General features: G+C 70.9%; 50 protein-coding genes and 5 pseudogenes (2 of these 55 cut by a window edge). 35 read left to right on the top strand and 20 right to left on the bottom strand.

Annotation, left to right across the window (positions count from 1 at the left end; genetic code table 11):
* From StrepF001_RS09195 to hemC, 3 genes and pseudogenes are all read left to right on the top strand, one after another.
* On the top strand, positions 1-493 hold the 3' portion of the coding sequence (locus StrepF001_RS09195) for an ATP-dependent DNA ligase (RefSeq protein WP_129797811.1). It extends 491 nt beyond the left edge of the window; the window shows 493 of its 984 coding nt (coding positions 492-984); its start codon lies off the left edge, out of view; it ends in the stop codon at positions 491-493.
* A gap of 143 nt (positions 494-636) precedes the next feature.
* A pseudogene (locus StrepF001_RS09190) lies at positions 637-1,412 on the top strand (NPP1 family protein).
* A 49-nt stretch (positions 1,413-1,461) separates the two neighbouring features.
* Complete coding sequence (gene hemC / locus StrepF001_RS09185) at positions 1,462-2,397, top strand: hydroxymethylbilane synthase (RefSeq protein ID WP_129797810.1); 936 nt, start codon at positions 1,462-1,464, stop codon at positions 2,395-2,397.
* Positions 2,398-2,406: 9 nt separating this feature from the next.
* Here hemC and StrepF001_RS09180 read toward each other — a convergent pair whose 3' ends face one another.
* The gene (locus StrepF001_RS09180) at positions 2,407-2,928 is read right to left on the bottom strand and encodes a hypothetical protein (RefSeq protein ID WP_129797809.1); all 522 of its coding nucleotides are present in this window, start codon (positions 2,926-2,928) and stop codon (positions 2,407-2,409) included.
* A 413-nt stretch (positions 2,929-3,341) separates the two neighbouring features.
* Here StrepF001_RS09180 and StrepF001_RS09175 point away from each other — a divergent pair, with 413 nt between their 5' ends.
* Positions 3,342-4,136, top strand: coding sequence for a SigB/SigF/SigG family RNA polymerase sigma factor (locus tag StrepF001_RS09175; RefSeq protein WP_129797808.1), 795 nt, complete (start codon positions 3,342-3,344; stop codon positions 4,134-4,136).
* Positions 4,137-4,142: 6 nt separating this feature from the next.
* On the opposite strand, the gene StrepF001_RS09170 is transcribed toward StrepF001_RS09175, so the two are convergent.
* The gene (locus StrepF001_RS09170; protein WP_240797341.1) at positions 4,143-4,466 is read right to left on the bottom strand and encodes an ANTAR domain-containing protein; all 324 of its coding nucleotides are present in this window, start codon (positions 4,464-4,466) and stop codon (positions 4,143-4,145) included.
* 123 nt (positions 4,467-4,589) lie between these two features.
* Here StrepF001_RS09170 and StrepF001_RS09165 point away from each other — a divergent pair.
* Positions 4,590-5,383: pseudogene (locus StrepF001_RS09165) on the top strand (VOC family protein).
* A gap of 44 nt (positions 5,384-5,427) precedes the next feature.
* On the opposite strand, the gene glgX reads toward StrepF001_RS09165, so the two are convergent.
* Together glgX and StrepF001_RS09155 are read right to left on the bottom strand one after the other, a co-directional pair.
* The gene (gene glgX, locus StrepF001_RS09160; protein WP_240797340.1) at positions 5,428-7,575 is read right to left on the bottom strand and encodes a glycogen debranching protein GlgX; all 2,148 of its coding nucleotides are present in this window, start codon (positions 7,573-7,575) and stop codon (positions 5,428-5,430) included.
* On the bottom strand, positions 7,572-8,087 hold the full coding sequence (locus tag StrepF001_RS09155; RefSeq protein WP_129797806.1) for a pep a2: 516 nt from the start codon (positions 8,085-8,087) through the stop codon (positions 7,572-7,574). Before StrepF001_RS09155 ends, glgX begins: the two co-directional genes overlap by 4 nt.
* Before the next feature lie 306 nt (positions 8,088-8,393).
* Here StrepF001_RS09155 and StrepF001_RS09150 point away from each other — a divergent pair, with 306 nt between their 5' ends.
* The 6 genes from StrepF001_RS09150 (at position 8,394) to StrepF001_RS09125 (ending at position 17,327) form a co-directional block, all read left to right on the top strand.
* Positions 8,394-8,690, top strand: coding sequence for a DUF5133 domain-containing protein (locus StrepF001_RS09150; RefSeq protein WP_129798392.1), 297 nt, complete (start codon positions 8,394-8,396; stop codon positions 8,688-8,690).
* Between the two features lie 72 nt (positions 8,691-8,762).
* Complete coding sequence (locus StrepF001_RS09145) at positions 8,763-10,760, top strand: alpha-1,4-glucan--maltose-1-phosphate maltosyltransferase (RefSeq protein ID WP_129797805.1); 1,998 nt, start codon at positions 8,763-8,765, stop codon at positions 10,758-10,760.
* A complete protein-coding gene (treS, locus tag StrepF001_RS09140; protein ID WP_129797804.1) occupies positions 10,757-12,475 on the top strand; it encodes a maltose alpha-D-glucosyltransferase in 1,719 nt (572 codons plus the stop codon). Before StrepF001_RS09145 ends, treS begins: the two co-directional genes overlap by 4 nt.
* A 28-nt stretch (positions 12,476-12,503) precedes the next feature.
* Positions 12,504-13,886 carry a maltokinase gene (locus StrepF001_RS09135; protein ID WP_129797803.1) on the top strand — a complete coding sequence of 461 codons (1,383 nt, stop codon included), beginning with the start codon at positions 12,504-12,506 and terminating at the stop codon, positions 13,884-13,886.
* Positions 13,887-13,890: 4 nt separating this feature from the next.
* Positions 13,891-16,128 (top strand): 1,4-alpha-glucan branching enzyme, encoded by a 2,238-nt coding sequence (gene glgB, locus StrepF001_RS09130; protein WP_129797802.1) that lies wholly within the window; start codon positions 13,891-13,893, stop codon positions 16,126-16,128.
* 110 nt (positions 16,129-16,238) lie between these two features.
* Positions 16,239-17,327, top strand: coding sequence for a glutamate--cysteine ligase (locus StrepF001_RS09125; protein ID WP_129797801.1), 1,089 nt, complete (start codon positions 16,239-16,241; stop codon positions 17,325-17,327).
* 123 nt (positions 17,328-17,450) lie between these two features.
* Here the strand turns inward: StrepF001_RS09125 and StrepF001_RS09120 are convergent, their stop codons facing one another.
* On the bottom strand, positions 17,451-17,684 hold the full coding sequence (locus tag StrepF001_RS09120; protein ID WP_129797800.1) for a DUF6480 family protein: 234 nt from the start codon (positions 17,682-17,684) through the stop codon (positions 17,451-17,453).
* Between the two features lie 152 nt (positions 17,685-17,836).
* Here StrepF001_RS09120 and StrepF001_RS09115 point away from each other — a divergent pair, with 152 nt between their 5' ends.
* From StrepF001_RS09115 to StrepF001_RS09105, 3 genes are all read left to right on the top strand, one after another.
* Complete coding sequence (locus StrepF001_RS09115) at positions 17,837-19,759, top strand: AMP-dependent synthetase/ligase (protein WP_129797799.1); 1,923 nt, start codon at positions 17,837-17,839, stop codon at positions 19,757-19,759.
* Positions 19,760-19,875: 116 nt separating this feature from the next.
* Positions 19,876-20,310, top strand: coding sequence for an ATP-binding protein (locus StrepF001_RS09110; RefSeq protein ID WP_129797798.1), 435 nt, complete (start codon positions 19,876-19,878; stop codon positions 20,308-20,310).
* A gap of 178 nt (positions 20,311-20,488) precedes the next feature.
* Complete coding sequence (locus StrepF001_RS09105; protein ID WP_129797797.1) at positions 20,489-21,865, top strand: NAD(P)/FAD-dependent oxidoreductase; 1,377 nt, start codon at positions 20,489-20,491, stop codon at positions 21,863-21,865.
* Positions 21,866-21,913: 48 nt separating this feature from the next.
* On the opposite strand, the gene StrepF001_RS09100 is transcribed toward StrepF001_RS09105, so the two are convergent.
* Both StrepF001_RS09100 and StrepF001_RS47365 read right to left on the bottom strand, forming a co-directional pair.
* Positions 21,914-22,777, bottom strand: coding sequence for a SigB/SigF/SigG family RNA polymerase sigma factor (locus tag StrepF001_RS09100; RefSeq protein WP_129797796.1), 864 nt, complete (start codon positions 22,775-22,777; stop codon positions 21,914-21,916).
* A 180-nt stretch (positions 22,778-22,957) separates the two neighbouring features.
* On the bottom strand, positions 22,958-23,371 hold the full coding sequence (locus tag StrepF001_RS47365) for an ATP-binding protein (protein WP_240797339.1): 414 nt from the start codon (positions 23,369-23,371) through the stop codon (positions 22,958-22,960).
* 185 nt (positions 23,372-23,556) lie between these two features.
* On the opposite strand from StrepF001_RS47365, the gene StrepF001_RS09090 reads away from it, so the two are divergent.
* From StrepF001_RS09090 to StrepF001_RS09080, 3 genes are all read left to right on the top strand, one after another.
* Entirely contained in the window at positions 23,557-23,778 is a 222-nt protein-coding gene (locus StrepF001_RS09090) for a hypothetical protein (protein WP_129797794.1), read from the top strand.
* Between the two features lie 55 nt (positions 23,779-23,833).
* Positions 23,834-25,312 (top strand): aminotransferase class I/II-fold pyridoxal phosphate-dependent enzyme, encoded by a 1,479-nt coding sequence (locus StrepF001_RS09085; protein WP_129797793.1) that lies wholly within the window; start codon positions 23,834-23,836, stop codon positions 25,310-25,312.
* A gap of 294 nt (positions 25,313-25,606) precedes the next feature.
* The gene (locus tag StrepF001_RS09080) at positions 25,607-26,065 is read left to right on the top strand and encodes a cyclic nucleotide-binding domain-containing protein (protein WP_129797792.1); all 459 of its coding nucleotides are present in this window, start codon (positions 25,607-25,609) and stop codon (positions 26,063-26,065) included.
* Between the two features lie 112 nt (positions 26,066-26,177).
* On the opposite strand, the gene StrepF001_RS09075 is transcribed toward StrepF001_RS09080, so the two are convergent.
* Positions 26,178-26,795, bottom strand: coding sequence for a LysE/ArgO family amino acid transporter (locus StrepF001_RS09075; protein ID WP_129797791.1), 618 nt, complete (start codon positions 26,793-26,795; stop codon positions 26,178-26,180).
* 94 nt (positions 26,796-26,889) lie between these two features.
* Between StrepF001_RS09075 and StrepF001_RS09070 the strand changes: the two genes are divergently transcribed.
* On the top strand, positions 26,890-27,789 hold the full coding sequence (locus StrepF001_RS09070) for a LysR family transcriptional regulator ArgP (RefSeq protein WP_129797790.1): 900 nt from the start codon (positions 26,890-26,892) through the stop codon (positions 27,787-27,789).
* Positions 27,790-27,809: 20 nt separating this feature from the next.
* Here the strand turns inward: StrepF001_RS09070 and StrepF001_RS09065 are convergent, their stop codons facing one another.
* On the bottom strand, positions 27,810-28,001 hold the full coding sequence (locus StrepF001_RS09065; RefSeq protein WP_129797789.1) for a hypothetical protein: 192 nt from the start codon (positions 27,999-28,001) through the stop codon (positions 27,810-27,812).
* Positions 28,002-28,092: 91 nt separating this feature from the next.
* Here StrepF001_RS09065 and StrepF001_RS09060 point away from each other — a divergent pair, with 91 nt between their 5' ends.
* Entirely contained in the window at positions 28,093-28,443 is a 351-nt protein-coding gene (locus StrepF001_RS09060; protein ID WP_129797788.1) for a DUF488 family protein, read from the top strand.
* A 22-nt stretch (positions 28,444-28,465) separates the two neighbouring features.
* On the opposite strand, the gene StrepF001_RS09055 is transcribed toward StrepF001_RS09060, so the two are convergent.
* Positions 28,466-30,148 (bottom strand): FAD-binding dehydrogenase, encoded by a 1,683-nt coding sequence (locus StrepF001_RS09055; protein WP_129797787.1) that lies wholly within the window; start codon positions 30,146-30,148, stop codon positions 28,466-28,468.
* 17 nt (positions 30,149-30,165) lie between these two features.
* Entirely contained in the window at positions 30,166-30,807 is a 642-nt protein-coding gene (locus StrepF001_RS09050) for a TetR/AcrR family transcriptional regulator (protein ID WP_129797786.1), read from the bottom strand.
* 125 nt (positions 30,808-30,932) lie between these two features.
* Between StrepF001_RS09050 and StrepF001_RS09045 the strand changes: the two genes are divergently transcribed.
* From StrepF001_RS09045 to StrepF001_RS09035, 3 genes are all read left to right on the top strand, one after another.
* On the top strand, positions 30,933-31,559 hold the full coding sequence (locus tag StrepF001_RS09045; protein WP_129797785.1) for an alpha-ketoglutarate-dependent dioxygenase AlkB: 627 nt from the start codon (positions 30,933-30,935) through the stop codon (positions 31,557-31,559).
* Positions 31,560-31,671: 112 nt separating this feature from the next.
* Positions 31,672-32,418 (top strand): MBL fold metallo-hydrolase, encoded by a 747-nt coding sequence (locus tag StrepF001_RS09040; protein ID WP_129797784.1) that lies wholly within the window; start codon positions 31,672-31,674, stop codon positions 32,416-32,418.
* Between the two features lie 9 nt (positions 32,419-32,427).
* The gene (locus tag StrepF001_RS09035; RefSeq protein WP_129797783.1) at positions 32,428-33,663 is read left to right on the top strand and encodes a DUF4032 domain-containing protein; all 1,236 of its coding nucleotides are present in this window, start codon (positions 32,428-32,430) and stop codon (positions 33,661-33,663) included.
* Between the two features lies 1 nt (position 33,664).
* On the opposite strand, the gene StrepF001_RS09030 is transcribed toward StrepF001_RS09035, so the two are convergent.
* Entirely contained in the window at positions 33,665-34,534 is an 870-nt protein-coding gene (locus StrepF001_RS09030; protein ID WP_129797782.1) for a universal stress protein, read from the bottom strand.
* 223 nt (positions 34,535-34,757) lie between these two features.
* Between StrepF001_RS09030 and StrepF001_RS09025 the strand changes: the two genes are divergently transcribed.
* Genes StrepF001_RS09025 through StrepF001_RS09015 form a run of 3 tightly spaced genes read left to right on the top strand, consistent with a single transcriptional unit; the run spans position 34,758 to position 38,238 of the window.
* Positions 34,758-36,434 (top strand): FAD-dependent oxidoreductase, encoded by a 1,677-nt coding sequence (locus StrepF001_RS09025; RefSeq protein ID WP_129797781.1) that lies wholly within the window; start codon positions 34,758-34,760, stop codon positions 36,432-36,434.
* The gene (locus tag StrepF001_RS09020; protein WP_129797780.1) at positions 36,431-37,891 is read left to right on the top strand and encodes an ATP-binding protein; all 1,461 of its coding nucleotides are present in this window, start codon (positions 36,431-36,433) and stop codon (positions 37,889-37,891) included. Before StrepF001_RS09025 ends, StrepF001_RS09020 begins: the two co-directional genes overlap by 4 nt.
* Positions 37,888-38,238, top strand: a complete 351-nt coding sequence (locus tag StrepF001_RS09015; RefSeq protein WP_129797779.1) for a UBP-type zinc finger domain-containing protein — start codon at positions 37,888-37,890, stop codon at positions 38,236-38,238. Before StrepF001_RS09020 ends, StrepF001_RS09015 begins: the two co-directional genes overlap by 4 nt.
* Positions 38,239-38,265: 27 nt before the next feature.
* On the opposite strand, the gene StrepF001_RS09010 is transcribed toward StrepF001_RS09015, so the two are convergent.
* From StrepF001_RS09010 to StrepF001_RS08995, 4 genes are read right to left on the bottom strand one after another with little or no spacing between them, the layout of a single operon-like run.
* Positions 38,266-39,474 carry an SGNH/GDSL hydrolase family protein gene (locus StrepF001_RS09010; protein WP_129797778.1) on the bottom strand — a complete coding sequence of 403 codons (1,209 nt, stop codon included), beginning with the start codon at positions 39,472-39,474 and terminating at the stop codon, positions 38,266-38,268.
* Positions 39,471-41,846, bottom strand: coding sequence for a glycoside hydrolase N-terminal domain-containing protein (locus tag StrepF001_RS09005; RefSeq protein ID WP_129797777.1), 2,376 nt, complete (start codon positions 41,844-41,846; stop codon positions 39,471-39,473). The genes StrepF001_RS09010 and StrepF001_RS09005 overlap by 4 nt, the downstream gene beginning before the upstream one ends.
* Positions 41,847-41,905: 59 nt before the next feature.
* Entirely contained in the window at positions 41,906-43,717 is a 1,812-nt protein-coding gene (locus StrepF001_RS09000; protein ID WP_129797776.1) for a CBM35 domain-containing protein, read from the bottom strand.
* A 24-nt stretch (positions 43,718-43,741) separates the two neighbouring features.
* The gene (locus StrepF001_RS08995) at positions 43,742-44,938 is read right to left on the bottom strand and encodes an ROK family transcriptional regulator (protein ID WP_129797775.1); all 1,197 of its coding nucleotides are present in this window, start codon (positions 44,936-44,938) and stop codon (positions 43,742-43,744) included.
* Between the two features lie 213 nt (positions 44,939-45,151).
* On the opposite strand from StrepF001_RS08995, the pseudogene StrepF001_RS08990 reads away from it, so the two are divergent.
* From StrepF001_RS08990 to StrepF001_RS08960, 7 genes and pseudogenes are all read left to right on the top strand, one after another.
* Positions 45,152-46,455 (top strand): annotated as a pseudogene (locus tag StrepF001_RS08990) (CAP domain-containing protein).
* A 64-nt stretch (positions 46,456-46,519) separates the two neighbouring features.
* Entirely contained in the window at positions 46,520-47,197 is a 678-nt protein-coding gene (locus StrepF001_RS08985; RefSeq protein WP_129797774.1) for an AIM24 family protein, read from the top strand.
* Positions 47,198-47,378: 181 nt separating this feature from the next.
* Positions 47,379-47,573: pseudogene (locus StrepF001_RS08980) on the top strand (hypothetical protein); the annotation flags it as partial.
* A gap of 215 nt (positions 47,574-47,788) precedes the next feature.
* A complete protein-coding gene (locus tag StrepF001_RS08975) occupies positions 47,789-48,748 on the top strand; it encodes a threonine/serine dehydratase (RefSeq protein ID WP_129797772.1) in 960 nt (319 codons plus the stop codon).
* A gap of 110 nt (positions 48,749-48,858) precedes the next feature.
* The gene (locus StrepF001_RS08970; RefSeq protein ID WP_129797771.1) at positions 48,859-50,472 is read left to right on the top strand and encodes a serine/threonine-protein kinase; all 1,614 of its coding nucleotides are present in this window, start codon (positions 48,859-48,861) and stop codon (positions 50,470-50,472) included.
* A gap of 41 nt (positions 50,473-50,513) precedes the next feature.
* On the top strand, positions 50,514-51,485 hold the full coding sequence (locus tag StrepF001_RS08965) for an LLM class F420-dependent oxidoreductase (protein WP_129797770.1): 972 nt from the start codon (positions 50,514-50,516) through the stop codon (positions 51,483-51,485).
* A gap of 60 nt (positions 51,486-51,545) precedes the next feature.
* Positions 51,546-51,986, top strand: a complete 441-nt coding sequence (locus tag StrepF001_RS08960) for an SsgA family sporulation/cell division regulator (protein WP_165396203.1) — start codon at positions 51,546-51,548, stop codon at positions 51,984-51,986.
* Positions 51,987-52,024: 38 nt separating this feature from the next.
* On the opposite strand, the gene StrepF001_RS08955 is transcribed toward StrepF001_RS08960, so the two are convergent.
* Positions 52,025-52,522, bottom strand: coding sequence for a DUF6328 family protein (locus StrepF001_RS08955; RefSeq protein WP_129797768.1), 498 nt, complete (start codon positions 52,520-52,522; stop codon positions 52,025-52,027).
* Positions 52,523-52,635: 113 nt separating this feature from the next.
* Positions 52,636-53,619, bottom strand: a complete 984-nt coding sequence (locus StrepF001_RS08950; protein ID WP_129797767.1) for an aldo/keto reductase — start codon at positions 53,617-53,619, stop codon at positions 52,636-52,638.
* A 100-nt stretch (positions 53,620-53,719) separates the two neighbouring features.
* Between StrepF001_RS08950 and StrepF001_RS08945 the strand changes: the two genes are divergently transcribed.
* Positions 53,720-54,205 (top strand): MarR family transcriptional regulator, encoded by a 486-nt coding sequence (locus StrepF001_RS08945; protein ID WP_129797766.1) that lies wholly within the window; start codon positions 53,720-53,722, stop codon positions 54,203-54,205.
* 54 nt (positions 54,206-54,259) lie between these two features.
* Here the strand turns inward: StrepF001_RS08945 and StrepF001_RS08940 are convergent, their stop codons facing one another.
* Positions 54,260-54,910 (bottom strand): NAD(P)H-dependent oxidoreductase, encoded by a 651-nt coding sequence (locus StrepF001_RS08940; RefSeq protein ID WP_129797765.1) that lies wholly within the window; start codon positions 54,908-54,910, stop codon positions 54,260-54,262.
* 158 nt (positions 54,911-55,068) lie between these two features.
* Between StrepF001_RS08940 and StrepF001_RS08935 the strand changes: the two genes are divergently transcribed.
* Both StrepF001_RS08935 and StrepF001_RS08930 read left to right on the top strand, forming a co-directional pair.
* Complete coding sequence (locus tag StrepF001_RS08935; protein ID WP_129797764.1) at positions 55,069-55,737, top strand: nitroreductase; 669 nt, start codon at positions 55,069-55,071, stop codon at positions 55,735-55,737.
* 64 nt (positions 55,738-55,801) lie between these two features.
* Positions 55,802-56,104: pseudogene (locus tag StrepF001_RS08930) on the top strand (LysR family transcriptional regulator); the annotation flags it as partial.
* A gap of 33 nt (positions 56,105-56,137) precedes the next feature.
* On the opposite strand, the gene StrepF001_RS08925 reads toward StrepF001_RS08930, so the two are convergent.
* On the bottom strand, positions 56,138-56,409 hold the 3' end of the coding sequence (locus StrepF001_RS08925; RefSeq protein ID WP_129797763.1) for a hypothetical protein. Its footprint extends 667 nt past the window's final position; only the last 272 of its 939 coding nucleotides appear in the window; the start codon falls outside the window, past its right edge; it ends in the stop codon at positions 56,138-56,140.

Below are 56,409 nucleotides of genomic sequence, written 5' to 3'. Positions count from 1 at the left end.
CGAGCAGGCGCTGCAAGCCACTCTCGAGCACGGCCTGGAGGGCCTGGTCTGCAAACGGCTGGACTCGGTGTACGAGCCGGGGGTGCGCTCCCGGGCCTGGATCAAGATCCGCAACATGCGCGGCGAGGACGTCGTCGTGGGCGGCTGGCTGACCGGCAAGGGGCGGCTGACCGGCCTGCCCGGCTCGGTACTGCTCGGTCAGCGCGACTCTGCCGGACGGCTGCGCTACGTGGGCAACGTGGGCACCGGCTGGAACGAGGCCGAGCGGACGGAACTGGCGGCGCTGCTGCGGACGCTCACGACCGACGTGTGCCCCTTCCACCCCGTGCCCCCCGTGGCGGGCGCCCGTTGGGTGCTGCCGCGACTGGTCGGCGAGGTCCGCTTCACCACCCGCACCAGGGCCGGGCTGCTGCGCCAGCCGTCGTGGCTGCGGCTGCGGCAGGACCTCACGCCCGAGGAGTCCACCGCCGACCTGCCCGAACACCTCGCCTGACACTGCGTCAGCAGGAAGTTGTCGGCTGTCCTTCACCAGGGGGACGCCTGTGACCTCTTGGCCTGGAAGGGAATCCCGGGGAAGCTGAACTGCCCTTTCCCCCCACAGCCGTTGGGCTGCGCCCGAATCAGGAGGAGGACGCAGTGTCGTCACCGAAGTCCACGCTGCACCGCAGGAGATGGCTCACCGGCCTGGCCGGCGCCGTCGCGCTCGTCGTCGCCTTCCCCGCCACCGCCTTTGCCGCCCGCCCCCCGCCCTGCCCGCGAACGCCGACAGCCAGGAGCGGACGTACCAGCCGGCCTTCGACTACGACACGGACGGCTGCTACTCCACGCCCGCCGTCGGACCCGACGGCACCGTCAACGGCGGCCTCAACCCGACCGGCGCACTCAACGGCAGCTGCCGGGACGCCTTCGACCTCGACAACACCAACAGTTACTCGCGCTACAAGTGCAACAACGGCTGGTGCGCCTACATGTACGGCCTGTACTTCGAGAAGGACCAGGCCGTGGCGGGCAGCAGCATCGGCGGGCACCGCCATGACTGGGAGCACGTCGTGGTGTGGGTGCAGAACAACCAGGTGCAGTACGTCTCGACGTCCAACCACGGTTCGTTCACCGTGCACACCGCATCGCAGATCCGTTTCGACGGCACCCACGCGAAGATCGTCTACCACAAGGACGGCATCAGCACGCACTGCTTCCGTGCCGCCAACTCCAATGACGAGCCGCCGGAGAACCACAAGGGCACCTGGCAGTACCCACCGCTGGTCGGCTGGAACGGCTACCCGGCCGGCGTGCGCGACAAGCTGACCTCGTACAACTTCGGCAGCGCCAGCTTCGGTCTGAAGGACGGCAGCTTCAACTCCCACCTCGCCTCGGCGAAGCCGTCGGGCATCGCGTTCGACCCGAACGCCTGATCCGCGGTCTCGGGAGCGACGGGGACCGGCAACGGTCTATCGTGTCCGCATGCCGGTCCCCGATCTGATCCGCATCGTCTCCCGCGACTCCCCCATGGCGCTCGCCCAAGTGGAGCGCGTACGCGCCGAGTTGGCGGCCCTGCACCCGGACGTGCGCACCGAGGTCGTGCCGGTGAAGACCACCGGTGACAAGTGGATGGGCGATCTCGCCAAGGTCGAGGGCAAGGGCGCGTTCACCAAGGAGGTCGACGCGGCACTGCTGGCCGGTGCGGCCGATCTCGCGGTGCACTGCGTCAAAGACATCCCCGCCGACCGGCCGCTCCCGGCGGGCACGGTGTTCGCCGCGTTCCTCAAGCGCGACGACATCCGCGACGCCCTCGTACACCCGGGTGGCCACACCCTCGACGAACTCCCGCCCGGCACCCGGATCGGCACCTCCTCCGTCCGCCGCGTCGCCCAACTGGCCGCCACCCACCCGCACCTGGAGTGCGTCCCGTTCCGCGGCAACGCCAACCGGCGGCTGGCGAAGCTGGCCGCCGGCGAGGTGGATGCGCTGCTGCTCGCCGTCTCCGGCCTGGAACGCATCGGGCGCCGCGATGTGATCAGCGAGATCCTCTCCCCCGAGACGATGATGCCGCCGATCGGCGCGGGCATCCTCGCCCTGCAGTGCCGCGAGGGCGACGACGACCTCATCGACGCCGTCAGTGCGCTCGGTGACCCGGACACGCACCGGGAGGCGACGGCGGAGCGCATGTTCCTGCACGTCCTGCAGGGCCACTGCAACAGCCCGATCGCCGGGTTCGCCCGGGTGGACCGCGGCGGCGAGCTGTCCCTGCGGGCCTGTGTGTTCACCCCCGACGGCAAGACGCGGCTCAACGCCCACGAGTGGGCCGGCCGCCTCGACCCGGCCACGCTCGGCACCTCGGTCGCCGTGGCCCTGCTGCGTCAGGGCGCCCGCGAGATCATCGACGGCATCCCGCACTGACCCGTCCGGTCAGGCGGTGCCCTCCTCCGCCTGACCGCGCAGGAAGTTGCTCACCTGGTGGGCGAGGCTCTCCCGGCCCGCCGCGGAGGGGGCGCAGGAGGAACCCTCGGACAGGCCGGTGCCGCCCGCCCACAGCCGGCGGTCGGTCCAGTCGTCGTCCACCCGCAGCTGCACCTGGACGTCGACCCGGTCCAGGGCGGCCTCGGGTCCGGCCGCGTACAGCACGGCGGTGGCGCGGCGCAGCGGGTAGACGTCGTAGCCCTCGATGAACTGTGAGTTGCGCCAGTCCAGGAACGCGCTCTCCCCGTCGGGGCCGATCCGTACGTCGATCTGGCCGTCCTCGAGGTGGATGCCGAACTTTCGCTCGCCGCGGTTCTCGACGGTCACGCGGACCCGGAAGTACGTCAGTCCCTCGGCGGCGTCGTCGCGTCCCCGCGGCGGCTCGGCCCGCTCCAGTCGGTGGACGCGGACGCGCAGGCCGGCATGCTCGTCGTACTCCTGCCAGTCCCCGACCACGTTCGGCTCGTACACGGTCCACCTCTCGAACTCTCGAAGCTGCTTCCTATCCGTGGGCTCGGCGCACTGTCAAATGAGCAGAATGCGCCGTGGCCAGGGAATTCACCCGTTTGATCGCTGATCAAGCCGTGCGCAGGGAGAATCGGCACGGGCGGGTTCACCGGCGTGCCGCACATCACGTCCGGACACGAGATCAGCGGACCAGCCGCCGACCGGATGTCGACGGTGGAGTACCGCCTGGTCGCAAGGTGTCACGCTATTCACGAAAGGTGTTTCATCCCGGTTTGTCCAGGGAATCTGCAGGGCAGTGCTTCGGACAGGAGGCACGTCCGTGGGAACCGGCTCGCCGGCCCCGGTGTTTTCGTGCGGTCCGAGCGCGCTTCCCACGGTGTCTGTCCACCCGGCACCTGCTGAGGGAGGCGCGCGGTATGCGTACCGCCGGCAGAACGAAGCAACACCCTCACGACGACGCCCCCGACACCGCCGCCGACTTCGAACGGCTCCAGCAGCTCCCCGAGGGCCCGGAACGCAAGGCCCTCCGCGACGAGCTGGTGCGGCTCTGGCTGCCCATGGCGGAGCGCATCGCCGTCCGGTTCCGGGGCCGCGGCGAGGCTCTCGAGGACCTGTACCAGGTAGCGGCACTCGGCCTCGTCAAGGCCGTCGATCACTACGATCCCTCCCGCGGCCGCGCCTTCGAGGCGTACGCCGTGCCGACCGTCACCGGCGAGATCAAACGCCACTTCCGTGACCACATGTGGACGCTGCACGTACCCCGGCGCGTCCAGGACCTGCGCAACCGGGTGCGCCGCTCCGCGAAGGAACTGGCGCACACGACCCCGGGGCGGGCCCCGACCATCGCCGAGATCGCCGCACACGCGCAGCTGAGCGAGAGCGAGGTACGCATCGGGATGGAGGCCCTGGAGTGCTTCACCGCGCTGTCTCTGGAGGCGGAGATGCCGGGCACCGACGGGTACGCCCTCGCGGACGCGATCGGCGGTCCCGACCCGCGCTACGACGTCGTCGTCGACCGGGTGGCGGTGGCACCCTGTCTGCAGGCACTGCCGGAGCGTGAGCGCACCATCCTGTACCTGCGCTTCTTCCGGGGCATGACCCAGAGCTGCATCGCGGAGCAGCTGGGCATCTCCCAGATGCACGTCTCCCGGCTGCTCAGCGCCTGCTTCGCCCGGCTCCGCGAGGAGCTGCTGGCCGGGACGGTCCGCTGAGGAGGCTCACTGAGGGGGCGCGCCGGGAATCTGCGTCGGACCGTGACGGTCGAGGGCGTCCTCCAGTTCGACGCGGATCTCCGGGGGCAGCTCCCCCCTGCGGCCCCAGATCAGAATCAGTTCCGCGACATTGCGGAGCTTGATGTTCGTGTGCTGGGAGACCTGTTTCAGCACCGCCCACCCCTGGTCCGGCGTCACCCGCCCCAGCGCGACCATCATGCCGATGGCCTGGTCCACCACGGCATGGGAGGCGAGGGCTTCCTTGAGCTGGGCCACTTCGTCCTGCAGTGCCTGGACCTGGTCCGTGGCGTCCGGCGGTACGCGTGTCACCCCTCCATCCTCCCACCGGTACTGCCACCTGCCACCGGGGTACTCGGCAGGCGCCAGGACCGGTTCCGGTTGGACACTGGTGCCAGACCGGTAGCTGCCGGTCGACGAGACCAGGACGACGCCATGACACATGACTCGACACCCGCCTTCCCTTCGACGGACGTCATGTCCACGCACACCACCGTGGGTGCGCCCTGCTGGGTGAGTCTGACCAGCCACGATGTACGGGCCACCGAGGAGTTCTACACCGCTGTGCTGGGCTGGGAGTGGCGGAAGGTCAAACTCGGCGAACACTTCCGGATCGCCCTGGCGGACGGGGTACCGGTGGCGGGGATCGCCGCGGTGGCCTCCATGTGGCAGATGGCGGTCGCCTGGACGCCGTACTTCGCGGTCCGCAGCGCCGACGAGGCCGTCGGCCGGGTCCAGGAGCGCGGCGGCACGACGGCGGTCGGACCGATCTCCCTGCCGCCCGGACGGGCGGCGCTGCTGGCCGACCGGGACGGCGCGACCTTCGGCATCTGGGAGGGCGAGCTGCCCTCCGACTGGGACACCTGGCGCCGCGCGGCATCGGCCTTCATCCGGCTGCACACCCGCGATGCCTTCGACGCCGCGATCTTCTACGGCGAGGTCCTCGACTGGGCGTCCGCGCCCTCCGGGGGCTGCGAGGTCACCTACGAGGGGGAGGAGGTCGTCATGCGCATGCGCGGGGAAGTCGTGGCGCGGATCGAGTCCGGCGCGCTGGAGACCGCCCCCGACCCCAGTATCCGGCCGCACTGGCAGGTCCACTTCACGGTCGGCGACGTGGCCGCCTGTGCCCGGGCCGCGGTGGCGCACGGCGGGAGCGTGCTGAGCGAGGGCGCCGAGGAGGCGGTCCTGCCGGCGCCCAGTTCACGGTGACGTCACGTCGCGCACGGTAACGCCGGGCCGGAGCCGCGCGCGGCGGACGCCCGGCCCGGCCCGCTCACTGCGCGTTGCGCGACGGCCGCGAGAGCAGCACGAGACTGCGGGCCTCGACGGTCACACCGGTGCCGGCCTTGTGCTCCCGCTCGTCCGGGATGCCCTGGGGGTCGGCGGTGTCGATCAGGGCCGTCCAGCGTTCGCCGTAGGTGATGTCCGGCAGCCGGAAGTCCACCGGCTCCCAGTAGCTGTTGAGGAGCAGCAGGAAGGAGTCGTCGATCACGGGGCGGCCGTAGGCGTCGGGTTCGGCGATGGCGTCGCCGTTGAGGAAGACACCGACGGAGTGCGCGTCGGAGCGCTGCCAGTCCTGGTCGGTCATCTCGCGGGCGTCCGGCAGCAGCCAGACCAGGTCGGGCAGCGGCTGCCCGGCGTGCGTCACCGTCTCGCCGCGGAAGAAGCGGCGCCGGCGCAGCACCGGGTGCGCGGCGCGCAGTGCGATGACGTACCGCGTGAAGTCCCGCAGCTCGCGCTGCTCCTCGGTCAGCCGCCAGTCGATCCAGGAGACGTCGTTGTCCTGGCAGTAGGCGTTGTTGTTGCCGCCCTGGGTACGGCCGAGTTCGTCTCCGTGGCAGAGCATGGGGATGCCCTGCGACAGCAGCAGCGTGGCGAGGAAGTTGCGCTGCTGGCGGGCCCGCAGCTGAAGGACACCGGGGTCGCGGGTCGGACCCTCGGCGCCGCAGTTCCAGGACCGGTTGACGCTCTCGCCGTCCCGGTTGCCCTCGCCGTTGGCCTCGTTGTGCTTGTCGTTGTACGACACGAGGTCGCGCAGGGTGAACCCGTCGTGCGCGGTGACGAAGTTGACGCTGGCCCGCGGTCTGCGTCTGCTGTGCTGGTACAGGTCGGAGGAGCCGGTCAGCCGGGACGCGAACTCGCCCAGCGTGTGTTCGCCGCCCCGCCAGAAGTCCCGGACCGCGTCCCGGTACTTGCCGTTCCACTCCGACCACAGCGGCGGAAAGTTGCCCACCTGGTAGCCGCCCTCTCCCACGTCCCACGGCTCGGCGATCAGCTTGACCCTGCTGATCACGGGGTCCTGCTGGATCAGGTCGAAGAACGCCGACAGCCGGTCCACCTCGTGGAACTGCCGGGCCAGGGTGGCCGCGAGGTCGAAACGGAAGCCGTCGACGTGCATCTCGGTGACCCAGTACCGCAGCGAGTCCATGATCAGCTGCAGGACGTAGGGGTGGCGCATCAGCAGGCTGTTCCCGGTGCCGGTGGTGTCGTAGTAGTGCCCCCAGTCGCCGTCCACCAGGCGGTAGTACGAGGCGTTGTCGATGCCGCGGAAGGACAACGTGGGGCCCTTCTCGTTGCCCTCGGCGGTGTGGTTGTAGACCACGTCGAGGATCACCTCGAGCCCGGCCGCGTGCAGCGCCCTGACCATCGACTTGAACTCGGCGACCTGCGAGCCGCGGCTGCCGTGCGCGGCGTAGGCGTTGTGGGGCGCGAAGAAGCCGATCGTGTTGTAGCCCCAGTAGTTGGACAGGCCGCGGTCCTGCAGATGACCGTCCTGCACGAACTGGTGCACCGGCATCAGTTCGACGGCGGTCACGCCCAGCGAGATCAGGTGGTCGACGATCGCGGGGTGGGCGAGTCCGGCGTAGGTGCCGCGCAGTTCGGGCGGCACCTCCGGATGGGTGCGGCTGAGCCCTCGTACATGTGCCTCGTAGATCACGGTGTCGGCGTACGGCCGCCGGGGCGGGCGGTCGTCGCCCCACTCGAAGGCCGGGTCGGTGACCACGCCGAGCATGGTGTGCCCGGCACTGTCGGCCGGGTCGGGGCCGGCCGTGGAACGCTCGTACAGCGAGGGGTGGTTGTCGATCTGGCCGTCCACTGCGGTGGCGTACGGGTCGAGCAGCAGCTTGGCCGGGTTGCAGCGCTGTCCGAGGGCCGGCTGCCACGGGCCGTGCACCCGGTAGCCGTAGCGCTGCCCGGGGCCGATCTCGGGCAGATAGCAGTGCCAGACGAAGCCGTCGACCTCGGTCAGCGGGACGCTGCGGTGCCGCCCGCGGTCGTCGACCAGGACGAGTTCGACCCGTTCGGCGACCTCGCTGAACAGGGCGAAGTTGGTGCCCTTGCCGTCGTGGGCGGCACCCAAGGGATAGGGGTGCCCGCTCCATGCGGGCACCCCGGTCTTCCGGTTCGGCGCTTGCGTCACCGCGCGTCCTCCAGAACGCCGTCGTCCGCCGGGTTCGGCGGGGCGGCCAGTGCGGTGACCGGGAGCTCGCGGGGCACCTGAAGGCCCTCCCGCAGGTTCGGGGCGGGCGCCTTCGGCACCAGGGGAACGCGCTGGCCGGCGCGGGCCCGCTGCGAGAACCAGATGACCTTGCTGCCGGTGTCCGTGGCGCAGCAGCCCCAGCCGTCGCTCATCGCGGCGATATGCTCCAGGCAGGCACGGAGATCCAGGTCCGGGCGGAGCCCGTGGTCGTCACCGCCGACGGCGGTGATCAGGTGCTGGCGGTTCCACCACATCTCGATCGAGGTGCGCTTGTCCGAGGCGTGTTCGTCGATGGCCTTCAGCAGCAGCTCGGCGCTGTGGCAGACGGGCTTGACGAGCAGTTCGAGGTCCCAGTACCTGAGGTGGGCCGCCAGGATGCGGCTGACCTGTCCGACGCGTTCCGGGCTGACCTCCACGTCGAGGTGGTAGTAGCAGGGCACTGCGGTCTTCATCGTCGTGGCTCCTCACCGGCGAGGCTCTCGCTCCTCCTCGCCCTAGCGGGCCGACCCCCGAACACGAAGCGTGAGTGCTGATCGCTTCTGAGTCACCCTCAACAGTGCGGCCGCTAGTCCATTCGTGCAACACGAGCACAACACACCAAGGTCGTTGAAGCTCTAACAAGACGCTGGGTCGCCGTGCGTGCACCATGAGTGAAGGCCTCGATCGCCGTAACGGATCCGTGTCGCCGTGCGCACGGCCGCCGGCCCGACCGTCGGGAACGTGCCCATCGAGCGCCCGGAAGGTGACACGGCGCCATGATGCTGCTACCCGCCAGAGCCGAAGTCGCCCGGCAGCTGCGGCGGTACCGGACCTGGGAGCGCGTGATGCTCGCGGCCCCCGCCGACCGCACGGTGCGGGCCACCTTCGAGGACTCGGGTTACACCCTCTGCGTGCTGATGGGGAAGCGCTGCGCGCGCGAGGCGGCCGAGGCGGCCGAGCGCTATCTGCGCACCAGCCAGGCCACCTACCTGCTGGAGCAGCACGGCCGTCCACGCCCGGCCCGCGTCCACCGGCGGGGACCCCCGTCGGGCCGGCGTTCCCGGGCAAGGCGGTAGTCCCCCTTTCCGGTGCAGGATCCCGAGCCGGGCCCCAGGGGCCCGGCTATGAGTACGACGGAGGTGAGACCCATGAGTACGAGCGAGGCCATCGGCCGCATCCCGGTACGGGACGTCCACCCGGCGGTGGACGGCGGCAGGCGCCCGGCGAAGGCAGTACCTGGAGAGACGTTCCAGGTCACCGCCACCGTGTTCCGCGAGGGGCACGACGCGGTCGCCGCCAACGTCGTCCTGCGGGATCCGCAGGGCCGCCCCGGCCCGTGGACGCCGATGCGCGAACTCGCCCCCGGCACCGACCGCTGGGGGGCCGAGGTCACCCCGGACACCGAGGGCCGCTGGACGTACACCGTGGAGGCCTGGGGCGATCCGCTCACCAGCTGGCGTCGGACCGCCCGGATCAAGGTCCCGGCCGGCATCGACACCGGCCTGGTCCTCGAGGAGGGCGCGAACCTGTACGAGCGGGCCGCCGCCGACGTGCCCGAGCGGACGGCACGCACGGTGATGCTGGACGCGGCAAGGGCCCTGGGGGACGATTCGCTTCCGGTCGCGACGCGCCTTGCGGCGGCGTTGACGCCGGAGGTGGACGGTGTGCTGGGGCGGTATCCGCTGCGGGAGTTGGTGACGGCGTCCGAGCCGTTGCCGCTGCTGGTGGAGCGGGAGCGGGCGCTGTTCGGGTCGTGGTACGAGTTCTTCCCGCGCTCGGAGGGCACGCCGGAGTGTGCGCACGGCACGTTCCGCACCGCCGCGCGCCGGCTGCCGGTGATCGCCCGGATGGGGTTCGACGTGGTGTACCTGCCGCCGGTCCACCCCATCGGGACCACCTTCCGCAAGGGCCGCAACAACACCCTGTCCCCCGCGCCGGAGGATGTGGGGGTGCCGTGGGCGATCGGCTCGCCGGAGGGCGGACACGACGCGGTGCACCCGCAGCTGGGCACGATGGAGGACTTCGACTGGTTCGTCGACCGGGCGCGGGCGCTGGGTCTGGAGGTGGCGCTGGACTTCGCGTTGCAGTGTTCGCCGGATCATCCGTGGGTGGACAAGCATCCGGAGTGGTTCCGGCACCGCCCGGACGGGTCGATCGCGTATGCGGAGAACCCGCCGAAGAAGTACCAGGACATCTATCCGATCGCGTTCGACCGGGACATGGACGGTCTGGTCGCGGAGACGGTGCGGGTGCTGCGGCACTGGATGGCGCACGGGGTGCGGATCTTCCGGGTGGACAATCCGCACACCAAGCCGGTGGTGTTCTGGGAGCGGGTGATCGCGGACATCAACCGCACGGATCCGGATGTGGTCTTCCTGGCGGAGGCGTTCACCCGGCCGGCGATGATGCACACCCTGGCGCAGATCGGGTTCCAGCAGTCGTACACGTACTTCACCTGGCGCACCGGCAAGCAGGAGCTGACGGAGTATCTGACGGAGCTGTCGGGTGCGGCGGCGGCCTACATGCGGCCGAACTTCTTCGTCAACACGCCGGACATCCTGCACGCCTACCTGCAGCACGGCGGCCGGCCGGCGTTCGAGGTCCGCGCGGTCCTCGCCGCGACCCTGTCGCCCACCTGGGGGGTGTACTCGGGCTACGAGCTGTGCGAGAACACGCCGCTGCGCGAGGGCAGCGAGGAGTACCTGGACTCGGAGAAGTACCAGCTCAAGCCCCGCGACTGGGAGACCGCCGAACGCGAGGGACGCACCATCACCCCCCTCATCACCAAGCTCAACACCATCCGCAGGGAGCACCCAGCGCTCCGCCGGCTCAGGAACCTCCGCTTCCACCGGACCGACAACGACGCACTCATCGCGTACAGCAAACGCACGGGCACCGACATCGTTCTGGTGGTCGCGAACCTCGACCCCCACCACCCCCAGGAGGCCACGGTCTCGTTGGACATGCCGCAACTCGGCCTGGACTGGCACGAGTCGGTGCCGGTGCGCGACGAGCTCACCGGCGAGACCTATCACTGGGGCAGGGCCAACTATGTGCGCCTGGAACCCGGCAGGGCCCCGGCCCACGTGTTCCACGTCCAGCGGTCGCCCGCCGCGCCGCAGAACGGAGGGCCAGCAGCGTCATGACTGTCAACGAGCCCGTCCCGGACACCTTCGAGGACACGCCCGCCAAGGACCGTGACCCGGAGTGGTTCAAGCGCGCCGTCTTCTACGAGGTCCTGGTCCGCTCCTTCCAGGACAGCAACGGCGACGGCATCGGCGACCTCAAGGGCCTGACCGCCAAGCTCGACTATCTGCAGTGGCTCGGCGTGGACTGCCTGTGGCTCCCGCCGTTCTTCAAGTCGCCGCTGCGCGACGGCGGTTACGACGTCTCCGACTACACCGCCGTGCTGCCCGACTTCGGTGACCTGGCCGACTTCGTGGAGTTCGTCGACGCCGCCCACCAGCGCGGTATGCGCGTCATCATCGACTTCGTCATGAACCACACCAGCGACCAGCACCCGTGGTTCCAGGAGTCCCGCAAGGACCCCGACGGCCCCTACGGCGACTACTACATGTGGGCCGACGACGACAAGCAGTACCAGGACGCCCGCATCATCTTCGTCGACACGGAAGTGTCCAACTGGACCTTCGACCCGGTCCGCGGCCAGTACTTCTTCCACCGGTTCTTCTCCCACCAGCCGGACCTCAACTACGAGAACCCGGCCGTCCAGGAGGAGATCCTGGCCGCTCTCCGCTTCTGGCTGGACCTGGGCATCGACGGCTACCGGCTGGACGCCGTGCCCTACCTGTACGCCGAGGAGGGCACCAACTGCGAGAACCTTCCCGCGACCCACGAGTTCCTCAGACGGGTCCGCCGCGAGATCGACGCGCTGTACCCGGACACGGTCCTGCTGGCGGAGGCCAACCAGTGGCCCGAGGACGTGGTCGACTACTTCGGCGACTTCCGCGCCGGCGGCGACGAATGCCATATGGCCTTCCACTTCCCGGTCATGCCGCGGATCTTCATGGCCGTCCGCCGGGAGTCCCGCTACCCGGTATCGGAGATCCTGGCCAAGACCCCGGCCATCCCGTCCGGCTGCCAGTGGGGCATCTTCCTGCGCAACCACGACGAGCTCACACTGGAGATGGTCACCGACGAAGAGCGCGACTACATGTACGCGGAGTACGCCAAGGACCCGCGCATGCGCGCCAACATCGGCATCCGCCGCCGACTCGCCCCGCTGCTGGACAACGACCGCCACACGATCGAACTGTTCGCCGCCCTGCTGCTGTCCCTGCCCGGCTCGCCGATCCTGTACTACGGCGACGAGATCGGCATGGGCGACAACATCTGGCTCGGCGACCGCGACGCGGTCCGCACCCCGATGCAGTGGACCCCCGACCGCAACGCGGGCTTCTCGTCCTGCGATCCGGGCCGGCTCTACCTGCCCACGATCATGGATCCGGTCTACGGCTACCAGGTCACCAACGTCGAGGCGTCCATGGCGTCGCCGTCGTCGCTGCTGCACTGGACCCGCCGGATGATCGAGATCCGCAAACAGAACCCCGCCTTCGGCCTCGGCTCGTACACCGAACTCCAGTCCTCCAACCCCGCGGTGCTCGCCTTCCTGCGGGAGTACGAGGACGACCTGGTGCTGTGTGTGAGCAACTTCGCCCGTTTCGCCCAGCCGACCGAGCTGGACCTGCGCGAGTTCAGCGGCCGCCATCCGGTCGAGCTGTTCGGCGGGGTCCGTTTCCCCGCCATCGGCGAACTGCCGTACCTGCTGACCCTGGGGGGCCACGGCTTCTACTGGTTCCGGCTCGTCCGCGTCTCATCTCGCATCGGCAGACGGCTGTGAGAGTGCGCCGACGAAAGGAGGCGTCACCATGACGAAGACCGCAACTCTCCGCCCGAGCAGGTATGAGCTCACGCAGTCCATGGCCTCGCTGGACGGGCTGCTGCGCGAATGGCTGCCCCGGCAGCGCTGGTTCGCCGGCAAGGACCGGCCCGTCACCGACCTGCGCCTGCTGTCGCTGACGGAGCTGTTCCCGGGCTGTCTGCATCTTCTGGTGCACGCCGGTCACACGGGCGGCCAGGCCGGTCTCGCGGGGGTGCCCGCCCCCGGCGGCATTCCCCCGCCCGGCGACTGCTACCAGCTGCTCCTCGGGATCCGCGAGCACGCCTCACCACGCCTCGGCCGGGCCCTGATCGGCCGCGCCCATCAGGGCCCGCTGGCCGACATGACGGTCTACGACGCCCTGCAGGACCCGCGGACCGCGCAACTGCTCCTGGAGCGGCTGCGGCACCCCGGCACGGCGGGGCCCCTGCGCTTCGAGGCCGACCCGGCCAAGCCGGTCCCGGCCGGTCTGGTGCCCCGCGTGCTGGACGCCGAACAGTCGAACTCCTCACTGGTGTACGGCGACGAGTTCATCCTGAAGGTCTTCCGGCGTATCCAGCCCGGCGTCAACCCCGACCTGGAGGTGCCGGGCGCGCTGGCCGGGCAGGGCTGCGACCGGGTCCCGGCTCCCGTGGCCTGGTTCCGGACGACCCAGCCGCAGAAGGCGACGCTCGGTGTGCTGCAGCCCTTCCTGCCGGACGCCTCCGACGGCTGGACGCTGGCCCTGCACGCGCTCGGCACCGGCGACGACTTCACCGCCCAGGCCCGTGAGCTGGGCCGGACCACCGCCGAGGTGCACCTCGCGCTGGCCGCGGCCTTCCCGTCCGGGGGGCGCTGCGAGAACGGCCGTACGGCGGCTGCGATGACGGACCGGCTGGACGAGGCTGCGCACAGCGTCCCGGGGCTGCGGCCGTTCGTGCCCGGGCTGCGGTCGGCGTTCAGTGCGCTGCTGACCTGCGATCCGGGGCCGCCCGCCCAGCGGATCCACGGCGATCTGCATCTGGGGCAGGTGTTGCGCGCGGGCCGTGAGTGGTTCGTCATCGACTTCGAGGGCGAACCGTCCCGCCCGCTCGCCGAGCGGCGCAGCGCCCAGTCGCCCGTCCGGGACATCGCGGGGATGCTGCGTTCCTTCGACTACGCGGCCCGCCAGCGCCGCCCGTGGCGTCCGCGGTGGGCACGCCGGTGCCGGGAGGCCTACTGCGCGGGCTATGCCGCCCGGGCCGGCTGGGACCCGCGCAAGAAGCACGGCCTGCTCCGGGCCTACGAGACCGACCGGGCCGTTTACGAGGTGCTCTACGAAGCCAGGCACCGTCCGGACTGGCTCCCCGTACCGATGGCGGCGATCGAACGACTCGCCGTGAGAGGAGACTGAAGCCGTGGCGCTGCGCGACATCTCAATCCCGGAGCCCTCGGGCCCGCTCCCGCCCGCACGAAAGGCGGGCGGAAGTGCCCCGCCCCTGGACCCGGCCGACCGGGAGCGCCTGCTGGCCGGTTCCCACCACGACCCGCACGCCCTGCTCGGCGCGCACCACGTCCCCGGCGGGATCGCCGTGCGGGCGCTGCGGCCGTTCGCCCGCGCGGTGAGCGTGCTGGTCGACGGCAAGCGCATCGGCCTCGTATCGGAGGGCGACGGCTTCTTCTCCGGCGTACTGCCGACGGAGACGATCCCCGACTACACGCTTCTGGTGGCGTACGAGGACGCCGAGCACGAGGTCCATGATCCGTACCGCTTCCTGCCCGCCCTGGGCGAGCTCGATCTGCATCTGATCAGGGAGGGTCGGCACGAGCAGTTGTGGCAGGCTCTCGGCGCCGAGCCGATGATCCATCAGGGCGTCGCCGGCACCCGCTTCACCGTGTGGGCGCCCAACGCCCGCGGCGTCCGCGTCGCCGGGGACTTCTGCTGCTGGGACGGGACGGCGTACCCGATGCGGTCGATGGGCGCGTCGGGTGTGTGGGAGCTTTTCCTGCCGGGCATCGGCGAGGGCACCCGCTACAAGTTCGAGATCACGTCCCAGTACGGCGGCCGGTTCCTGAAAGCCGACCCGATGGCGCGCCGCACCGAGGTGCCGCCCGCCACGGCGTCCGTCGTGACGGCCTCGCACTACGAGTGGGGCGACCAGGAGTGGCTGGCCCACCGCGCGGACACCCCGGTCCACGAGGCGCCGTTCTCCGTCTACGAGGTCCACCTCCCGTCCTGGCGGCCGGGCCTTACGTACTGTGAACTCGCCGAGCAGCTGCCGCCGTACGTCAAGGACCTCGGCTTCACGCACGTCGAGCTGATGCCGGTCGCCGAGCACCCCTTCGGCGGCTCCTGGGGCTACCAGGTCACCGGCTTCTACGCCCCGACGGCCCGCCTCGGCTCACCGGACGACTTCAAGTACTTCGTCGACTCCCTGCACCGGGCGGGCATCGGTGTGATCATGGACTGGGTTCCGGCGCACTTCCCGAAGGACGACTGGGCGCTGGCCCGGTTCGACGGGGATCCGCTGTACGAGCCGGGGAACGCGCAGCGGGCCGAGCATCCGGACTGGGGGACGTACGAGTTCGACTTCGGGCGGACCGAGGTGCGCAACTTCCTGGTCGCCAACGCCGTGTACTGGTGCGAGGAGTTCCATATCGACGGGCTGCGGGTGGACGCCGTGGCCTCGATGCTCTACCTCGACTACTCGCGCGAGCCCGGCCAGTGGACACCGAACGAGCACGGCGGGCGGGAGGATCTGGACGCGATGGCGTTCCTCCAGGAGATGAACGCGACCGTGTACCGGCGGGCGCCGGGCGTGGTGACGATCGCCGAGGAGTCCACCGCCTGGGGCGGGGTGACCCGGCCGACCGACAGCGGCGGACTGGGCTTCGGGCTGAAGTGGAACATGGGCTGGATGCACGACTCGCTGCAGTACATGAGCAAGGAGCCGATCCACCGCAAGTACCACCACCACGAGATGACCTTCTCGATGATCTACGCCTACAGCGAGAACTACGTGCTGCCCATCTCGCACGACGAGGTCGTCCACGGCAAGCAGGCCCTGGTGTCGAAGATGCCCGGCGACTGGTGGCAGCGGCGCGCCAACCACCGCGCGTATCTCGGCTTCATGTGGGCCCATCCGGGCAAGCAACTGCTCTTCATGGGCCAGGAGTTCGCCCAGGGCGGGGAATGGTCCGAGGCGCACGGTCCGGAGTGGTGGCTCCTGGACCCGGACCACTGCGCCGCGGGTGATCACCGCGGGATCCAGGACCTGGTCCGCGACCTCAACGCGCACTACCTGCGTATCCCGGCCCTCTGGCAGCGCGACACCGACCCGGCCGGTTTCCGGTGGGTGGAGTGCGAGGCGGCCGACGACAACGTCTTCGCGTTCCTGCGGTACGACGCCGCGGGCACACCCCTGCTGGCGGTGTCGAACTTCTCCCCGGTCGTCCGCCACGACCACCGACTCGGCGTCCCCGGCGACGTCCCCGCCTGGCAGGAGATCCTCAACACCGACGCCGCCCGCTACGGCGGCAGCGACATCACCCGGCCCGACCCGGTCAAGGCGGAGGCGGAGGGCTCGCACGGCCACCCGGCGAGCGTCCGCCTGACCCTGCCGCCGCTGGCCACGGTCTGGCTGCGGCCGTCCTGACGGGGCGGTTTCCGGGCGTACAGGTGTCCGGGCGGCCTTCCGGGGGCAGTCGGGGACATACGACGGGATGTCCCCCGTGGTCGTAGAGGGTCGTCGAAGGGCCGCTTGACGTGCGCACGGTCGGAGTGGAGGAGGAGCTCCTCCTGGTGGACCCGGAGACCGGAGAGCCGCGGGCCCGGTCCGGCGCGGTGCTCGCCCGGGTCGCTCAGGACGACGTGGACCAGGACGTGTTCGAGAAGGAACTCCATGAGCAGATGCTGGAGTTCGCCACCCACCCGCAGTCGGACATGGGCGACCTGGGCGCGGAGATCGTCCGCTGCCGCGAGGAGGCAGCCCGGCACGCCGGGAAGATCGGGTGCGCGGTCGCGGCGCTCGCCACGTCGCCGCTGCCGGTCAGCCCCGCCGTCGGCACCCACCGCCGCTACCAGTGGATGGAGGAGCAGTACGGGATCGCCACCCAGGAGCAGCTTGTGCTCGGCTGCCACGTCCATGTCTGCGTCGAGTCCGACGAGGAGGGCGTCGCGGTCGTCGACCGGGTGCGGCCCTGGCTCGCGGTGCTGTCGGCGCTGAGCGCCAACTCCCCTTTCTGGCAGGGCAAGGACACCAGCTACAGCAGCTATCGCAGCCGGGTCTGGCAGCGCTGGCCGTCGGCCGGACCGACCGAGATCTTCGGCTCGGCACAGCGGTATCACCAGCGGGTCGCGGACATGCTGGCCACCGGAACCATCCTCGACGAGGCGATGGCCTACTTCGACGCCCGCCTGTCCCGGAACTACCCCACGGTCGAGATCCGGGTCGCGGACGTCTGTCTGCACGCGGAGACCGCCGTCCTCGTCGCGACCCTCGCCCGAGGGCTCGTGGAGACGGCGGCGCGCGAGTGGCGGGCCGGCCGGGAACCGGCCGATCACAGCGTGAGCCTGCTGCGGCTGGCCGCCTGGCGGGCCGCCCGCTCGGGGCTGACGGAGGTGCTGCTCCACCCGGCGGTGATGCGGCCGGCGCCCGCCGAGACGGTCGTACGGGCGCTGCTGGAACACGTCGGGGAGGCGCTCGCCGACAGCGGGGACCTCGACCGGGTGCAGAAGTCCTGCGACAGGCTGCTGCGGCGCGGCAACGGCGCCCGGGTGCAGCGCGAGTTGCTGAAGCGGACGGGCAGCCTGCGGGACGTCGTCGTCGAGTGCGTACGCCACACGCAGACGTGACAGGCGGCACTGAGCAGGCTCGGCGAAGCCCGGTGCGGTTCGGCAGCGCCCCAAAGGGGCGCGGAGAACGGCGCGACCAGCCACGACGCACCCGCAGGTGGCGTACCGAATTCCAGCGGAGCGCTACAGCATCAGTACCAGGCCGTACGCCAGGAAGAAGGCTGCGACCAGCACGACGAGAACGATGATCAGTGTGAGCGGGCCCTTGGCCCAGCCCTTGGTCGGGTTGTGCGTCTCCCGGGGTCCCGCGCCGGGCAGGCTGCTCTCCGCGGGTGGGGTTTCCCCTGGGGGTACGCCGCCGCCCGGTTCCAGGCCTGTCGTGCGCTCGGGCTCCGGATCGGGATTGGTGTGACTCATGTCCTCCGAGTCCCCCGGACACGCCGAGATCATCAGGACGGCTTCAGTTCTCCGTTCCTGGCACGAACCGGTCTCACCTGGGCTAGATTCGACCACCGTCGATAACAGTTCTCGTCGGCGGGGTCACAGCCCGTACACATCAGGAGCAGCGCATGCGCGACTTCGCCCTCGCTCCCCCGAGCGTTTCGCCACTGACCGGCGGGCTCGCCGACAGCCTCTTCGAGACGGCGGCCCGCAATCCGACCCTGCCGCTGATCGCACGCCGCCCCGACGCCGCCTCCACCGTCTGGGAGGAGGTCACCGCGATCGAACTGCGGGACGAAGTGGTCGATCTGGCCAAGGGTCTGGTCGCGTCCGGCATCTCCCCGGGCCACCGCGTGGCGATCATGGCCCGGACCCGTTACGAGTGGACGGTGCTCAGCTACGCCCTGTGGGCGGTGGGCGCGGAGGTCGTGCCGATCTATCCGACGTCGTCGCGCGATCAGGTCGAGTGGATCCTCCGGGACGCGGGCTGTGTGGCCGTGGTGGTCGAGGACGAGCAGGGCGTGATGACGGTCGGCTCCGTGTGTGCGACGCTCGGGTCCCTGCGGCAGGTGTGGCAGCTGGACGCGGGCGCTCTGGAGGAGCTTGCCGCACGCGGCCAGTTCATCCCGTCGGCGACGGTCGACTCACTGCGCCGGATCGTGCTGCCGGACTCCACCGCGGTGATCGCCTACACCTCGGGCACGTCGGGCCGTCAGCTGGGCTGTGCGCTGAGCCATCGGAACCTGGCCAGCCCCTGCGACACCCTCCTCGCGGGCTGGGGCCACACGGCGGCACCCGCCGGGGAGCAGGGGCGGGTCCTCGCCTTCCTCCCCTTCTCCCATGTGTACGGCCTGATGATCCAGGGCCTGTGCGTCCGCGGGGGCCTGCTGATGGGCCATGAACCCGATGTGAGCCCTCAGTCGCTGTCGTCGGCGCTGCGCTCGTTCCGGCCGACGTACTTCTACGCCGTACCGTCGGTCTTCGAGAAGATCTACAAGAACTTCCTTCGGACGGCCCAGCAGGGGGGCCGCGGCGCGCTGTTCGAGCGGGCCGCGGAGACCGCCCGGGACTTCGCCGCGGCCACCGAGCGGCAGCGGCTGGGCCGGGGGTCGGGACCCGGTCTGGATCTACGGCTGCAGCACGCGCTGTACGAGCGGACGGTGTACCGCAGGCTGCGGGCCGCGCTGGGCGGAAGGGTGGCCCGGGGGACGTCGGGAGGCTCGCCGCTCAGCCGTGAACTGTCCCTCTTCTACGAGGGCATCGGCATGTACGTGCACGACGGGTACGGGCTGACCGAGACCGGCGCCGCGGTCACCATGCAGCCGCTGGGCCGGGAGAAGTCGGGCACCGTCGGGCAGGCGTTGCCGGGCATGGAGATCGAGGTGGCCGCGGACGGGGAGATCCTGGTGCGCGGGCCGTCGGTGTTCCAGGGCTACGTCAACGACCCGGCCACGACGGTGGCCGCACTGGGGAACGGCTGGCTGGCCACCGGCGACCTCGGGCGGCTGGACTCCGAGGGCTATCTGACGATCACCGGCCGCAAGAAGGACGTCATCATCACCAGCAGCGGCAAGAGTGTCGCGCCGGGAGCGCTGGAGCAGCGGCTGCGGATGCATCCGCTCATCCACCAGGCGGTCGTCGTGGGCGACAACCGTCCGTGCGTGGGGGCCCTGATCACCCTGGACCCGGAGTTCCTCGTGCACTGGCGGGCGGGGCTGATCATGCAGGGCGACACGCCGTTGAGGGAGGCCCGGGAGGAGAACGCGCTGCGCGAGGAGGTCGCGCGGGCGGTCGCCGCGGCGAACAGCACGGTGTCGCGCTCGGAGTCCATCCGGGTGTTCCGCGTGCTGCCGGAGCCGTTCGACGTGGCGAACGGGCTGCTGACACCCTCGATGAAGCTGCGCAGGGACGCGATCGTGCAGCGCTACGCGGTGGAGATCGACGCGATGTACCAGGCGCGCTCGCGACCGCCCCGGCTGGGCGCGGCGGACGATCTGTCGGGCTCGGACGGCTCGGACGGCTTGGACGACTCGGACAACGTCTTCCGATGAGCCCGCCGACCGGCCCGCCGCCGGACGCGTAGGGTCGGCGCCCCCGGGAACCCGCAGAACTGGGGGCGCAGGAGACACGGGGACAGCCCTGGAACGAGAAGGGCTGGAAAGGCGACATGGCAACCGAGCCGCGTTGGGACGACACACTGGCTGCCCAGGGCATCCCGAGCCGCACGACGGGCTTCGCGGGTGGGCCGCACGACGTCACGGGTGCGCGCCTGGCCGCGGAGAGGTTCCTGAGCGACCTCGCGCGCGTCGTGCCGCCGACCTCCCGCGAGCAGTGGGACGACGTCCTGCTGGTGGTCACCGAGCTGGCCGCCAACGCGGTCCAGTACGCCCCGGGTCCGTTCCAGTTGCGGATGCGCCGCACCTACGACGGAGTGCATGTCACCCTGCACGACACCAGCACCACACGGCCCGCTCCGCGTCCGTTCCGTCCGAGCCGGGGCGGCGGAGGCATCGGCTGGCATCTGATCCATGCGCTGTGCGACCAGGTCAGTGTGGTGACCGCCGATCAGGGCAAGGACGTGCACGCGTTCCTGCCCTGGTGAGCGTCCGCCCGGCGCGATACACGGCCCGAACGGGCATCCTGGTCTCCAGCCGTTCGTCTGCCTGCCGCGCCCGACTGGCGCAGCGGCTGAGGGCACGGTGGGATCGATGAGGTGCGAAGCCACGCTCCAGGGGCACGCGCATGGCGTCGAGGCAGACCGCCCCGGAACCGCGGAAGGGATGGACATCGTGACACGACCCAGGATCCTGGTGGTGGGGGCGGGCTTCGCGGGAGTGGAGTGCGTACGGCGCCTGGAACGCCGGCTCTCCCCCGACGAGGCCGCCGTCACCCTGGTGACACCGTTCGCCTACCAGCTCTATCTGCCGTTGCTGCCCCAGGTCGCTTCCGGTGTGCTGACCCCCCAGTCCATCGCCCTGTCCCTGCGCCGCAGCCGGAAGTACCGCACGCGGATCATCCCGGGCGGAGCGATCGGCGTGGACCTGAAGGCCAAGGTCTGCGTCATCCGCACCGTCACGGACGAGCTCGTCGACGAGCCGTACGACTACATCGTGCTGGCTCCTGGGAGCGTCACCCGGACGTTCGACATCCCGGGGCTCGTCGACAACGCCTTCGGCATGAAGTCGCTCGCCGAGGCCGCCTACATCCGCGACCACGTCATCTCCCAGCTCGACCTCGCCGACGCCAGCCATGACCCCGCCGAGCGTGCCTCCCGGCTGCAGTTCGTGGTCGTCGGCGGCGGTTACGCGGGCACCGAGACGGCCGCCTGCCTGCAGCGCCTCACCCACAACGCCGTCAAGCGCTACCCCCGGCTGGATCCGCACCTGATCAAGTGGCACCTGATCGACATCGCCCCCAAGCTGATGCCCGAGCTGGGCGAGAAGCTCGGCCGCAGTGCGCAGGAAGTGCTGCGCGGGCGCGGCATCGACATATCCCTCGGCGTCTCGATCGCCAAGGCGGGCCCGGAGGAGGTGACCTTCACCAACGGGCGGGTGGTCCCCACCCACACGCTGATCTGGACGGCGGGCGTCGTCGCGAGCCCGCTGATCGCCACGCTCGGCGCACAGACGGTGCGCGGGCGGCTGGCCGTCACCGCCGAGATGAGCCTGCCGGGACACGACGGCGTGTTCGCGCTCGGCGACGCCGCCGCGGTGCCCGACAAGGCCAAGGGCGAGGAGGGCGCGATCTGTCCGCCCACGGCCCAGCACGCCATGCGCCAGGGCAGGAAGGTCGCCGACAACGTCATCGCGACGCTGCGGGGCGAACCGATGCAGCCGTACGTCCACAAGGACCTGGGCCTGGTCGTCGACCTCGGCGGCCGCGACGCGGTCTCCAAGCCGCTCGGCGTCGAACTGCGCGGCCTGCTCGCCCAGGCCGTCGCCCGCGGCTACCACTGGTCGGCACTGCGCACCAACGTCGCCAAGACCCGCGTCATGACCAACTGGCTGCTCAACGCGGTGGCAGGCGACGATTTCGTCCGCACCGGTCTCACGGCCCACCGGTCCGCCAAGCTCAAGGACTTCGTGTACAGCGACTCGTATCTGACGCCGGAGCAGGTCCGGGCGCACCTCGAGGGGAAGGACACGGCGGCGGGGTGAGAGCCCGCCGCCGTTGCCTCGCGGTCGCCCGGCCGGCGACGCGTCGGGTCAGGCCGCCGCCGAGCGGTGCCGGGTCCTGCGTCGGGCCTTCCTGTGCCCGAGGGCCTCGTTGCGCACCCGGGCGCAGCTTCGGCTGATCAGGCGTGAGACATGCATCTGGGAGATGCCCAGCTGGTCGGCGATACGGCTCTGCGTCATGTCCTCGAAGAAGCGCATGTAGAGGATGGCGCGCTCGCGTTCCGGCAGATTGCGCAGACTCTCCTTGGCCGACTCGCGGTCGACCACGACGTCGTACGAGCCGTCCGGCGCGCCGAGGGTGTCGGCGAGGCTGTAGCCCTCGTCGTCGGTGGAGAGTTCGGCGTCGAGCGAGAGGGTGCTGAAGCTCTCCAGCGCCTCCACTCCGGTGGAGACCTCGTCCTCGGTCAGCCCGCTGTGCGCCGCGATGTCGGCGACGGTGGGCTCGGGCGAACCCGGGCTCTGGGCCAGTTCCCGGCGGGCGACCCGTACCTTGTTGCGCAGCTCCTGGACCCGGCGGGGCACGCGCAGGGCCCACATCCGGTCCCGGAAGTGCCGCTTGACCTCGCCGGTGATGGTGGGCACGGCATAGCTCTCGAAGGCGCCCCGGGACGGGTCGTAGCGGTCGATGGCCTTGACCAGCCCGAGGGCGGCCACCTGACGGAGGTCCTCGAGGGATTCACCGCGGTCGCGGAACCGGCCGGCGATGCGGTGGGCCATGGGCAGCCATGCGCTGACGAGTTCATCGCGGACGGCGTCCCGCTCGGGGCCGTCCTCCAGGGTGTGCAGTTGGGTGAAGAGGTGGGTGGTGTCGGGAGCGTCGTCATGGCACCGCCGGTGGTGCGCGGCGGAGTGGTCGGACGTGCCAGAACGGCTTGTCGACATGTCGATGGGCATGCGGAATCGCTCCTGAACGGTCTTTTCAGGGACTTCAGGGACTACCGCGGGAAGGGCGCCGATCCGGATCCCGGAGACCCGGAGGGCATACCGCTCCCCGCTGGCGCGCCTCCGGTCCGAAGCACGAGAATGCGTCTGCCCTGCCGCCGCGGGAACAAACGCCACGACGGCGAAGACCGGTCACCCCAAGGGGACTACGGCGGTGATGCGTTTGCCGCCCGAGGGCAGTCCCGCCACCCGCACGTCCCGCGCCAGCCGGCACACGATCGGCCAGCCACGGCCCCCTGACCGGCGCCGCCCCTGCGCGTCGACCGGCGCCGTGACCACCGGCAGCCGGTCGCTGCGGTCACTGACGGAGACCCGCACCTCCCGCCCGTCCACATCGACGGCGACGTCGGTGACACCGCCGCCGTGCAGGATGGCGTTGGACGTCAGTTCCGACGCCACGAGCAGGGCGTCCTCGAGGGCGTCCTTGTCACACGGAATGCCGGTGGCCCGGCAGCGACTCGCCACCGCATGCCGTACCGCCCGGCGAACGTCGGCCGGACGGCACGTTGCGCTGCCTGCGGGCTCGGTCCAGTGCTGCGCGCTCACGTCTTCGCTCCCTGACTGATCGACCGGGAAGGACACCGCCGAGTCGAAGAAAACGGGCTTTCGTCCGGCCGCGCCGCCCACACTGTTCGGCTCACCCCTGCGGGGCCCGCCAAACCAGCCGGAACAAGTCGCCGAAAGCCTGCACAGTCGGCCATCGAAGCGGAACACGGGGGTACGCGGAGAGCATGACCGACGTCGTGGACTCAGACGAGCTGTTGCGGCGCATCCAGCGCGGCAGGGCCTGCGCGGAACAGGAGGAACGCGCATGGCGGGCGCGCAGCGACGCCCTGGCGGCGAACGACCCGGACGGAGCCCGGGAGGCGGCCGTACGACGGCTGGCCTACGAGGCGGTGCTCAGGGTGCTGGACGAGATCCTCACCCCCGGCAGGCACGCCGAGGTCGGCTGAGCGGGCGTCGTGCACGGGGTGATTTGCGGTCGGCGATGTCGGGAACCCGGCTGCCATGGCCGTCGATCACACCCACGCCCCCGTTCTGGAAGCCCTCGCCGAGTACCGGCGCACCGGGCGGTTGTCGTTCACGCCGCCCGGGCACAAGCAGGCTCGGGGCGCCGATCCTGCGGTGCGCCAGGTGCTGGGGGACGCGGTGTTCCTCGGTGACGTGCTGGCGTCGGGCGGTCTCGACGACCGGCTCACCCGGGGCCGGGTACTGCAGCGTGCCCAGGAGTTGATGGCGGACGCCGTCCACGCCGAGCACACGTTCTTCAGCACGTGCGGGAGTTCCCTGTCGGTGAAGGCGGCGATGCTGGCCGTCGCCGGTCCGCACGAACGGCTGCTGATCGGGCGGGACGCGCACAAGTCCGTGGTGTCGGGGCTGATCCTGTCCGGTATCGAGCCCGTGTGGGTCGAGCCCCGCTGGGACGCCGAGCGGCATCTCGCGCATCCGCCGTCCGCCGCGGCGTTCGACCGGGCGTTCGCCGAGCATCCCGACGCCAAGGGCGCGTTGGTCACCAGTCCGACGCCGTACGGCTCTTGTGCGGATCTACGGGCGGTCGCGGAGGTCTGTCACCGGCGGCCGGTTCCGCTGATCGTCGACGAGGCGTGGGGTGCGCATCTGCCGTTCCACCCGGAGCTGCCGTCCTGGGCGATGGACGCGGGCGCCGACATCTGTGTCACGAGCATCCACAAGATGGGCAGCGGTCTCGAACAGGGCTCCGTCTTCCATCTGCAGGGTGACCTGGTGCCACCCGAACTGCTCGGGATGCGGGCCGACCTGCTGGGCACGACCAGCCCGTCGGTGCTGATCCTCGCCGGGCTCGACGGCTGGCGCCGGCAGATGGTGCTGCACGGGTGGGAGCTCCTGGGTGCCGCCCTCGACCTCGCCGCCCACGTCCGGGTCACCATCGAGGAGATCGACGGGATGCACGTCAACGACCGTGCCGACTTCTGCGGCCGGGGAAAGGCCGACGACTTCGACCCGCTGCCCGTGATCATCGAGGTGGACGGGCTCGGCATCACCGGGTACCAGGCCGCCGACTGGCTGCGCGGGTTCCACAACATCGAGACGCACCTGGCCGACCATCGCCGCATCGGCGCACAGCTCACCCACGCCGACGACCACGAGACCACCGGCGAACTGCTCGCCGCGCTCAAGGACCTCGCGGCCGCCGCGCCCGACCTGGGGCCCGCCCCGCAGGTGGAGGTGCCGTCGCCGTCCGGGCTCCGGATGGCGCAGGACCGTCTGCCGCGCGACGCGTTCTTCGGTCCGGCCGAGAACGTGCCCGTGGCCGAGGCGGCCGGCCGGGTCGCGGCAGAGATGGTCACGCCCTACCCACCGGGCATCCCGGCCGTCCTGCCCGGCGAACGGCTCACCGAGCCGGTGCTGCGGTACCTGCGCTCGGGGCTGGCCTCCGGAATGAACCTGCCCGACCCCAGCGACCCGGAACTGGACACGATCCGCGTCGTGACCTCACAGGAGCAGTGAGGCCGAAGTGAAACAGCTCACGGGACCCGGTTCCGCGTTCGGACCACACCCCGTGATGGTTTATCGTTCACCCATACGTGGTGACGGAGTCGACCTCATCGTCCTCCGTACACCACCGCTTACGGCCCTGGCTGGCCTCCCCCGTCCAGCCAGGGCTCTTTCATGTCCGCGTTGCGGCAACCGCCGGATCGGGCGGAATTTCCGGGGTTCGCCGAGGTGCTCCGCGCTCCGTCAGCGGCTGGAATGGGCATAGGAACAGCACCGGAACCGATCGCCGGCGAGGAGCTCCGCGCCATGACCAAAGCGACGAAACTGCTGACCGCCCTTCCCCCGCCGCAGCGCGGGCGACTGATGGCGCTCGGCCGGGAGGTGTCCTTCCCCGAGGACACCCGGATCTTCGAGGCGGGCGGCACGGCCGACCGTTTCTGGGTCATCCGTTCCGGGGCGGTCTCGCTCGACCAGCAGGTGACGTCGCTGCAGCGGGTGACCGTCGCCACTCTCGGCTCGGGCGATCTGCTGGGCTGGTCCTGGCTGTTCCCGCCGCACCAGTGGGACTTCGGCGCGGTGGCCTTCAGCCCCGTACGCGCCTACGAGTTCGAGGCGCAGCCCGTGCTCGAGCTGTGCGAGGAGGATCCGCAGCTCGGCATGACGCTGGTACGGATCGTCGCCGAGATCCTCGCGTCCCGGCTGGAGATGACCCGCGGCCAGCTGATGGAGCAGTACTCGCTCCACCGGCGCAGTGGCGGCCTGTAGGGGGCCGGACGGGGTACCGGCGCAGCTCCGGAACGAAGGCGGCCGGGGTCAGTGATCCTGCGGAGCCGGCGATCACCGTCGCAGCCCCGTGCGGACGCTCGCGCCGGAGCGATCAGCTGCCGGCGATGAGCGTGACGCCAAGGACGATCATGGTTGCGGCGACGAGTCCGTCCAGCACCCGCCAGGCGGCGGGCCGGACCAGCCAGCGGCCGAGCAGCCGGGCCCCGAAGCCGAGCGCGGTGAACCAGCAGAGGCTGGCGGCCACCGCTCCGACGCCGAACGTCCAGCGCAGCGGACCCTGGTCGGCGGCGACGGAGCCGAGCAGGAACACGGTGTCGAGGTAGACGTGCGGGTTGAGCCAGGTCATCGCCAGACAGGTGAGCACCGCCCGCCGACGCGACCCGGCGGCCTCGCCCTCCGTGCGCAGGGCCGCCTCCCCGGGCTTGAGCACGCGGCGGGCGGCGAGTGCTCCGTAGCCGAGCAGGAACGCCCCGCCGATCCAGCCCACCACGGTCAGCGCGCCGGGCCAGGCCACCACCACCGCGCCGACACCGCCGACACCGAGGGCGATCAGGAGGGCATCGGACAGTGCGCAGATGCCGACGACGGCGAGGACCGCCTCCCGGCGGACGCCCTGGCGCAGGACGAAGGCGTTCTGGGCGCCGATGGCGACGATGAGCGAGAGGCCGGTGCCGAATCCGGCGGCCGCGGCGGTCAGGGTGTGGGACATGGCATCGACGCTACGGACGCGGCGTCCGAAGGTATAGCTAAAGATTCTTAAGTATCATTAGCTCTCATAATGACCCTGAGGCACGGAGCGGGTGATGACGGAGCTTCCTCTCGACCAGGTGCAGACCCTGCTCGCGGTCGTGGACGAGGGCACCTTCGACGCGGCGGCGGCCGCCCTGCATGTGACGCCGTCGGCGGTCAGTCAGCGGGTGAAGGCCCTGGAGCAGCGCACCGGACGGATCCTGCTGATGCGGACGAAGCCGGTGCGGCCGACGGAGTCGGGCGAGGTCGTGGTGCGGCTGGCGCGCCAGCTGGCCCGGCTGGAGCGGGACGCACGCGCCGAGCTCGGCATGAGCGGCGCCGGGGAGGCGACCCGGGTGTCGATCGCGGTGAACTCCGACTCGCTGGCGACCTGGTTCCTGCCGGCGCTCACCTGCGTCCCCGAGAAGCTGCGGCTCTGCTTCGAACTGCGCCGCGAGGACCAGGACCACACCGCGGCGCTGCTGCGCGAGGGGCTGGTGATGGCGGCGGTGACGTCGTCGTCGGTTCCCGTGACGGGGTGTTCCGTGCGCGCGCTCGGCACGATGCGCTACGTCGCCGTGGCCCGCCCGGACTTCGCCGAGCGGCATCTCGACGGACCGCTGCGGGAGACGCTCGCGGACGCGCCGGTCGTCGTCTTCGACCGGCGGGACGACCTCCAGGACGGTTTCGTACGCCGGCTGCGGCGCGGCAGGGGCGGCGCGAGCCCCGTACGGCACTTCGTGCCCACCTCGGACGGCTTCGTCGAAGCCGTCGCCGCGGGCCTCGGCTGGGGCGTGGTGCCCGAGGTCCAGGCCGACCCGCTGCTGCGCTCCGGCCGGCTGGTCCAGCTCGCCCCCGACCGCGCGGTGGACGTCCCGCTGTACTGGCAGCAGTGGAAACTGGACTCGCCCGCCCTCGCGGCGGTGGCGGACGCCGTGACGGCCACGGCCGTGCAAACCCTGCGCCCGCGCTGAGGAGCTCCCGTCCCAAGGGGTCAGCGTCCGCTGCGGTGGTCGCCGGCCAGCTGCAGCACCATCTCGTCCTCGGGCGTGAGCCCCTTGAGCCGGTCGCGGATCGCCACTCCCGAGGGGCCGGGCACCACGAACGGAGCCGCCACCTCCCGCACCCCGCCCACACGTCCACCACCCGAAAAGATCACGTCGCCGTGCTCAACGACCACACTCAACGGCCAACAGATCCACTCCCCGGGTTCCACGGCTGCTACCACCCGCCGGCGTACGCTCCCGGCACGAGCCGCCCCGAGAAAGGCCCCGATCGTGAGTGTCCGTGTGCGCCGCGTCTACGAACCACCGGAAGCCGAGGACGGCGTGCGTGTCCTGGTCGACCGCCTCTGGCCGCGCGGCCTGGCAAAGGACGCGGCACACGTGGACGAGTGGCCGAAGGCCCTCACCCCGTCCACCGAACTGCGCCGCTGGTACCACGCAGGCGAGGGATCGTACGAGGAGTTCGCGCGCCGCTACGAGGCCGAGCTGGCCGAGCCCGAGGCGGCCGAGCTCCTCGACGGGCTGCGCGCGTCGGCACGCAAGGCGACGGTGACGCTGCTGACCGCCGCCAAGTCCCCGGAGCAGAGCCACGCGGCGGTGCTGGCCCGCCTCCTTCAGGCGTGAGGGGGCGGGCCGTCGGTGTGCCTCAGGCGGTCTGCCGTGCGGCCGCCCGGCCCGCCGCGCGCCCCGAGAAGAGGCAGCCGCCGAGGAAGGTGCCTTCCAGCGCGTTGTAGCCGTGCACGCCGCCACCGCCGAAGCCGGCCACCTCGCCCGCCGCGTACAGACCGTCGATCGGCTGTCCGTCGACGCCCAGGGCGCGCGAGTCGAGGTCGGTCTGGATGCCGCCGAGGGTCTTGCGGGTCAGGACGTGCAGCTTGACGCCGATGAGCGGTCCGGCCCCGGGGTCGAGGATGCGGTGCGGGGTGGCGACCCGGCCGAGGCGGTCGCCGATGTAGCGGCGGGCGTTGCGCATGCCCTGCACCTGGGCGTCCTTGCTGTAGGGGTTGGCGATCTGCAGATCGCGGGCCTCGATCTGGCGGCGGAGCGCGACTGCGTCGAGGAGCGGCTTGTCGGTCAGGCCGTTCATCTTGTCGACGAGCTGTTCGAGGTCGGGCGCGGTCACGAAGTCGGCGCCGTTGCGCAGGAAGGCCGCCACCGGGCCGGGCGCGCCCTTGCCCAGCACACGGTCACGCAGGAACGCCTTGCGGTCCTTGGCAGTGATGTCGGGGTTCTGCTCGGAGCCCGACAGCGCGAACTCCTTCTCGATGATCTTCTGGGTGAGGATGAACCAGGAGTGGTCGTACCCGGCGATGTCCTCGGTGGTCCGCAGGTGCTTCAGGGTGCTGAGAGTGTCGTATCCGGGCAGGCACGGTTCGGGCAGGCGGCGGCCGAGGGCGTCGAACCACATCGAGGACGGTCCGGGCAGGATGCGGATGCCGTGGCCGGGCCAGATCGGGTCCCAGTTCTGCAGGCCCTCGGTGTAGTGCCACATGCGGTCGCGGTTGACCAGCCGTACGCCCGCCTGCGCACTGATGTCGAGCATCCGCCCGTCGACGTACGCGGGGACGCCGGTGACCATCTCGGCGGGCGGCGTGCCGAGCCGCTCGGGCCAGTAGCGGCGGACGATGTCGTGGTCGGCGCCGATGCCGCCGGTGGTGACGACCACGGCCTGGGCGGTGAGTTCGAACTCGCCCACGCGGTCACGGTTGGAGGCGACGCCGCGGGGCGAGTCGTCGGCGGCGAGCACCGTGCCGCGCACCCCGCGTGCCGCGCCGTCCTCGATGACGAGCTCGTCGACCCGGTGCCGGTGATGGAAGGTGAGCAGTCCGTCGCGCGCGGCCTGCTCGGCGTACCGGACGAACGGCTCGACGACCCCTGTGCCGGTGCCCCATGCGATGTGGAAGCGGGGTACGGAGTTGCCGTGTCCGGCGGCGCGCAGGTCGCCGCGCTCGGCCCAGCCGACCGTCGGCAGGAACTTGATGCCGTGCTCCTCCAGCCAGGACCGCTTCTCGCCGGCCGCGAACTCGACGTAGGCGCGGGCCCAGCGCACCGCCCAGGAGTCCTCGTCGTCGAGCCGGTCGAACCCGGCGCTGCCCTGCCAGTCGTTCCAGGCCAGGTCGAGGGAGTCCTTGACGCCCAGCCGGCGCTGCTCCGGGGAGTCGACGAGGAACAGCCCGCCGAAGGACCAGAAGGCCTGGCCGCCGAGGTTGGCGGCGTTCTCCTGGTCCACCAGGGCGACCCTGCGGCCCCGGCTGGTGAGTTCGTGCGCCGCGACCAGGCCTGCGAGACCGGCTCCGACGACGATGACGTCCGCGTCCGTGGCGTCCATGGGGACCGTTGCCCTTCTCATTGGGGTCTCAGTTCGGGTGTGCCGCTGCCGTCGGTCAGCAGCGCGGTGAGCAGCTGCTTGAGCCACGCGCGCGCATGCTCGACGTCCTTGTCCAGCAGCAGTTGGGTGGTGACTCCGTCGTAGGCGGCGACCACCGCGTGGGCGGCGGCGTCGATGTCGCCGAGTACGGCGGGCAGTGCGGTGTGGCCCCGGACGGCGCGGGCGAGCCGCTGCGCGATGGCCCCGCGCAGCCGGGCCCGGTGCTCCAGGAGGGTCTGCGCGACGGCCGGGTCACGGGCGGCGTGCACGAGGAAGTCCGTCTTGACCAGGAGCCAGTCCAGGTCGAGGAGCAGCACCTCGGTGACCCGGTCGACGGCGGCGGGCACGTCGAGGTCCGGTCCGTCCAGGGCAAGCGCCCCGGAGACCTGCTCGGCGATGAGGTCGGCCCGCTGCCGGTAGAGAGCGAAGAACAGCTCGTCCAGGCTGGCGAAGTTCGAGTAGAAGGCACCGCGGCTGTAGCCGGCGGCCTCGCACACCTCCTCGATCGAGACCCGCCCGAACCCCTTGGCCGCGAACACCTCGAACGCGGCGTCCAGGAGGTTGGCACGCGTGCGGACGCGGCGCCTGGTCACGCGCCCGGTCGTTCCCTCCGCCACCATGTCCGCCCCTCCGTTCGATACGTGAATGTATCCGATACAGGAATGTATCCAAAGGGTCGGGACGGCGTCAGTTCGGCCCGCCACAATAATGGAACATGCATTCGAATCAACGGTACGCTGGAGCCATGGCCATGCACCTCCAGGGTTCGCTCTTCGACCAGACCGACGAGCTCCGGCTCGGCTCCCTCGACGGCCTGCGCCGCACCGAGCTCGGCTCCGGCGCCTGGATCGACGTACTGCCCGGGTGGCTGAGCGGGTCCGACGCGCTGTTCGAACAGCTGGCGGCCGAGGTGCCATGGCGGGCCGAGCGCCGCACGATGTACGACCACGTGGTCGACGTACCCAGGCTGCTGGCGTACTGCGAGGCGGGCGACCCGCTGCCGCACCCGGTGCTCACCGAGGCGCGCGACACGCTCACCGTGCACTACGCCGACGAGCTGGGCGAGCCGTTCGTCACGGCCGGGCTCTGCTACTACCGCGACGGACGGGACAGTGTCGCCTGGCACGGTGACCGGACCGGCCGTGGTGCGCGCGAGGACACCATGGTCGCCATCCTGTCCATGGGCGCTCCCCGGGACCTCCTGCTGCGTCCGATGCGGGGCGGCGACACCGTACGGCGCCCCTTGGGCCACGGCGACCTCATCGTGATGGGCGGTTCGTGTCAGCGGACATGGGAGCACTGCGTGCCGAAGACCACGCGGGCCGCGGGGCCGCGCATCAGCATCCAGTTCCGCCCGCACGGCGTGAACTGAGCACGGCGCGGCCGGGCAGGCCCCGTGGGCAAGGGGCACCCTCCGCAGAGGCCGGCCTCGTGATCTGCTTTGCTGTCCTCGTCGGGCACGGACCTCACCATGCGGGACGATCATGCGGACAGATGTGCAGCAAGTTGCCGACGGCACCTACCTGGTGCACGGCAGCAACACCAACTGGGTGATCCTCCGCGAGGGGGACGCCGTCACGCTGGTCGACACCGGATATCCCGGGGACCGCCAGAAGGTCCTCGACTCCCTTGCCCAGGTGGGGAGTTCGCCTCAGGCGGTGGCGGCCGTGCTCATCACCCACGCCCACAACGACCATCTGGGATCCGCTCAGTACCTGAGCACCACCTACGGCACGCCGGTGTACCTGCACGAGGCCGAAGTGCCGCACGCGCGCCGGGACTTCCAGCACCAGGTGTCCGTCGGCCGGGTGCTGCGCAACGGCTGGCGGCCGGGCGTGCTGCCGTGGGCGGTGCACGCGATCCGCTCCGGGGGCACCGCCCACAACCCGGTGACCTCGCCCCGGCCCTTCCCCACGGCGGGCCCGCTGGACCTGCCGGGGCGTCCCGTGCCCGTCCACACGCCCGGCCACACCCTCGGCCACTGCGCGTTCCACCTGCCGGACGCCGGAGTGCTGATCTCCGGTGACGCCCTGGTCAGCGGACACCCCACGGCACGGCCGAAGGGTCCGCAGCTGCTGCCCGACATGTTCCATCACGAGCGCGCCCGGGCCCTGGCCTCGCTGGAGCTGTTCGACGGGCTGGACGCCGATGTGCTGGCGCCCGGGCACGGGCCGGTCCACCGAGGCGCGGTGCGGGACGCCGCCCGACAGGCCAGGGAGCAGGCCGTCTAGGGTCGGGCCATGGCATTGCAGATCAGCGCCACCAATCCGGAGCACCCCGCGCTCCTGCTCGAGCTCCCGTGGCACCTGCCGCTGGAGGAGTGGCCGGAGGACCACCTCGTCCCGCTGCCCCGCGGCATCTCCCGCCACGTGGTGCGCTACGCCCGGGCGGGCGGCGAGGTGGTCGCCGTCAAGGAGCTCGCCGAGCGCCCCGCCCTGCGCGAGTACGAGCTGCTGCGCGACCTGGACCGCCTCGGCATCCCCGCGGTGGACCCGCTGGCCGTGGTCACCGGCCGCAGCGACGCGGACGGCGGCCCGCTGGAGTCGGTGCTGATCACCCGGCACCTGAACGGCTCGATGCCGTACCGCTCGATGTTCGAGACGACCATGCGCCCGGCGACCATGCACCGGCTGATGGACGCGCTGGCGGTGCTGCTGGTGCGGCTGCACCTGGCCGGGTTCGCCTGGGGCGACTGCTCGCTGTCGAACACGCTGTTCCGGCGGGACGCCGGCGCGTACGCCGCGTATCTGGTCGACGCCGAGACCGGCGAACTGCACCCGCGGCTGAGCTCGGGGCAGCGCGACTACGACCTGGACCTCGCCCGCGTCAACATCAGCGGCGAACTCCTCGACCTGGAGGCGTCGGGGGCGCTGCACCCCTCCGTCGACCCGGTCGAGTTCGGCACCGGGATCTGCGCCCGCTACGACGACCTGTGGAAGGAACTGACCCGCACCTCCGTCTACCCGGCGGGCAAGTACCACTACATAGAGCGCCGGATACGCCGCCTCAACGACCTCGGTTTCGACGTGGCCGAGATGCAGATCGAGCACTCCTCGAACGGCGACACGGTCACCTTCGTGCCCAAGGTCGTCGACGCGGGCCACCACCAGCGGCAGCTGCTGCGGCTGACCGGCCTGGACACCGAGGAGAACCAGGCCCGCCGCCTGCTGAACGACCTGGAGAGCTGGATGGCCACCCAGGACGACCACGCGCCGGGCGACCCCCTCGCAGCCCGCCCGGAGGTGCTCGCCCACCGCTGGGTGCGCGAGGTGTTCCGGCCCACCGTGCGTGCGGTTCCGCCGGAGCTGCGCGGCGGCATGGACCCCGCCGAGATCTACCACCAGTTGCTCGAGCACCGCTGGTACCTGTCCGAGCGGGCCCAGCACGACATCGGCCTCGACATGGCCGTCGAGGACTACGTCAGGAACATCCTCCCCCACGCACGGCAGACGATACGGACCGCGTCGTCGGAGTGACTCAGGCGGGCGGGACCACGGCCACCGGGCAGTCCGCGTGGTGCAGAACGCCATGGGCGACCGAGCCGATCCGGGCACCGACGGCGGTACGGCGGGCACGGCGGCCGACGACCATCAGCTGGGCCCGCCCGGCCATCGACAGCAGCACCTGACCGGCGCTGCCCATCTCCACATGCTCGACCACCGGAACGTCCGGGAACCGGTCCCGCCACGGCTGCACCGCCTCGGCCAGCGCCTTCTTCTCGAACGGCTCGGGGCCGCCGGCCTCGTCGAGCAGGTGGAGCGAGGCGGGGCTGTAGGCGAACATGGGCGGCAGCGTCCAGGCCCGCACCGCGCGGACGGTCGCCCCGCGAGCCGCGGCCGTCTCGAACGCGAACCCCAGCGCGGCGGCGCTGTCCTCCGGGCCGCCCTCCTGACCGACGACGACCTCACGGCCGGCCACCTCGGCCGCGGGCCGGTCCCCGGACCTGACCAGCACCACCGGGCGGGTGGTCGCGGCGATCACCTGCTGGCCGACGGAGCCCAGCAGGAAGCCGACGACCCGGCCGTGGCCGCGCGAGCCGAGCACCAGCAGTTCGGCCTCGGCCGCCGCGGCGACCAGCGTGTCGACGGCGTCGCCCTCCAGGACGTCGGCGGACACGTCCAGGCCGGGATGCCGCTCGGTGATGGTCCGGACGGCGCCGGCCACGGTGTCGCGCACCCACTGGGCCTGGGTGTCCCGGTCCCCCTCCACCGCCGCGTGCGGCTCGTACCGCCAGGCGTGCACCACGCGCAGCGCCAGCCCGCGGCGGACGGCCTCGCGTCCGGCCCAGGCCAGCGCCGCGAGGCTCTCCTCCGATCCGTCGACCCCTGCCGTGATCGGGCGCGTCATGCGGCTGCCTCCTCGTGTCGCGATCACATCGTCGGGTCTCAGTGTTCCCTACGTTCCCCACGCTGCCGACATGAGCCTCGCAGGGGAGCAAGTAGCGTTGACGAGCGGCCTGCCCGCGGCACAGCAGAGCGAAGCAGGACGATCGAACATACGATGGGCGGAGCCGGCGCGGTGACGAAGGGGACGCCGTGCCCTGATTCCGACCGCTCGGGGTGGGAGACGTATGGCACAGGCCGCCGACACAGCGCGGACCGTCATCATGACCGTGGACGACGACCCGGGGGTCTCCCGTGCCGTCGCCCGGGACCTGCGGCGGCGCTACGGCGAGTCGTACCGGATCGTGCGCGCGGAGTCCGGCGAGTCCGCGCTCGAGGCGCTGCGGGAGCTGAAGCTGCGCGGCGACCTGGTCGCCGTGATCCTGGCCGACTACCGCATGCCGCAGATGAACGGCATCGAGTTCCTCGAACAGGCCTTGGACGTGTATCCGGGCGCGCGGCGGGTGCTGCTGACCGCGTACGCGGACACGAACGCGGCGATCGACGCGATCAACGTCGTGGATCTCGACCACTATCTGCTCAAGCCGTGGGATCCGCCCGAGGAGAAGCTGTACCCGGTGCTGGACGACCTGATCCAGGCGTGGCGCTGCAGCGACTACCGGCCCGTGCCCAGCGCGAAGGTCGTCGGGCACCGCTGGTCGGCGCGCTCGTCGGACGTCCGGGAGTTCCTGGCCCGCAACCAGGTGCCGTACCGCTGGTACTCGGCCGAAGAGCCCGAGGGCCGGCGGCTGCTGGCCGCCGCCGGCGCGGACGGGCAACGGCTGCCGCTGGTGATCACCCCGGACGGCACTCCGCTGGTCGCGCCCGAGGCGCCCGAACTCGCCGCCCGGGTGGGGCTGGCGACGACCCCGACGGCCGACTTCTACGATCTGGTCGTCATCGGCGGCGGCCCGGCCGGTCTCGGCGCGGCCGTGTACGGGGCCTCGGAAGGGCTGCGGACGGTGCTCGTGGAGCGGTCCGCGACCGGCGGGCAGGCCGGCCAGAGTTCACGCATCGAGAACTACCTCGGCTTCCCCGACGGTGTGTCGGGCGCGCAGCTCACCGACCGGGCCCGGCGGCAGGCGGCGAGGTTCGGCGCCGAGATCCTCACCGCGCGCGAGGTGAGCGGGCTGGAGATCAACGGCGCCGCGCGGGTCGTACGGTTCTCCGACGGCTCGGCGATCGCCGCGCACAGCGTGATCCTGGCGACCGGCGTGTCCTACCGGGAGCTACCCGCGCCGGGCGTGGACGAGCTGAGCGGCTGCGGGGTGTTCTACGGATCGGCGCTGACCGAGGCCGCCTCCTGCCAGGGCCACGACGTGTACATCGTGGGCGGCGCCAACTCCGCGGGACAGGCGGCGATGTACCTGGCCCGGGGCGCCAAGTCGGTGACCCTCCTGGTGCGCGGGGAGTCGCTGTCGGCGTCGATGTCGTACTACCTGATCCAGCAGATCGAGGAGGCGCCGAACATCTCGGTGCGCTGCGGCACCGTCGTCGAGGCCGCGCACGGCTCCGACCACCTGGAGCAGCTGACGCTGCGCGACGCGGCGACCGGGCAGACCGAACTCGTCGACGCACAGTGGCTGTTCGTGTTCATCGGCGCGGCCCCGCTGACCGACTGGCTGGACGGCACGGTGCTGCGCGACGAACGCGGGTTCATCCTGGCCGGCCCCGACCTCACGCCGGACGGGCGGCCGCCCGCGGACTGGGAGCTGGACCGGCCGCCGTACCACCTGGAGACCAACATTCCCGGCGTGTTCGTGGCGGGCGACGCGCGCGCCGAGTCCGCCAAGCGCGTCGCGTCCGCCGTCGGAGAGGGAGCCATGGCCGTGATGCTCGTCCACCGGTATCTGGAGCAGTCATGAGCGGGCAGCTCCTGCCGTGCAACCCCCGGGAGATCGGCTCACTGTTCCTGTTCGAGAAGCTGAGCCCCGAACAGCTCGGACGGCTGTGCGCCGCGGGACGCGTGGAGGGGTTCGAACCCGGTCCGGTGTACACCGAGGGCGAGCCCGCCACCTGCTTCTACGTGATGATCGAGGGCACGGTCGTGCTGTCCCGGCGGGTCGGCGCCGACGACGTCGAGGTCACCCGGACCTCCCAGCCCGGGGTGTACGCCGGGGCCATGCAGGCGTATCTCGGTGACCGGGTGCGGCAGGTCTACAACAACTCGATGCGCGTGACGGAGCCGACCCGGTTCTTCGTGGTGCCCGCAGACACGTTCGCGAGCATCATGCGAGAGTGGTTCCCCATGGCGGTCCATCTCCTGGAGGGGCTCTTCTTCGGCTCGAAGAACACCCAGCGGATGATCGGGCAGCGGGAACGGCTGCTGGCGCTCGGCTCGTTGTCCGCCGGGCTCACCCACGAACTCAACAACCCCGCCGCGGCGGCCGTACGGGCGACCTCGACGCTGCGCGAGCGGGTGGCGAAGATGCGGCACAAGCTCAGCATCATCGCCTCGGGCCCGTTTCCGCGCGAGCAGCTGGCACAGCTCATCGAGATCCAGGACCGCACGGCCGAACTGGTCGCCAAGGCACCGACGCTGAGCCCGCTGGAGGCGGCGGACCGCGAGGACGTCCTCACCGACTGGCTCGACGACCACGGCATCCCGGACGGCTGGCGGCTCGCGCCCACCTTCGTGCAGGCCGGACTGGACATCGACTGGCTGGACCAGGTCGCGGCGGCCGTCGACGAGGAGATCCTCCCCGGAGCGGTCGGGTGGCTCAACTACACGGTCGAGACCGAGCTGCTGATGGACGAGATCGAGGACTCCACCACCCGCATCTCCCACCTCGTGGACGCGGCGAAGCAGTACTCGCAGCTCGACCGCGCCCCGTACCGGATGGCCGACGTGCACGAACTCCTCGACAGCACGCTGCTGATGCTGTCGGGAAAGATCGGACAGCAGATCAAGGTCGTCAAGGACTACGACCGTACGCTCCCGAAGGTTCCCGCCTACCCGGCGGAGCTCAACCAGGTGTGGACCAACCTGATCGACAACGCCGTCTCCGCCATCAACAGCGCAGGCAGCGACGGGACGTTGACGGTGCGGACGGCGCTCGACCACGACCGGCTGCTGGTGGAGTTCCGCGACACGGGGCCCGGGGTGCCGCCGGAGATCCGGAACCGTATCTTCGACCCCTTCTTCACCACCAAGCCGGTGGGCGAGGGCACCGGGCTCGGCCTGGACATCTCCTGGCGGATCGTCGTCAACAAGCACCACGGCAGCCTCCAGGTCGAGTCGGTGCCGGGCGACACGCGTTTCCAGGTGCTCCTTCCCCTCACCGCCACGGACGACGAAACGGCCCCCGAGGAGTCGGCATGACCAGTGACACCGGAATCGACCCGACCGTCCCGCCCAGCGGCACGGGCTGCGGGGAGTGCGACGAGGTCGGCGGGTGGTGGTTCCACCTGCGGCGCTGTGCCCAGTGCGGCCACATCGGCTGCTGCGACTCCTCCCCCGCCAAGCACGCCACCGCGCACTACGAGGCCACCGGGCACCCGGTGATGCGGAGCTTCGAGCCGGGCGAGGAGTGGTTCTGGAACTTCGCGACGAAGGAGATGTACGAGTCCGGCCCCGACCTGGCCCCGCCGGAGAGCCACCCCCTGGACCAGCCGGCGCCGGGTCCCGCGGGACGGGTTCCGGCGGACTGGGCGAGGACGCTGCGCTGAGCGGGGCAGCCGACGGCCGTCCGTGAACTACCCGGACGCGCAGTCCAGGTTCTCGATGTCGACGGCGTCGGCGAGCGCCTGCATCCCCTTGTCGTTGGGGTGCAGATGGTCGCCGTTGTCGAAGAACGGAAGGATGCGCTCCGGGTCGTAGGGGTTGCGCAGGATGCGGTCGAAGTCGGTGACCGCGTCGAACTCCCCGCTGTTCCGGATGAAGGCGTTGACCTCCTGACGTACGGCTTCGGCGGCTGGATCCCATTCGTACCAGCCCTTGAAGGGCCCGACGGTGGCGCCGACGACACACTTGCCCGCCGCGTGCGCCCGGTCGAGGATCTCGCGGTAGCCGGCGATGAGATCCTCGGCGGTCACGCCGGTGTGGGCCTTGATGTCGTTGACGCCCTCGAAGAGGAACACGGTCCGGACGCCGGGGTGGGACAGGACGTCACGCTCCAGCCGGTTGAGGGCGCTCTGCCCGGCGCCGTCGGCCAGGACCTTGTTGCCGGAGATCCCTTCGTTGGCCACGCCCTTGACGGTCGTGCCGGACGCGGCCCGCAGTCGGCGGGCGAGATAGTCGGGCCAGCGGCGGTTCAGGTCGGTGCTGGACTGCCAGCCGTCCGTGATGGAGTCACCGAGCGCGACGACCGCGCCGGTCGAAGCGCTGGTGCGGACGGTGACGGCGTCGAGGTAGAACCAGGAGCCGACGGTGTCCGTCCAGTTGGCGGCGCCCTCCTCGGCGGTGTGGTCGCCCTGGGCCGCGTACGACGTCTGCATGGCCATCCAGTGACCGGTCGCCGGTCCCGCCGCGTCCGGACTGTGCAGGCTGATCACCAGGTCCGTCGCCGCGGGCAGCCGGCCGGGCAGCGGGTCGCTGTAGGCGGTGGCGCCCGCGGGGACGGTGACGGAGTGCGCGCCGTCGAAGGTCAGCCGCCGGTTGCTGCCGGGTACCAGCTCGGCGTCGGTCCGCCGCACACCGGCGTAGACGCTGTCGAAGGTCACCGGCCGGTCCCCGAAGGCGTTGGAGAGCCGGATGCGCAGGTCATGGCCGCCGACGCTGGTGCGTACGACGAGCCGGTAGCTGCGGTCGGGGGTCCCGTCGCCCATGCGGTCGGCACTGGCGCCCCAGGTGATGACGTCATGCCGGGTCGTCGCCGCCTGCGCCGCCGTCGGCGTGCCCTGGAGGGCAACGGCGACGGCCAGGACCGCGATCAGGCCGCCCGGTCGGGCGAACCGGACGGTCATCGGGCGAAGTCCCGCAGCGTGACGGACTCGCCGGGTTCGAGCGTGACCGTGCGGTGGACACCCGCGTACGCCACGGTCGTGGTCCGGCCGCCGACGCTGCGGATGCGGGCCGAGGCCGGTTTCCCGTCCCGCCAGTCGAGGTCCACGACGAAACCGCCGCGCGCGGCGACGCCCGTGACATGACCGGACGCGGCCCAGGCAGCGGGGAGGGCGGGGAGGAGTTCCAGGTGGCCGGGGCGGGAGTAGAGGAGCATCTCGATCATGGCGGCCGGGGTGCCGAAGTTGGCGTCGATCTGGAAGATGCCGCGGCCCTGTTCCACCTCGTAGATGTCGAAGAGGTTGAACGCGGTGCCGTTGCTGCCGTCGGTCGACGGGCGGAGGTTGTTGACGACGAGCTGGTAGGCCTTGTCCGCGTCCTTCAGACGGGCCCAGCACAGGCTGCGCCAGGCGTTCGCCCAGCCGAAGCTCTCCATGCCGCGGGCGGTGAGCTGGGCGGTGGCGCCGTCGACGATGTTCTTCGGGGTGGAGCCGTCGGGGCGGATGCGGTCACCGGGGAACAGCCCGACCAGTCCGGACAGGTGCCGGTGGGTCGTCTCGCCCAGGTTGTCCGGCGACATCCACTCCTCGAGCCAGCCCGTCTTCGGGCTCACCTGCGGCAGGTACAGCTTTCTGCGCAGGCCGGCGATCGTGTCGGCATAGCCGGTGTCCTTCTTCAACTCGGCGGACGCGGCACAGAAGTTGCCGAACAGCGCCCACACCAGCTCCTGGGCGTAGGTGATGCCCTTGGCGTCCTGCGGACCGTGCTCAGGCGACCAGTCACTGTCGTCGATCAGCACCTCCTCCGTGCTGCCGGGGAGCGTCGTGGTGAGCAGCCGCGCCTCCCAGAACTCGCAGGCGCCCTTGAGGAGCGGGTAGATCTTCGCCAGGTGCTCCCGCGACTGGGTGTACTCGTAGTGCTCGTACAAGCTGTTGCAGAGCCAGGCGTTGCCCGCCGGGTGCCACCACCAGCCGTTTCCGCCGTAGGGATTGGTGGAGAAGGCGACGGTCCAGCCGGCGATCTTGCCGGTGGAGTTGCGGTAGCGGTTGCGCGGGTCGTTGAACAGGCTCTGGGTGAGCTTCGTCCAGGACGGGAGCTGGGCGTGGCAGTAGTCCGTGAACGCGTCGAAGCACTGGGACAGGGCCGTGCGGTCGGCCATCCAGTAGTTCATCTGGATATTGACGTCCGTGTGGTAGTCGCCCATCCAGTCCGGGTCGTTGCCGTCCAGCCACAGGCCCTGGAGGCCCAGAGGCAGGCTGCCGCGGGAGCCGGAGATCATCAGGTAGCGGCCGAACTGGAGGTAGGCGGCTTCCAGTTCGGGGTCGGGCACTCCGTCGCGGGCGCGTGCCTTGAGGCGTTCCCAGGTGTCCAGCTCGCGCTGTGCGGCCGTGGAGGTGCCGAGCGAGAGGCCGAGCTGCTCGTAGAGGGCGCGGTAGTCGGCGACGTGCGTGCGCAGCAGGGTGTCCGCCGAGTGCTCGGCCGCGTTGCGGACCTTCGTGCGGGCCAGCTGCTCGGGGTCGAGGGACGGGTTGCGGTAGTTCGCCGCTGCGTCGGGGACGTAGTTGGTGCCGCCGCTGACCACCACGGTGAGCTTCTTGCACCCGGAGAAGTCGATCCGTGTGCCGTTGACGGCGACCTTGCCGCCGGTGCCGTACGCCTTGACAGCGGCGCCGTAGCGCAGCCCGTTGGCCAGGGACGCCCCGAACGACTCGGCCTGCGAGGACTTTTCGCCGTGGGTGCCGCCGAGGGTGACGGAGCCGGTGTACCGGCCGCCGCCACTCTGCGTGAAGTGCAGGACGATCACGTCGTCGGGCAGGCTGGCGTAGATCTGCCGGCTGTAGGTGACGCCGGAACGGACGTAGGAACTGGTGACCAGGCCCTGGGAGAGGTCGAGGGTACGGCGGTAGCCGGAGACGGCGGACAGGTCGTGGTCGGGGATGTCGACGGTGAGCCTGGCGAGCAGGGTGAAGGAGCCGAAGTCGGCGCGGCCGTAGGGGAACTGGCCGTCAGCGTCCAGGGTGTCGTTGAGGCCGCCGGTCCACATGGTGGCGTCGGTGATGAGCAGCAGTTCACGGCCGGGGTCATTGCTCGCGAGGGCGCCGATGCGGCCGTTGCCGACCGGCAGGCCCTGTTCGATGAGCGAGCTCTCGTCGCCGGGGGCCTGCCACCACAGTTCGCTGCGGGCCGAACCGGCCAGGAGCGGCGAAGTGGTGGGGCGCTGCGGGGCTGCGGAGGCGGTGAAGGCGGGCAAGGAGCCGAGGACGGCGGCGAGCGAGCCCGTCGTGGCGAGGGAGAGCAGGGTTCTTCTGCTGGGGTCGGGAGAGCGGCGGTTCATGTGCGGCTCCGGAAAATGTCGGGGGGCCCGGCGCAGGGCCGGGCCCCCGGGGGGGAGGGTCAGGAGGAGGACTTCGGTACGTCGATCCGGTCGATGTCCGGCGCGTAGCCCGGACCGCTGCTGTCGAAGGTGATCGTGTTGGTGCCCGCCTTGAGCGTCACGGGTACGTAGACGCTGTTCGCCGTTCCCCAGTCGCCGGTGGACGGGAACTTGTGACGGGTGGCGCCGCCGCCGTTGGCGGAGATGTCGGCCGAGCGGGAGTCACCGCTGATGTAGCTGACCTTGACCTGGTAGGTGCCGGCCTTGGGGACGACGACGTCGTTGACGGTGAGCTTGCCGCCGCCGTAGAGGTTGCCGACCTTGCGGCCGTCGGAGCAGGCGGAGCAGTCGGCGAGCGAGGCGTTGCCGCTCAGGGTGTTGGCCGAGGCCTCGGCCTCGTAGGCGGTGGAGGTCAGGGCGGTGCCGCGCGGGGTGACGGTGAACAGGCGGGAGCCGTGGGCGGGCAGCGCCTGAGTGATCTTGTTCGTGTAGGTGCCGAGGTTCTCCTTGTTCCACAGGTCGCGCACCGAGGCCTTGCCGGTGAAGCCGAGGGTGGCCCAGTTCGCGCTCACCGCGGCCGGGGAGTCGGCCAGGTTGAACAGTGCGACCGTGTACGTCCCGTCGGGGTTCTTCGCCGCCCACACCTGCTGCGGGTCGGACGGGGTGACCGGCTCGGCGGGCGGGGTGTCGCCCTGGTTGATCGCGATGACCTCGCGGTTGGTCAGCAGGGAGAGGCCGTAGGAGTCCAGCTTGGTGATGTCGTCGCCGGTGTAGAGCGGGGACTTGGCGATGGCCCAGAGGGTGGCGTAGCTCTGCCGCTCGGCCTTGGTGAGGCCGTCCATCTCACCGTTGCCGACGTCGAGCGAGTCGAGGTCGTTCCAGCCGCCGGGGCCGGCGTGGTCGGTCCAGGCCGGGGCGTCGTACCAGCGGTCGACGACCGAGTTCTCCCAGCTGACCAGGGTGTTGCAGTAGCACTCGACGTCGGTGTCGATACGCCAGCCGTTGGAGTACTTCTTCCAGTCCCCGACGTGCCCGTAGTCCAGGGACCAGGACAGCTCCAGGTGGATCGGGCGGCCGGCGGTGGCGATGGCCTTCTGCCAGGCGGCCACGTCGGCGACGTTGTTGTACTGGTCACCGGACTTGAAGGAACCGGGGCCGACGCCGTCCAGCTTCAGGAAGTCGTAGCCCCAGTCGGCGAACATCTGCGCCTGGGAGTCGATGTACTTCTGCGCGCAGGGATCGGAGAAGTCGATCTTGTATGCGCTGTCCCAGCCGTTGGTGGTCCGCAGATCGTCGTAGACGATGTCGCCGGTGGTACAGCCCTCGGCGTTCCAGATCGGCGTCCTGCCGTCGTTGTACGCCCCCTTCTCCAGGCCGACCGGGAGGTAGATGCCGGCCTTGAGGCCCTTGGAGTGGATGCGGTCGGCGACGGCCTTCATGCCGCTCGGGAAGCGCTCCGGGTCGGCCTTCTGGCGGCCGTACTCGTCGTAGTTCTGCTTCCACGACCAGTCCATCCACCAGCCGGCGTCGATGTTGACGTACTCGTAGCCGTACGGCTTGAGCTTCTTGGCGAGGGCGTCGGCCTGCTTCAGGACGTTCGCCTCGGTGAGGTAGCTGTAGTCGCCGTCCGGGTTGAGGCCCGGGTACTTCGACGACTGCATGCTCCAACTGGACCAGCCCATGTAGGGCTTGGCCGCGAGGGACGGTGGTGCTTCGGTCCCGGCGGACGCCTGGGCCGCCGGTGCCGCCGTCGCGAAGCCGGCGGTGAGGGCCAGCACCACCACGGCTCTCAGACCGCGTACGGGCAGGACGGAGTACGAGGATGACCGCATGGGTCGTGCCTCCTGGGGGTCGGTTCAGCTGCGGGTGGGGTAGGGCTGGTTCCGGTCCGTGGTGATGAAGCTCTGGATGGCGGTGGCCGCGGCGCCGCGGGCCCACTCCTCGAAGGGCAGCGGGCGGGTCCGTACGTCGCACCGGGCGGCGGAGCCGAACGCGGCCGCGGCGAAGGTGTCGCGGATCTGCTCGGCGAACAGGTCGTAGGCGGCCAGCCCCTCACCGGAGATGATCACCAGCTCGGGTCCGAGGAGGTTGGCCACCGTGGCGATGCCGCGGCCGATCGCCTTCCCCGCGCGCGCGTACACCGCGCGTGCCCCGGCATCGCCGCGATGGGCGAGGGCCAGTGCCTGCGCCGAGTCGGCGACCTGAACACCCGTCGCCTCCCTGATCCCGGCGAGGATCGCCGTGTCCCCCGCGATCGCCTCCACGCATCCCCGGTTGCCGCAGTGGCACGGCGGGCCTGCCGGGTCGACGGCCACATGGCCGATCTCACCGGCCACACCGTGCGCCCCGGCGACCACCTGACCGTGCACGACCAGGCCGCAGCCGATGCCCGCGCCGACGGTCACCACGGCGAAGTCCGACAGCCCCACTCCGGCCCCGAACCACTGCTCGGCGACGGTCAGGGCACGTACGTCGTTGTCGACGGTGACCGGCAACCCGGTCGTCATGGCGGCGAGTTCGGCGAGCGGCACGTCCCGCCACTCCAGGAAGGGCGAGTAGCGGACGGCCCCAGCGGCACGGTCGACGTCACCGGAGACGGCGAGGCCGAGGCCGAGGACCGGCACCCCGAAGCCGTCCGCCTCGGTGAGCAGTTCCCGTACCAGGTCCGCGATCGCCGCCAGTACCGGCTCGAGGTCACGGTCGGGCAGCGGCACGTGCCGGGCGACGCGGATGCGGCAGCACAGGTCCGTGAGGACGCCGATGAGTTCGTCGCCGGTCACCTTGACGCCGATGAACAGGGCCCGACCGCCTTCCACCCGTACCGGGTTCGCGGGCCGGCCGAGCGCGCGACGGGCCTCTTCGTCCGTGTCCTCAACCAGGTATCCGGCCTCGATCAGCGGCCGGACCGCCTTGGTCACCGCCGCCGCGGACAGCCCGGTCCGCTCGGCCATCTCCGAGCGGGTGAGAGGACCGTGGGACAGAACGGTGGTGAAGATCTGCGAAGCGGCGGGCGTGGCGGCCGGGAACGTCTCGGCGGGGGAGGTCGAGCGCATGGCCGAGAACCTAGGTGCCTTATTTTCTACTGTCAATGAAAGAAGCAGAACTCGTCGAAGTGTCAGCGAAGAGAGCATTTTCTCTTCACATGTGAGGCAAAATCAGCGGCGAATCGCCGTATCAACGGTAGCCAGCCTTCCGGGAACCGCCGTCCGACGATGGACGTTGTCCGAGCAACCCCACCAGACCTCGGCCTACAACAGGGCGGCACCATGAGCGAGTTGGTCCCCGGGGACAATCTGCCCCTTCCGGGCGGCGCCCTGACCGTGCGGGTTCCCGGTCCCTTCGACGTGTCCGCGCTCATCACGGACGACGGCGGCAAGGTCCGGGGCGACGGCGACTTCGTCTTCTACAACCAGCCGGCCGCCCCGGGAGCCCGGCTGCGCGGCGACACGCTCACCGTCGATCCGCCGCGACTGCGCGCCGGGGCCACCCGGGTCACCGTGGTCGTCAGCCCCGCCGACCCCGGCACCGAGCTGGGCCGACTGCCCGCCCCCACGCTGTACGTCACGGATCCGTCCGGCCGCACGCTGGCCCGGTTCGCTCCTTCGCGCCCCGGCCAGGAGACCGTCCTGCTGCTCGCCGAGATATACCGCCGCGGTGCGGGCTGGAAGCTGCGAGCGCTCGGGCAGGGGTACTCCGACGGACTGGCGGGCCTGGCCCGCGACTTCGGTGTCGACGTGCTGGACGACACGCCGCCCTGCCCCGCACCACCCTCCGGCCCGGCGCGCGACGCCCCCGACCCGGACGGATTCCTCGGCCTGGTCAACTCCGCCCGTGCGCGCGCCGGTTCCCTCCCGTCTCCCCGGACCCCCGCCTGACCACCGCGGCCCGTGCACACGCCGCGGCCATGGCGGCGGCGGGACGGCTCGGCGTGGAGAGCCGGGACGGCGTCTCGGTCCACCAGCGCGTCACCGCCGCCGGATACACGTACATCACCGTCGGCGAGCATCTCGTCTCCGGACCACGCACGCCGGCGGAGTTCGTGGACTACTGCCTGCGCACGGACGGACCCAGCCGCACGCTGCACGACCCGGCCTTCCTCCACACCGGCCTGGCGTACGTGCGCGGCGGCCGCTCCGGGGACACGTACTGGACCGCCCTGTGGGCCAGGCCCCTCACCCCGGCCGATCTGACCCGCACGGCGGCCGAGGTCGTCGAGCTCACCAACCGTGAACGCACCCGGGCCGGTCTGCCGCCGCTGGCCGTCGACCCCGTGCTGAGCACGGCCGCACAAGCGCACAGCGCGGACATGGTGGCCCGGGACTTCTACTCCCACACCGCGCCCGACGGGAGCCAGCCCTGGGACCGGGCCGCCGCCGCGGGGTCCACCCGGCGCTCGATCGGCGAGAACATCGCCTGCGGTCAGCGCTCCCCCGCCGAAGTCGTGACCGGCTGGATGAACAGCCCCGGCCATCGCGCCAACATCCTCAAGCCCGGCTTCACCCACATCGGGATCGGCTTCGCCGGCGGCGGCCGCGCGGGGACGTACTGGACCCAGCTCTTCGGCGCATGACGACACACCACCCCGACCGGCCCGCGACCTTGGCGAAACCACATCCTCCGGACAGGATGCCCCCATGAAGGGTGACCTCTTTTCCAGCGAGCACATGGTGCAGCCGGCCACGGCGCCGGGCATGACCGTCGAGAACGCCAAGTGCATCAGATACGCCGTCGACAGCGAGATGCTCGCCCGCCAGGGCGCGATGATCGCCTACCGCGGCAACCTCGCGTTCGAGCGCAAGGGCCAGGGGGTGGGCGGCATGCTCAAGCGTGCGGTCACCGGCGAGGGGCTGCCCCTCATGGCGGTGCGCGGACAGGGCGAGGCCTGGTTCGCGCACGAGGCGCAGAACTGCTTCGTCGTCGAGGTCGAGCCCGGCGACGAGTTCACCGTCAACGGCCGCAACGTCCTGTGCTTCGACGCCTCGTTGGCGTACCGGATCGCCACGGTGAAGGGCGCAGGGATCACCGGCGGCGGCCTGTTCAACAGCGTCTTCACGGGGCACGGCAGGCTCGGGCTGGTGTGTGACGGCAACCCGCTGGTCATCCCGGTCTCGGCGCAGTACCCGGTGCACGTCGACACGGATGCGGTGGTCGGCTGGTCCGCGGGGCTGCAGACCTCGCTGCACCGTTCCCAGTCCATCGGCTCGATGCTGCGCGGCGGCTCCGGGGAGGCCGTCCAGCTGATGCTGCAGGGCGAGGGGTACGTCGTGGTGCGACCGAGCGAAGCGACACCGCCCAAGGCGCAGCAGCACTGAGCGCCACTGACGTGATCTGTACCTCACGGGCAACCTCGCCGCACGCGCCCACGTCTTGACCCACAGCAGGTGAGGCCCTGGCCCTCCCCGGGGGCCAGGGCTTCTTTCCAAGGCGCTATACACGCCATGTATACATACAGTGTAGAGATGGTGTGTACAGCCGTGACGGCGAAGGGCATCCATGTACGGCAAGGCAGTCGCCCCGGAGTATCAGGGCGCACTCACCACTCTGTCCGTGAACTCCTCACTGGTCGACGTACTGGCCACCGGCACCGAGCAGTTGAGGGCCGCGGAACGGGCCGGGGAGCCGGGCGAGGCGGCCGCGCTGACCGACGAGGCGGGCGGCCGTACCGCGGCGCTGGCCGAGGCGCACCGGCACATCGCCGCAGCCGACGCGGCCCTCACGGGCGTACCGCTTCAGGCGCGGGCCGTCGCCGAGCTGCGGGCGTTGCTGGACTTCCTGGTGCGGCGCGATCTGTAGCGGGAGCCGTCCGGTCACCGAAACCGTGTTGACCAGCGGCCCCGCCCGCGTCAGTGTTCAGAACGGCGCGGCCCCACCACCGACGCTGCCGCGCCGGAAGGGTGAGTTCCTTGATCGGCATCTCGGACATCGAAGCCGCCGCCGAGCGGATCGCCGGACATGTCATTCACACCCCCACGGTGCCGAGCCCCGGCCTGTCCGGACTGCTCGGCGTCCCGGTGACCGCGAAGCTGGAACTCCTGCAACGCACCGGCTCCTTCAAGGCGCGCGGGGCGGCGGCCAAGCTGCTGTCGCTGAGCGAGGCCGAGCGGGCCGCCGGCGTCGTGGCGGTCAGCGGCGGCAACCACGGGATCGCCCTCGCGGTCATGGCCGCCGCCCTCGACGTGAAGGCGACGGTGGTCATGCCGCGCTCGGCGCCCGCACGGGCGGTCGAGATCGCCCGCGACACCGGTGCGACGGTGCGCCTGACCGACGACATGGGCGGTGCGTTCAGCCTCGTGACCGAGCTGCGGGACGAGGGCCTGACACTGGTGCACCCCTTCGACGACCCCGTGGTCGTCGCCGGACAGGGCACGGTGGGGCTGGAGCTCGCCGACGACGCGGGCGAGATCACCGACGTGCTGGTCAGCATCGGGGGCGGCGGGCTGATCGCCGGCGTGGCCGCGGCCCTGCGCGCTCGCCGCCCCGAGGTGCGGATCTGGGGCGTGGAGACCGAGGGCGCCGAGGCCATGTCCGAGGCGCTCGGGGCGGGCGGCCCGGTACCGGTCGCGCTGTCGTCGATCTCGACCACGCTCAGCGCTCCGTCGGTGTCGCAGCTGACGTACGACCATGTGTCCGCCCTGGTCAGCGACGTCCTCGTGGTTCCCGACCGGGACGCCGTACGGGGCTGTCTGGACCTCGCCGAACACGCCAAGGTGTGGACGGAGCCTGCCGCCGGCTGTCTGCTGCCCGCCGCCCGCCGGGTCGTGGAACGGATCGGCGACGGCTGCCGGCTCGGTCTGGTGGTGTGCGGGGGCAATGCGTCGACCGCCGACGTGATGACCTGGGCGGGCCGCTTCGGCGTTCTTTGACGGATCGTCAAAAGTTCGGGCTCGCCCGAATATGCGCCCGCCGCGTTGAACGCCTGCCGTCGCGCCCCGCGTACCAGTGGCAAAGGTGACAGCCAGGCGTTCAGCGAGGGATGACCATGGGCAAGGCGTACGTCTCGGCACACGAGTTGGTCGCCGGAAGGTACCGGCTCCTCGATGCCGTCCACCGCGAGACAAACCGGGTCTGCTGGTACGGGGAGGACGTCGAGGCCGGGCGGCCCTGTCTGGTGACGCAGGTCGGGCTGCCGGGCGAGCACGGCGGGGAGAGCGCACGCCGGACGGTCGGCCGCATCATGCGCACATCGGAGACGATGGGGCGGCTGTGCCCCGGCCGGGTCGCGCCCGTCGTCGACGCCGTGGAGGAGGCGGGCACGCTGTGGACGGTCACCGAGTGGGTGGGCGGCACACCGCTCGGTGAACTCCTCACCGAGCAGGGCCCGTTCAACTATGTGCGGGCGGCGCGGATCGGGCTGGAGCTGCTCGATGTGCTGGAGGCGGCGCACGGTCAGGGCATCACGCATGGCGAGCTGAGCCCCGGCCAGGTGTTCGTCCGCGAGGAGGGCCCGGTCGTCGTGGCCGGATTCGGACTGGCCGGCGCGACGCTGGCACCGCGGCTCGCCGCACCCTCGTACGCCTCCCCCGAGCAGGCCCGTGACGAGCGGATCGGCCCGGCAGCCGATCTGTGGGCGCTCGGCGCGATCCTCTACACCATGGTCGAGGGGCGCCCGCCGTTCCGGGACCGGGACCAGCCCGAGGCCACGCTGAAGGGCGTGGACCGGCTCCCGCTGCGCTCACCGCAGCGCGCCGGACCCCTCACCCAGGTCGTGCAGGGACTGCTGCGCAAGGACTCCCGGGAGCGGCTGACCCGGCCGGTGGTGCGCGAGGCCCTCACCCGAGTGGTGAACGAGGACCCCGACGCGGCCCTGCCGGCCGCGCCGACGCCCCGGCTGCGCCGCGCGTACGCCGCCGCCTGGCATGCCACCGGACCGGGGTGGAGCAGACGAACCATGATCGCCGGGACGGCGCTCGCCGTCGTCACCGTCGCCGTCGCCGTCCTCGCGGTGACCCGCGACCTGCCCGACGACGACACCTCCGCGTCCGCGGCACAGCCCAGTCCCCCCGTCTCCGCCGCGCCCTCGCAGACGGACCGCCCGTCCGCGCCGTCGACACCGACGCCGCCCCCGACCCCGACGGCACCGCCCACCACCGCGACCCCGTCGGCCCCGGCGACGGCCCTCCCGCATGGTTTCCGCCGTTACGACTCGCCCGAGGGCTTCTCCATCGCCCTCCCGGACGGCTGGCAGCCGCTGCGCACCAGCCGCGTGTCCGATCTGGCGTACCGCGTGGTCCTCGGCGCGCCGGACGACCCGCGCACGCTCGCCGTGACCTACAGCGAACGCGTCGGCGACGACCCGGTCGCGGTCTGGCGCGACGACGTCGAACCGGACCTGAAGCAGCAGGCCGACGACTACCGGCGGGTCGGCGAGATCCAGGCGACGACCTACCAGGGGCGCGCGGCCGCCGACATGCAGTGGGTCGTCGAGGCCGACGGCACTGTGGTGCGCACCTTCGGACGCGGCTTCCTCATCGGAGGCGGCCGCGGCTACTCGCTGCGCTGGACCACGCCCGCCGACGACTGGGAGGACTCCGAGAACCAGCAGGCCCTGGACACCTTCCTGCGGACCTTTCGGACGCCCTCGGAGTGAGCCCCCCGTTTCTGCCGGCCCGACGCGGAAACCCGCCCTTCATGGTGCAAATCGGATACACGATGATGACCGAACAGGCCGACCCCCGTGAGCTCGTCGACCATGTGGTGCGCGCCGAGGAGGCGGGCTTCGACTTCTCGGTGACCTCGGACCACTACTTTCCGTGGCTGCGCTCACAGGGGCACTCCCCGTACGCGTGGAGCGTGCTGGGCGCGGCGGCGCAGGCGACGTCCCGCATCCCGCTGATGACGTACGTGACGTGCCCGACCTTCCGCTACCACCCGGCGGTGGTCGCGCAGAAGGCGGCGACCGTGCAGCTGTTGTCGCAGGGGCGGTTCCGGCTCGGCCTCGGGTCGGGTGAGAACCTCAACGAGCATGTGGTGGGCGGCGGTTGGCCGTCCGTGGACGTGCGGCACGAGATGCTGGAGGAGGCGGTCCACATCATCCGGGAGCTCTTCGCGGGCGGCCATGTGACCCATCGCGGCACGCACTTCGACGTGGAGTCGGCCCGGCTCTGGGACCTGCCCGACGAGCTGCCGCCCATCGGCATCGCCGTCTCCGGGGAACGTTCCTGCGCGCTGGCCGGCCGACTCGCCGACCTGGTCATCGCGACGGAACCGAAACCGGGGCTGCTGGACGCCTTCGACCGGCACGGCGGTGCGGGCAAGCCGCGCGTGGGCCAGTTGCCCGTCTGCTACGACCCCGTCCGCGACACCGCGGTCAAGCGGGCGCATGCGCAGTTCCGCTGGTTCGGCAGCGGCTGGAAGGTGAACGCGGAGCTGCCGCACCCGGACTCCTTCGAGTCGGCCACCCAGTTCGTCACACCGGACGACGTCGTCGACTCGATCCCCTGCGGTGACGACCCGGAGGACTTCGTCGCAGCCGTACGCCCGTACGCCGAGGCCGGGTTCACCGAGATCGCCCTGGTGCAGATCGGCGGCGAGTCGCAGCCGGACTACCTGGACTGGTCGGCGAAGACCCTGCTGCCCGCACTGCGCGACGCCCTTGACTGAGCATCACGCGTACAACGGGGTACCAGGGCTCTCTACGACCGCTCTCCTCGGAGGCCCCTCGTGAACCCCTACGTGCACAGGACTCTGGTCATGCAACTGCAGGCGGGTGCCACGGACCGCTTCCCCGTGCTCGCCCACCTGAGCTACGACGCGGACGACCCGTTCGCCGTCACCGTGGTGTTCAGTCACGACGGCCGGGTGCTCGCCCGGTGGCGGCTGGACCGGGAGATGCTCCAGGACGGGCTGCGCCGGCCGGTCGGAACGGGCGACGTGCGGTTCCGACCGGTGTCGACGGGGGCGTGGGCGGAACTGCGCATGGAGTTCTTCGGCGCCGCCCGGCCGGACGGCGGACAGCATCACGCGGTGGTGTTCGCCTGGGCCCCGGCGGTCGAGGCGTTCCTGCGCCGGACCCATGACGTGGTCGCGCCCGGTCAGGAGCGCTTCCGCGTCGACGACTTCCTGGCGGAGGTCATCGCCGAGGCGGAGCGGGGCGGCGGCTGAGCAGCCCCGGTCGGTCGGTGCCACCGCCTCGCTGTCCGTCACCGGCTCGTATGGTGGTGCCGCGTCCACATCGGCAGGGCGTACCAGCACAGCAGGTACCACACGAGCACGCCGGTGACCAGCCACGGCACATAGGGGTTGTGGGTCGCCACCCTCAGGATGAGCAGCAGCGAGCAGGTCATGGTGGCGAGCAGCAGGACCAGCCCCACGAAGGTCAGCCGGGACGCCCACGTCACCGCCTGCGGTTTCACCCTTCGGCCGGAAACAAGGCGGTGCAGGGAGACCGGTCCGATCAGTGCGCCGGTCGCTGCGGCGCCCAGGACGACGGTCACGATGTAGATCGTCTGGTCCGTGTCCTCCAGGGTCCGGTACGTGGGAGTGAACACGACGGTGAGCAGAAAGCCGAACAGAATCTGCACGCCCATCTGCGCAACGCGCACCTCCTGGATGAGCTCCCCCCACATGCGGTCGGCTCTCTCCTCCTCGGTCTCGTCGCGCCCCCTGGGCCTGCTCTGACTGTCTTCTGTGATCGACACTGTTCCTCCCGGTGCGAACGACCGGCGTCCTTCGCACCCGGGTTCCCCGTTCGCGCAAGAAGTGTCCGGGCAACCGACGGCCTGCCGTGCGGTCACCCGGCCCCGGACGGCAGTTACCAGCGACCCTCCACCTGGTCCTTGATCCGCCGGTCGTAGAGGTCCTGGATCGCGGTGAGCGTGGCGTCGGGCAGGGCGGGCAGCCTGGCGGCGGCCGCGTTGGCGCGGGCCTGCTCCGGTGAGCGGGCCCCGGGGATCACCGTGGTCACGCCGGGCTGCTGGACGATCCAGCGCAGCGCCAGTTGGGCCGGGGTGTACCCGTCGGGGGCGAGGGCCGCGAACTCGGCGGCGGCCTCGACGCCGGTGGTGTAGTCGACGCCGGAGAAGGTCTCGCCCTGGTCGAAGGACTCGCCGTGCCGGTTGAAGGTGCGGTGGTCGTTCTCGGGGAAGACGGTGTCCTTGGTGTACTTGCCCGACAGCAGGCCCGAGGCCAGCGGCACCCGGGCGATGATGCCGACGCCGGCCTCGCGGGCGGCCGGGAGCACCTCGCGCAGGGGCTTCATGCGGAACGGGTTGAGGATGATCTGCACGCTCGCCACGTTCGGGCGGGCGATCGCGGTCAGTGCCTCGGCGCAGGTTTCCACGCTGACGCCGTACGCGGCGATGCGCTCCTCCTCGACGAGGGTGTCCAGGGCGTCGAAGACCTCGTCCGAGGAGTAGACGGGGGTGGGCGGGCAGTGCAGCTGGACCAGGTCGATGCGGTCGATGCCGAGGTTGCGCCGGGACCGGTCGTTCCAGGCGCGGAAGTTGTCCAGGACGTAGTTCTCGGGGATCTGGTCGACGCGGCGGCCCATCTTGGTCGCGACCAGCACATGCAGATCCGGCCGGCTGCTCAGGAACGTGGCGATGGTCTGCTCGCTGCGTCCGTCGCCGTAGACGTCGGCGGTGTCGAAGAAGGTCACTCCCGACTCCGCCGCGGCCTCCAGCACTGCGAGGGCTTCCTTGTCGTCGACATCGCCCCAGTCGGCACCCAACTGCCAGGTGCCGAGGCCGACGACGGACGCATGCTGACCCGGCCTGCCGAATTCACGTTCATCCATGGCGTCAGTCTGTCACCCGGCACGCCCGCGCAGCTGACGTAGCCGCACTTGGTTTCAAACGAGACCGTATCGAATGAATGGACGGCTGTAGCGTGACCTCATGACCGCCGACGTTCCTCACCGAACCACCGCCTCGCGTGCGACCGACCGCCCCGGGGACGAATCGCCTTTCGCGCTCGGCTTGCTGCTGCGCCGGGCGCACTGGCGCGCGGTCACGGTGATGACGGAGGCACTCCGGCCGCTCGGCATCGAGTTGCGGCATTTCGCCGTGCTGATCGAGCTGGTCAACCACGGCCCCACGGTGCAGCGGGACCTGGCGACGGCGACAGGGTCGGACAAGGCGGGAATCATGCGGGTCGTGGACGACCTGGAGCGCAAAGGGCTGGCCGTACGCAAGACCGTTCCCGGGGACCGGCGGGTGCGGGCGGTGGAGATCACGCCTCAGGGACGCGAGCTTTTCGATGCAGCTCATGTGGCGGCGGAGCCGCTGGCCGAGCGTCTGGTTGCCGAACTGGGGCCAGGTGAGTCCGAGCAGCTGACGGATCTGCTGACCCGGTTCGCCCATCCCGCGGGCGGTGAGGCGTAGGCGCGCCCACGCGACGGTTGCCCGCCGCGTGGGCGCGCCTGTGCCTCATGGGGCTCAGGCGGCGAGACGCTCTGCGAGCTCCTTGGCCTTGGCGGCCGCGTCCTCGAAGGCGCGCTTGCGGGAGGCCTCGTAGAGGGGGACCAGTTCGGACATGGCCGGGGTGCGGGGGGCCAGGGTGAGTTCCGGGACGATGAAGTCGACATCCAGGCCGAGCATGCCCTTGAGGACGGCCTCGAGGTAGTTCTGCACGTACTCGTAGGGCTCCTTCGGCGTGCCGGGCGCGTAGGAGCCGCCGCGGCTGGCGACGACGGTGACCGGGGTGCCCTGGGCGGAGGGGTTCTCGCCCGAGGTGCGGCCGACCATGATCACGTTGTCCAGCCACGCCTTGAGGGTCGACGGGATCGAGTAGTTGTACATGGGAGCGCCGATCAGGACGGCGTCCGCCTGCTCCAGCTCCTCGATGAGCTGCACGCGTGCGGCGAACGCAGCGGACTGCTCCGGGGTGCGCTCGGACGGGGCGGCGAAACCGGCGGACCAGGCACCGGCGGTGATGTGCGGGACAGGGTCGGCAGCGAGGTCGCGGTAGATCACCGCGCCCGCCGGGTGCTGCTCCTCCCAGGCCTTGCGGAAGGCATCCGCGACGGATCGGGACGAGGACGCCTCGCCAGGGAACACGGACGAGTCGATGTGCAGCAGTGTGGTCATGGGCTTTCTCCAAAGAGCGGTACCCGAGGCGGGGAACCAAGGGCTGGGGATCCATACTCGACAATAGTTAAACATGAGACGGTATTGCATGATACTATCTCAAATGAAACTGAGAAGAAGGGGAGGGGGCGCGTTGAGCAGATGGGAGTTAGGCGATCATGGACATCTATGAGGCGGTCACCAGCCGACGGGCAGTGCGCGGATTCACCGACCGGCCTGTCCCGAGGGAGGCGCTGGAGCGCGTGCTGTCAGCCGCGGCCTGGGCACCGTCCGCATCGAACATCCAGCCGTGGCACGCCTACGTGCTGACCGACGCGCCCCTGGCCGAACTCAAGAAGCACGCCGGCGAGCGCCTGGTCGCAGGCGACCCCTGGGACGAGCCGGAGTACGAGCAGTACCCGCCCACACTGAAGTCCCCCTACGGCGAGCGCCGATCCGCCTTCGGCGCGCAGCGCTACGGCGCACTCGGTATTGCGCGCGAGGACCTGGATGCGCGCCAGAGGGCCGCTGCCGCGAACTGGGACTGTTTCGGCGCACCCGCCGCCCTGTTCTGCTACATCGACCGCGACATGGGCCCGGCCCAATGGTCCGACGTCGGCATGTATCTGCAGACCGTCATGCTGCTGCTCCGCGCCGAAGGGCTGCACAGTTGCCCGCAGATGGCGTGGGCGAAGTATCACAGGACCGTCGCGGAGGTCCTGTCACCCCCGGACGAGCTCCTCCTCTTCTGTGGCATGTCGATCGGGTTCGAGGACGTCACGGTGGACTACGCCCGTACGGGCCGGGCGCCGCTCGACGAGACGGTCACGTTCGTCGGTGGTTACTGACACCGCCCACCCTCAGCCGATCGAGCGCCGTTTCCTGCTGCGCCCACACAGTGGTTCATACGCCACCGCCGACGGCGGCACCGTCCGGTTGCCCACCACGCCGATCCAGCCGATCGCAGCCAAGGACGTGGCGGGCGCGGTGGCGGAGGTCGCCGCGGGCGCCCGCTGAACGGCATGCGCACCATCGCCGGCCCGGAGAACTTCTCCGTGGACGAGCTGGGCCGGATCACCCTGTCCCGCAAGGGCGACAACCGTACCGTCGTCACCGCCCCCACCGCCGGCAGGTTCGCCGTCGTCAGAGGTGAGCGTCCTTACCGACAAGGACGCTCACCTCACTCCCACCCGCTACGCCGACCGGCTCTCCTGACTCGCTCGCGCCCTCCTGATCCTTTGGTTCGCCTCACTGCAACGGCTCGTCCGTTGCCGCGGTCGCGCCGTGGCGGGCGCGGATGAGCGCGATCACGGTGTCGGTGGTGCGGTCGAGGTAGCTGCGGCCGTCGGGCAGCCGGGCCTCCGGGCTGATGTAGCTGCGCGGCCCGAGGTGGGTGGCCGGGTCGAGCCGATGCACGGTGACCTTCCCGGCGCGGCGGGCGCGGTTCCATCCGCTGCGGCGGAACAGTCGCCACCGCTGAGGGAACATCCAGGTGCCGACCCGCTCGATCCGGTCGCTCG

It is taken from the genome of Streptomyces sp. F001 (genome assembly GCF_004187715.1).
Lineage (GTDB): Bacteria > Actinomycetota > Actinomycetes > Streptomycetales > Streptomycetaceae > Streptomyces > Streptomyces flavusporus.
This window is presented reverse-complemented; position numbering and strand designations above follow the sequence as displayed.

Bases quoted from the DNA above. Each gene is read 5' to 3' on its own strand.
- StrepF001_RS08935 (WP_129797764.1), top strand. From the start codon at position 55,069: ATGGACATCTATGAGGCGGTCACCAGCCGACGGGCAGTGCGCGGATTC.
- StrepF001_RS09100 (WP_129797796.1), bottom strand. From the start codon at position 22,777: ATGCCCATCGACATGTCGACAAGCCGTTCTGGCACGTCCGACCACTCC.
- StrepF001_RS09175 (WP_129797808.1), top strand. From the start codon at position 3,342: ATGCGTACCGCCGGCAGAACGAAGCAACACCCTCACGACGACGCCCCC.
- hemC (WP_129797810.1), top strand. From the start codon at position 1,462: ATGCCGGTCCCCGATCTGATCCGCATCGTCTCCCGCGACTCCCCCATG.
- StrepF001_RS09145 (WP_129797805.1), top strand. From the start codon at position 8,763: ATGAGTACGAGCGAGGCCATCGGCCGCATCCCGGTACGGGACGTCCAC.
- StrepF001_RS09110 (WP_129797798.1), top strand. From the start codon at position 19,876: ATGGCAACCGAGCCGCGTTGGGACGACACACTGGCTGCCCAGGGCATC.
- StrepF001_RS08940 (WP_129797765.1), bottom strand. From the start codon at position 54,910: ATGACCACACTGCTGCACATCGACTCGTCCGTGTTCCCTGGCGAGGCG.
- StrepF001_RS09075 (WP_129797791.1), bottom strand. From the start codon at position 26,795: ATGTCCCACACCCTGACCGCCGCGGCCGCCGGATTCGGCACCGGCCTC.
- StrepF001_RS09115 (WP_129797799.1), top strand. From the start codon at position 17,837: ATGCGCGACTTCGCCCTCGCTCCCCCGAGCGTTTCGCCACTGACCGGC.
- StrepF001_RS09105 (WP_129797797.1), top strand. From the start codon at position 20,489: ATGGACATCGTGACACGACCCAGGATCCTGGTGGTGGGGGCGGGCTTC.
- StrepF001_RS09025 (WP_129797781.1), top strand. From the start codon at position 34,758: ATGGCACAGGCCGCCGACACAGCGCGGACCGTCATCATGACCGTGGAC.
- StrepF001_RS09070 (WP_129797790.1), top strand. From the start codon at position 26,890: ATGACGGAGCTTCCTCTCGACCAGGTGCAGACCCTGCTCGCGGTCGTG.
- StrepF001_RS09005 (WP_129797777.1), bottom strand. From the start codon at position 41,846: ATGAACCGCCGCTCTCCCGACCCCAGCAGAAGAACCCTGCTCTCCCTC.
- StrepF001_RS09090 (WP_129797794.1), top strand. From the start codon at position 23,557: ATGACCGACGTCGTGGACTCAGACGAGCTGTTGCGGCGCATCCAGCGC.
- StrepF001_RS08985 (WP_129797774.1), top strand. From the start codon at position 46,520: ATGAAGGGTGACCTCTTTTCCAGCGAGCACATGGTGCAGCCGGCCACG.
- StrepF001_RS09055 (WP_129797787.1), bottom strand. From the start codon at position 30,148: ATGGACGCCACGGACGCGGACGTCATCGTCGTCGGAGCCGGTCTCGCA.
- StrepF001_RS09120 (WP_129797800.1), bottom strand. From the start codon at position 17,684: ATGAGTCACACCAATCCCGATCCGGAGCCCGAGCGCACGACAGGCCTG.
- StrepF001_RS09080 (WP_129797792.1), top strand. From the start codon at position 25,607: ATGACCAAAGCGACGAAACTGCTGACCGCCCTTCCCCCGCCGCAGCGC.
- StrepF001_RS08970 (WP_129797771.1), top strand. From the start codon at position 48,859: ATGACCATGGGCAAGGCGTACGTCTCGGCACACGAGTTGGTCGCCGGA.
- StrepF001_RS08945 (WP_129797766.1), top strand. From the start codon at position 53,720: ATGACCGCCGACGTTCCTCACCGAACCACCGCCTCGCGTGCGACCGAC.
- StrepF001_RS09010 (WP_129797778.1), bottom strand. From the start codon at position 39,474: ATGACCGTCCGGTTCGCCCGACCGGGCGGCCTGATCGCGGTCCTGGCC.
- StrepF001_RS08995 (WP_129797775.1), bottom strand. From the start codon at position 44,938: ATGCGCTCGACCTCCCCCGCCGAGACGTTCCCGGCCGCCACGCCCGCC.
- StrepF001_RS08950 (WP_129797767.1), bottom strand. From the start codon at position 53,619: ATGGATGAACGTGAATTCGGCAGGCCGGGTCAGCATGCGTCCGTCGTC.
- StrepF001_RS09030 (WP_129797782.1), bottom strand. From the start codon at position 34,534: ATGACGCGCCCGATCACGGCAGGGGTCGACGGATCGGAGGAGAGCCTC.
- StrepF001_RS09085 (WP_129797793.1), top strand. From the start codon at position 23,834: ATGGCCGTCGATCACACCCACGCCCCCGTTCTGGAAGCCCTCGCCGAG.
- StrepF001_RS09000 (WP_129797776.1), bottom strand. From the start codon at position 43,717: ATGCGGTCATCCTCGTACTCCGTCCTGCCCGTACGCGGTCTGAGAGCC.
- StrepF001_RS09135 (WP_129797803.1), top strand. From the start codon at position 12,504: ATGACGAAGACCGCAACTCTCCGCCCGAGCAGGTATGAGCTCACGCAG.
- StrepF001_RS08965 (WP_129797770.1), top strand. From the start codon at position 50,514: ATGGTGCAAATCGGATACACGATGATGACCGAACAGGCCGACCCCCGT.
- StrepF001_RS09155 (WP_129797806.1), bottom strand. From the start codon at position 8,087: ATGAAGACCGCAGTGCCCTGCTACTACCACCTCGACGTGGAGGTCAGC.
- StrepF001_RS09040 (WP_129797784.1), top strand. From the start codon at position 31,672: ATGCGGACAGATGTGCAGCAAGTTGCCGACGGCACCTACCTGGTGCAC.
- StrepF001_RS09045 (WP_129797785.1), top strand. From the start codon at position 30,933: ATGGCCATGCACCTCCAGGGTTCGCTCTTCGACCAGACCGACGAGCTC.
- treS (WP_129797804.1), top strand. From the start codon at position 10,757: ATGACTGTCAACGAGCCCGTCCCGGACACCTTCGAGGACACGCCCGCC.
- StrepF001_RS09020 (WP_129797780.1), top strand. From the start codon at position 36,431: ATGAGCGGGCAGCTCCTGCCGTGCAACCCCCGGGAGATCGGCTCACTG.
- StrepF001_RS09015 (WP_129797779.1), top strand. From the start codon at position 37,888: ATGACCAGTGACACCGGAATCGACCCGACCGTCCCGCCCAGCGGCACG.
- StrepF001_RS09050 (WP_129797786.1), bottom strand. From the start codon at position 30,807: ATGGTGGCGGAGGGAACGACCGGGCGCGTGACCAGGCGCCGCGTCCGC.
- StrepF001_RS09035 (WP_129797783.1), top strand. From the start codon at position 32,428: ATGGCATTGCAGATCAGCGCCACCAATCCGGAGCACCCCGCGCTCCTG.
- StrepF001_RS09150 (WP_129798392.1), top strand. From the start codon at position 8,394: ATGCTGCTACCCGCCAGAGCCGAAGTCGCCCGGCAGCTGCGGCGGTAC.